41 protein-coding genes are annotated in these 45,330 nt (G+C 52.7%); 10 read left to right on the top strand and 31 right to left on the bottom strand.

The window, feature by feature from the left end; translation table 11 throughout:
* Window positions 1-295 precede the first annotated feature (295 nt).
* The 7 genes from FC43_RS00205 to FC43_RS00175 form a co-directional block, all read right to left on the bottom strand.
* Window positions 296-541 (bottom strand): DUF1797 family protein, encoded by a 246-nt coding sequence (locus FC43_RS00205; RefSeq protein ID WP_019206988.1) that lies wholly within the window; start codon window positions 539-541, stop codon window positions 296-298.
* Between the two features lie 77 nt (window positions 542-618).
* Window positions 619-1,632, bottom strand: a complete 1,014-nt coding sequence (locus tag FC43_RS00200) for a lysylphosphatidylglycerol synthase transmembrane domain-containing protein (protein WP_056953236.1) — start codon at window positions 1,630-1,632, stop codon at window positions 619-621.
* Window position 1,633: 1 nt separating this feature from the next.
* On the bottom strand, window positions 1,634-2,656 hold the full coding sequence (locus tag FC43_RS00195; RefSeq protein ID WP_056953235.1) for a glycosyltransferase family 4 protein: 1,023 nt from the start codon (window positions 2,654-2,656) through the stop codon (window positions 1,634-1,636).
* The gene (locus FC43_RS00190; RefSeq protein ID WP_082611410.1) at window positions 2,656-3,867 is read right to left on the bottom strand and encodes a glycosyltransferase family 4 protein; all 1,212 of its coding nucleotides are present in this window, start codon (window positions 3,865-3,867) and stop codon (window positions 2,656-2,658) included. Before FC43_RS00190 ends, FC43_RS00195 begins: the two co-directional genes overlap by 1 nt.
* A gap of 116 nt (window positions 3,868-3,983) precedes the next feature.
* The gene (ptsP, locus tag FC43_RS00185; protein WP_056953233.1) at window positions 3,984-5,696 is read right to left on the bottom strand and encodes a phosphoenolpyruvate--protein phosphotransferase; all 1,713 of its coding nucleotides are present in this window, start codon (window positions 5,694-5,696) and stop codon (window positions 3,984-3,986) included.
* 1 nt (window position 5,697) lies between these two features.
* The gene (locus FC43_RS00180) at window positions 5,698-5,964 is read right to left on the bottom strand and encodes a phosphocarrier protein HPr (protein WP_019206983.1); all 267 of its coding nucleotides are present in this window, start codon (window positions 5,962-5,964) and stop codon (window positions 5,698-5,700) included.
* A gap of 173 nt (window positions 5,965-6,137) precedes the next feature.
* On the bottom strand, window positions 6,138-6,323 hold the full coding sequence (locus FC43_RS00175; RefSeq protein ID WP_019206981.1) for a hypothetical protein: 186 nt from the start codon (window positions 6,321-6,323) through the stop codon (window positions 6,138-6,140).
* 208 nt (window positions 6,324-6,531) lie between these two features.
* Between FC43_RS00175 and FC43_RS00170 the strand changes: the two genes are divergently transcribed.
* Window positions 6,532-8,751, top strand: coding sequence for an ATP-dependent Clp protease ATP-binding subunit (locus tag FC43_RS00170; RefSeq protein WP_056953232.1), 2,220 nt, complete (start codon window positions 6,532-6,534; stop codon window positions 8,749-8,751).
* Window positions 8,752-8,903: 152 nt separating this feature from the next.
* Here the strand turns inward: FC43_RS00170 and FC43_RS00165 are convergent, their stop codons facing one another.
* From FC43_RS00165 to argF, 4 genes are all read right to left on the bottom strand, one after another.
* Window positions 8,904-10,322, bottom strand: coding sequence for a basic amino acid/polyamine antiporter (locus tag FC43_RS00165; RefSeq protein WP_019206979.1), 1,419 nt, complete (start codon window positions 10,320-10,322; stop codon window positions 8,904-8,906).
* 187 nt (window positions 10,323-10,509) lie between these two features.
* Window positions 10,510-11,733, bottom strand: coding sequence for an arginine deiminase (arcA, locus tag FC43_RS00160; RefSeq protein WP_019206977.1), 1,224 nt, complete (start codon window positions 11,731-11,733; stop codon window positions 10,510-10,512).
* Window positions 11,734-11,791: 58 nt separating this feature from the next.
* Window positions 11,792-12,721 carry a carbamate kinase gene (arcC, locus tag FC43_RS00155; protein ID WP_056953231.1) on the bottom strand — a complete coding sequence of 310 codons (930 nt, stop codon included), beginning with the start codon at window positions 12,719-12,721 and terminating at the stop codon, window positions 11,792-11,794.
* A gap of 16 nt (window positions 12,722-12,737) precedes the next feature.
* Window positions 12,738-13,739, bottom strand: a complete 1,002-nt coding sequence (gene argF / locus FC43_RS00150) for an ornithine carbamoyltransferase (RefSeq protein ID WP_019206975.1) — start codon at window positions 13,737-13,739, stop codon at window positions 12,738-12,740.
* Window positions 13,740-14,038: 299 nt separating this feature from the next.
* On the opposite strand from argF, the gene FC43_RS00145 reads away from it, so the two are divergent.
* The gene (locus FC43_RS00145) at window positions 14,039-14,881 is read left to right on the top strand and encodes a DNA-binding domain-containing protein (protein ID WP_056953230.1); all 843 of its coding nucleotides are present in this window, start codon (window positions 14,039-14,041) and stop codon (window positions 14,879-14,881) included.
* Window positions 14,882-14,979: 98 nt separating this feature from the next.
* Here FC43_RS00145 and FC43_RS00140 read toward each other — a convergent pair whose 3' ends face one another.
* Window positions 14,980-15,579, bottom strand: a complete 600-nt coding sequence (locus FC43_RS00140) for an ECF transporter S component (RefSeq protein ID WP_019206973.1) — start codon at window positions 15,577-15,579, stop codon at window positions 14,980-14,982.
* 131 nt (window positions 15,580-15,710) lie between these two features.
* Between FC43_RS00140 and FC43_RS00135 the strand changes: the two genes are divergently transcribed.
* From FC43_RS00135 to FC43_RS00125, 3 genes are all read left to right on the top strand, one after another.
* A complete protein-coding gene (locus FC43_RS00135; protein ID WP_056953228.1) occupies window positions 15,711-16,433 on the top strand; it encodes a MucBP domain-containing protein in 723 nt (240 codons plus the stop codon).
* On the top strand, window positions 16,430-17,200 hold the full coding sequence (proC, locus tag FC43_RS00130; RefSeq protein WP_056953227.1) for a pyrroline-5-carboxylate reductase: 771 nt from the start codon (window positions 16,430-16,432) through the stop codon (window positions 17,198-17,200). Before FC43_RS00135 ends, proC begins: the two co-directional genes overlap by 4 nt.
* A gap of 144 nt (window positions 17,201-17,344) precedes the next feature.
* Window positions 17,345-18,598: a carboxylate--amine ligase gene (locus tag FC43_RS00125; RefSeq protein ID WP_056953226.1), complete on the top strand. Its 1,254-nt coding sequence runs from the start codon at window positions 17,345-17,347 to the stop codon at window positions 18,596-18,598.
* A 49-nt stretch (window positions 18,599-18,647) separates the two neighbouring features.
* On the opposite strand, the gene FC43_RS00120 is transcribed toward FC43_RS00125, so the two are convergent.
* The 16 genes from FC43_RS00120 to FC43_RS00045 form a co-directional block, all read right to left on the bottom strand.
* Window positions 18,648-19,160, bottom strand: coding sequence for a prolyl-tRNA synthetase associated domain-containing protein (locus FC43_RS00120; RefSeq protein WP_056953225.1), 513 nt, complete (start codon window positions 19,158-19,160; stop codon window positions 18,648-18,650).
* Between the two features lie 98 nt (window positions 19,161-19,258).
* Window positions 19,259-21,187: a heavy metal translocating P-type ATPase gene (locus tag FC43_RS00115; protein ID WP_082611409.1), complete on the bottom strand. Its 1,929-nt coding sequence runs from the start codon at window positions 21,185-21,187 to the stop codon at window positions 19,259-19,261.
* A 149-nt stretch (window positions 21,188-21,336) separates the two neighbouring features.
* The gene (locus tag FC43_RS00110) at window positions 21,337-21,645 is read right to left on the bottom strand and encodes an ArsR/SmtB family transcription factor (protein ID WP_056953224.1); all 309 of its coding nucleotides are present in this window, start codon (window positions 21,643-21,645) and stop codon (window positions 21,337-21,339) included.
* A 108-nt stretch (window positions 21,646-21,753) separates the two neighbouring features.
* Window positions 21,754-22,500 (bottom strand): 23S rRNA (guanosine(2251)-2'-O)-methyltransferase RlmB, encoded by a 747-nt coding sequence (rlmB, locus tag FC43_RS00105; RefSeq protein WP_056953223.1) that lies wholly within the window; start codon window positions 22,498-22,500, stop codon window positions 21,754-21,756.
* Window positions 22,490-22,900 (bottom strand): Mini-ribonuclease 3, encoded by a 411-nt coding sequence (locus FC43_RS00100; RefSeq protein WP_019206965.1) that lies wholly within the window; start codon window positions 22,898-22,900, stop codon window positions 22,490-22,492. Before FC43_RS00100 ends, rlmB begins: the two co-directional genes overlap by 11 nt.
* Before the next feature lies 1 nt (window position 22,901).
* Window positions 22,902-24,308: a cysteine--tRNA ligase gene (cysS, locus tag FC43_RS00095; protein ID WP_056953221.1), complete on the bottom strand. Its 1,407-nt coding sequence runs from the start codon at window positions 24,306-24,308 to the stop codon at window positions 22,902-22,904.
* A gap of 582 nt (window positions 24,309-24,890) precedes the next feature.
* Window positions 24,891-26,204 (bottom strand): MFS transporter, encoded by a 1,314-nt coding sequence (locus tag FC43_RS00090; RefSeq protein WP_056953220.1) that lies wholly within the window; start codon window positions 26,202-26,204, stop codon window positions 24,891-24,893.
* A 454-nt stretch (window positions 26,205-26,658) separates the two neighbouring features.
* Window positions 26,659-27,432 carry an L-threonylcarbamoyladenylate synthase gene (locus FC43_RS00085; protein WP_056953219.1) on the bottom strand — a complete coding sequence of 258 codons (774 nt, stop codon included), beginning with the start codon at window positions 27,430-27,432 and terminating at the stop codon, window positions 26,659-26,661.
* 26 nt (window positions 27,433-27,458) lie between these two features.
* Window positions 27,459-28,046 (bottom strand): 3-isopropylmalate dehydratase small subunit, encoded by a 588-nt coding sequence (gene leuD / locus FC43_RS00080; RefSeq protein WP_056953218.1) that lies wholly within the window; start codon window positions 28,044-28,046, stop codon window positions 27,459-27,461.
* Window positions 28,047-28,051: 5 nt separating this feature from the next.
* The gene (leuC, locus tag FC43_RS00075) at window positions 28,052-29,446 is read right to left on the bottom strand and encodes a 3-isopropylmalate dehydratase large subunit (protein WP_056953217.1); all 1,395 of its coding nucleotides are present in this window, start codon (window positions 29,444-29,446) and stop codon (window positions 28,052-28,054) included.
* Window positions 29,447-29,457: 11 nt separating this feature from the next.
* On the bottom strand, window positions 29,458-30,516 hold the full coding sequence (gene leuB, locus FC43_RS00070; protein WP_056953215.1) for a 3-isopropylmalate dehydrogenase: 1,059 nt from the start codon (window positions 30,514-30,516) through the stop codon (window positions 29,458-29,460).
* A 12-nt stretch (window positions 30,517-30,528) separates the two neighbouring features.
* A complete protein-coding gene (locus FC43_RS00065) occupies window positions 30,529-32,037 on the bottom strand; it encodes a 2-isopropylmalate synthase (protein WP_056953213.1) in 1,509 nt (502 codons plus the stop codon).
* 27 nt (window positions 32,038-32,064) lie between these two features.
* Window positions 32,065-33,399, bottom strand: coding sequence for an MFS transporter (locus tag FC43_RS00060; RefSeq protein ID WP_082611408.1), 1,335 nt, complete (start codon window positions 33,397-33,399; stop codon window positions 32,065-32,067).
* Window positions 33,400-33,781: 382 nt separating this feature from the next.
* Window positions 33,782-34,906 (bottom strand): PIN/TRAM domain-containing protein, encoded by a 1,125-nt coding sequence (locus FC43_RS00055; protein ID WP_056953211.1) that lies wholly within the window; start codon window positions 34,904-34,906, stop codon window positions 33,782-33,784.
* 35 nt (window positions 34,907-34,941) lie between these two features.
* Window positions 34,942-36,318 (bottom strand): DNA repair protein RadA, encoded by a 1,377-nt coding sequence (gene radA, locus FC43_RS00050; RefSeq protein ID WP_019206955.1) that lies wholly within the window; start codon window positions 36,316-36,318, stop codon window positions 34,942-34,944.
* Between the two features lie 22 nt (window positions 36,319-36,340).
* The gene (locus FC43_RS00045) at window positions 36,341-36,880 is read right to left on the bottom strand and encodes a dCTP deaminase/dUTPase family protein (RefSeq protein WP_056953209.1); all 540 of its coding nucleotides are present in this window, start codon (window positions 36,878-36,880) and stop codon (window positions 36,341-36,343) included.
* A gap of 253 nt (window positions 36,881-37,133) precedes the next feature.
* On the opposite strand from FC43_RS00045, the gene FC43_RS00040 reads away from it, so the two are divergent.
* From FC43_RS00040 to FC43_RS00020, 5 genes are all read left to right on the top strand, one after another.
* A complete protein-coding gene (locus FC43_RS00040; protein WP_056953207.1) occupies window positions 37,134-37,454 on the top strand; it encodes a GNAT family N-acetyltransferase in 321 nt (106 codons plus the stop codon).
* 18 nt (window positions 37,455-37,472) lie between these two features.
* Window positions 37,473-38,156, top strand: coding sequence for a ribose-5-phosphate isomerase RpiA (rpiA, locus tag FC43_RS00035; RefSeq protein WP_056953205.1), 684 nt, complete (start codon window positions 37,473-37,475; stop codon window positions 38,154-38,156).
* Between the two features lie 103 nt (window positions 38,157-38,259).
* Window positions 38,260-38,871: a sugar O-acetyltransferase gene (locus FC43_RS00030; protein ID WP_056953188.1), complete on the top strand. Its 612-nt coding sequence runs from the start codon at window positions 38,260-38,262 to the stop codon at window positions 38,869-38,871.
* Between the two features lie 69 nt (window positions 38,872-38,940).
* A complete protein-coding gene (locus FC43_RS00025; protein WP_056953171.1) occupies window positions 38,941-40,281 on the top strand; it encodes a C1 family peptidase in 1,341 nt (446 codons plus the stop codon).
* A 145-nt stretch (window positions 40,282-40,426) separates the two neighbouring features.
* The gene (locus tag FC43_RS00020; protein WP_056953238.1) at window positions 40,427-41,161 is read left to right on the top strand and encodes a gamma-glutamyl-gamma-aminobutyrate hydrolase family protein; all 735 of its coding nucleotides are present in this window, start codon (window positions 40,427-40,429) and stop codon (window positions 41,159-41,161) included.
* Window positions 41,162-41,225: 64 nt separating this feature from the next.
* Here FC43_RS00020 and FC43_RS00015 read toward each other — a convergent pair whose 3' ends face one another.
* The 3 genes from FC43_RS00015 to FC43_RS00005 all read right to left on the bottom strand — a co-directional run bounded on the left by FC43_RS00015 (window position 41,226) and on the right by FC43_RS00005 (window position 45,102).
* Window positions 41,226-42,350, bottom strand: a complete 1,125-nt coding sequence (locus tag FC43_RS00015) for a 5-methyltetrahydropteroyltriglutamate--homocysteine S-methyltransferase (protein ID WP_056953158.1) — start codon at window positions 42,348-42,350, stop codon at window positions 41,226-41,228.
* A 378-nt stretch (window positions 42,351-42,728) separates the two neighbouring features.
* Window positions 42,729-44,096 (bottom strand): glutamate--cysteine ligase, encoded by a 1,368-nt coding sequence (locus FC43_RS00010; protein WP_056953146.1) that lies wholly within the window; start codon window positions 44,094-44,096, stop codon window positions 42,729-42,731.
* Window positions 44,097-44,217: 121 nt separating this feature from the next.
* A complete protein-coding gene (locus tag FC43_RS00005; RefSeq protein ID WP_056953143.1) occupies window positions 44,218-45,102 on the bottom strand; it encodes a proline iminopeptidase-family hydrolase in 885 nt (294 codons plus the stop codon).
* Window positions 45,103-45,330 lie beyond the last annotated feature (228 nt).

The raw sequence follows: 45,330 nt of genomic DNA, 5'->3' as shown, positions 1-45,330 counted from the left end.
TTTTTTAATTAATTTTTGAAGCTCTTGATTGATTAGCTGCATCAGCAACTCTTATATGTTATCAAATCATCAACTCACTGTCAACAACTTTTTTAAATTGTTTAGAGCTGACCAGCAGTGATTTATTTAACTGCCGTGACAACGATATCTAATATACCGGGTTCTCCCGTTCCTGTCAATCGTCTTTTTAATTCTTTTTTGAGTTTTTCTATTATCTTAACTATAACCCCTGACCCAGGAAATAAGTTCGTTTATTCGTTAGGATTGCAACTCCCGAAAAACAATTCATTCGCATTTAAAAGGTGTGACGAAAATCATATAAACAATCATAGACTTCCATCGCTGCTAAATCGAGATCATCAAACACCAATTGTTCTTGTTGACGTACCCGTCGGACGATGAATTCTTGCCGCGTTGGTTGATAACTAACCTCACATACATAAACACCAAATTGCGTAAATTCGCGAATTTGGGGAGCGGTTCCCCGAACGGCGGTCATTGCTTGCAAGCGTCGAATAATTTTAATCAGCCTTGATTCCACTTTCTTCACCTCACTTTTCATTGTACCTGAAACAACGGCCTGATAAAAAAGAAAACGAGCAACTTAACCGTTACTCGCTAATTTGCAACCTTATCTGGTTTAATCATCAGGGCAATCATCCCCGCAAAAATCCCAAAGTAGTAGGTTAATAATCGCCATAAGAACATGGCCAACACTAACTTGCTTTGGGAATGAACAAAACTTAAAAAAAGAACCGAAAAGCTGTACTCAGCACCGCCAGTGCCCCCCGGAATCGGAAACAAGGAAATGATCATAAAAATCAAAACGTGCAAGCTCATTACCATCACCAGGTTAATCCCAGTCACGCCTAACGCCAATAAAATGAAATAGGGAATGATATAGTACGCTAACAGTTGTAATAGGGTTACCACTGCAACTTTCCCCAGTTTATTGTATTCTCGTTTCATTTTGACGCTCTCTTGATAAAACGTATCAATCTTCTGATTCAGTTTGTGCCCTAACCGTTGGTAACGATGCTCCCCGCCAAACCATCGGACCGGCAAAAGCACCAAATTCGTCACTCGTTTGGTAAAACTGTACCAATACATCACCATTAACAAGGCCACAATGACGCCCAAATGGATTGTAAACCCAAACAGGACCAGCAGTGACAACGCATGCAGTTTTTCCGCAATATAATGAAACCCAATGACAATACTAATTATAAAGTTCACCACAATCATCGCTTGAAAGACGACAAACTTCATCAAGAGAACCGAGCTGGCCATTCCCCCTTCGACCCCCGCTTGCAGCATTGCCACCAGTTGCGCTGGTTGACCCCCCGTCGAAAATGGGGTTAACCCGTTAAACAATTGCTCAATCAATGGTAAGCGGAAAGCGTTCTTCCAGGTAAAGGTCGGGTAGCGATCCGTCATAAAAATCTTTACAACCACCCCTTCGAGCCCTAGGTAAAGCACAATACAACCAATCGCAACGGCAAACCATCCCCAGCGCAAGTGGGCTAAATCGACGCCCAATTGCGTCAGGTTCGTATGGCGCAGGGAAAAAGCAAAAATTCCCAACCCGCCCAACAGCATCAATACCAGGACGAACCAATTTTTTCGCGACATCTTAACGCTCCTTTGCCTGCAACTGATAGAAGTCTTCCCACACCTTGGCCAGGTGGTCCTTTGAGTAGCGCTGGGCTGCCAACTGTGCTTGGGCCCGCCAATAGGCCAACTGGTCCGGCTGAGCAATTAACTCGCGTAAGGCGCTTTGCATCGCTGCTTGATCAGCGGCTGGCTGATAATAACCATCAATAATAGAACGATATAGGGGCAAATCCCGCAACATTACCGGGGTCCCACAACTAAAAGCCTCCAAGACCGACATTGGGAACAATTCATTATAAGATGGCAATAAAAACAGGTCGGCTAAATTGTTGTATTCCGCCACTACCTGTCGAGAAACGATCCCCGGGAAGCGCAAGTTAGCCGGCGGATTTTCAACAACTTGTTTCAACTGCTTGTAGCCATCCGTCATCGCCCCGAAGGAAAAGCCGCCCGCCCAAATAAACAGGACGTCTGGATTAGCCTTTGCCAACCGAATGAAATCAAAAATTCCCTTTCGTTCTTGGAGCTGGCCGCTGCCAAAGACCACGAATTGATCCGCTGGCACCTGATACTTTTGCCGCAAGGTCCGCCTTTTTTCGGCACTGACTGGATGAAAGTGCTCCGCGTCTACAAAATTAGGAATATACGTAATCCGTTCCTTAGGAATTCCGTACGCGGCAAGTGGCGGAATGAAGGCCGGATTTACCACCACCAAGTGATCCATCCGCTTATAAAAGGCAATGATGTAATGGTAAAAAAGACTCCGCCATGGTTGGGGAATCTTTAAACTACCTTCTAATGTTTCTGGCAAAAAGTGGACATAGCCAATCTTGCGCCCCCGCCGCCTCGAAAAGGTCGACAAAAAGTAAGAGGGGTTAATCGTATGATAGTGACTAATATCGGTTGTCCGCCACGAATTAATGGCCAAATCGAATTCATCAGCAAACCGTTCCTTTAGTAACGCGATCAATTCGTTATAAGCACTGCCGACCCCTTGCCCCTTTACGGAATCAGCCTGTGAAAACATGGTGATTTTTAACATTATTTACTCCTCATAAACGGCAAGCGCAACCGCGGATTATGAGCGGCGTGCTCTTGGGCCAAGCGTTGCTGACACTCCTGATAAAATTCAACCACGCGTTGGCCAAAAACCGTCGCCGAAATTTCGTGCAACTTCGCCTGGCGTTTTCGTAAATCTTCGGGCACCGCTGGCTTTTGCAAGTAGTACAAGACCCCCTTCACCAAGCCCGACCGTTGCTGAAAGACTTGTCCAATCGCCGGATCATCAAGCAAGTGGGCCGTATAATCACTTTTCATTACTACCAGTGGCAAGGCAGAAGCCAAGGCCTCGTCATAAGTCAACCCTTGCGATTCGGAATCTGACGCCGAGACAAAGACATCCGCCAATTGATAATAATGATACACCTCATCATTATCAACCTGGCCGACAAAGGTAACGTGTTCGGTCAGCTTCATTTCCCGGACCTGCCGTTCCAAGGTGGGACGCGCCGGCCCGTCCCCCACAATCAGCAAATGCGTCGTTGGTTGAACCGCGAGAATATCCGGTAAAGCCGCAATCAGGGCTTGAATGTTCTTTTCAAAGGCCAGGCGGCTTAGTGACAAGAGCACCGGCGTGGCAGCATCCAGCCCCAATTGCTCACGGCGGGCCAAACGTTGGGCCGGGGTATCAATTTGTTGGTAGCGATCCAGGTTAACCCCCGTTGGAATAATTTTGATGGGAGCTTCCACCCCATAGCCCAACAAAGTATCTAAAACCCGCTCACTTGGCGCAATCACCCCATCGATGTTGCGCATATACAACCGCGCTAACCGGGCCACGTCGCGGGGCTTTAGGATCCGCCCGTTGGCAATGTAGTGCAAGTAGTCTTGATACATCGTGTGGTAAGTATGCAGACACGGAATCCCTAATTCATTGGCCACCAGCTTGCCCATCATCCCCAAGGAAAATTCCGTCTGGTTATGCACGATATCCAATTGCAAGCGTTTGGCAACGCGCAAGACCTTTAGCCAGCCCGTTACGGCAATCCGCCGGTCCGTAAAGGAAATAAAGGGGACGCTTTTAAAGCGGTAAATCCCCTTTTCAGGCTCGGAATGTGGGGCCGCGGGGTCCGTTGTGGTAAAAATATAGACCTCATGCCCATTCTTGATTAATTCATCCCGCAAAGTCTTGATTGACGTTGCCACGCCACTGACTTGCGGAAAGTACGTATCTGTAAACAAACCGATTTTCAAGCTGCCCTCTCCTTTATCAATTCCGGTCCGGTCGGCCGGGCTCATTTCAATCGTTAGTCTGATTTTTTCATTTTAAACGGAAATCTGAGCCTTGGCAAACCAGACCTATATTTTGATTAATCCGGCTGCTTCAAACCTGCCTGCGGAGCTTGTTTGGCCAACCATGCTTCGACTAATTCGGCAACTTCATCGTCATTTTCCAAGGCTAACGCTTTTTTGACCAGCGGTTGCAGCTGCCGGACCGATAAACTGCGAATCAACTGGCGCAACGGCAAAATCGCCGCCAAGGGAACCGAAAGTTCATCCAAGCCCATGGCCAACAATAACGGTTGGGCTAACTTAACGGTTGCCATCTCACCACACAAGCTGATCCATTTCCCCTCGGCATGAGCCGCCTGGATCACCTGCCGAATTGCCCGCAAAACCGCTGGGTTCAATACGGAGTAGTGGTGGTTTAGTGGTGAGGTGGTCCGTTCCGTTGCAAAAAGATACTGGACTAAATCATTGGAGCCGATGCTGAAGAAGTCCGCGTATTTAGCAAACTGATCGGCCATTAAAACCGCGGCGGGCGTTTCAATCATCATCCCCACTTCAAGCTGCTCGGCAACCGGGTGCCCAGCCGCCACCAGCTTTCGTTTTTCCTGATCCAAAATCGCCAACGCGCGCTGAAATTCATCGATCGTCGCAACAAAGGGAAACATGATGGCCAATTGCCCATAGACTGACGCGCGCAACAAAGCCCGTAACTGGGTCCGTAAGATCACCGGGTCCGCCAGGAGCCGCCGAATGCCCCGGTCAGTGACTAAATTGGCACCTGGCTGTTTGTCAGCCCCCAGATCCTGAACCCGAATCACGACCCGGTGCTTAGGCATGGCCAACAACGCCGCCTTATACGCGGCAACTTGCTCCTCTTCCGTAACGGGCCGGGCCGGATCTAAAAACAAGTACTCACTCCGGTACAAACCGATCCCTTCGGCCCCGGCTTGCGCCAATTGTTTTAATTCCGCCGGCAACGTTACATTGGCCGCAATTTTGTACCGACTACCATCCGCAGTCACAGTCGTCGCAGTCGCCAAGGCGCCTAATTCTTGTTGCTTACGTTGATACTGCGCAGCCAAGCGCTGGTAGTGGTCAATTTCTTGGGGCGTGGGTTGCAAAATCAGCTTGCCATGCTCACCATCCACAATCGCCACCATATCTTCAGCGGCTTGGGTAGTTGCTGAATGCGTTCCTACTACCGCTGGCAACCCCAATTCGGCCACTAACAGGGCCGAATGGGCCGTTGCGCCCCCTTGATCAGTTACCACCCCCGCCACTAACCGGGGATCAAAACTGGCCACCAAACTGGGACTGACCTGATGGGCGACGATCACGGCCCGGTGATCCAACCGGGGCATCGTTGGCCGGTCTAAGAGGTGGCCAAGCAAGCGATGGCCCACATCTTGTAAGCTGGTCAACCGGGCTTGCTGGGCCCGACTGGGGGTCAGCCCAGCTTGTTCGTCCAGGTAGGCTTGTACCGCACTGGCCGCGGTAATTTTTTCACTCACCACCCGCCGGCTGAGGGTCGCTTGAAATTGCCAATCGTTAATTAACGCCAGTTGAGCTTGTAAGGTCTCTTGGACCTCATTGCCGTAATTGGCGCTGGCTTGCCGGGAGATTTGGGTCAGTTCATCTGCGGTAATACGAAAAGAATCATGAAGCCGTTCGACCTCATGATTCACATCGGTTGTTATTTGCTGTTCAACTGGCCCTTTGGCATCCCCCAACAGGTGCACCGGTGCAATCACAATTCCACCACTGGCGGCAATCCCGCTGAGTAATTTTGACATCTTAGCCAGCCAAGCCTTCCTTGGCCATCGTTTCAGCAATTGCTGCGATTGCTTCTGCTTCGTCGTCCCCATCAGCTGAGATGGTAACGTCAGCGTTTTGGCCAACCCCAAGGGACATAACCCCCATGATAGACTTCAGGTTTACGCTCTTGCCGTTGTAAGTCAACGTAATGTCGGAGGCAAACTTTGAAGCAGTTTGAACCAAGATCGTAGCTGGGCGGGCGTGAATCCCAGTTTCAGCAGTAATGTTAAAATCGCGTTTTTCCATTGTAATCAGTCTCCTTAGCACAATAAAGATTGTTGTTCGTATTGGCAAGCTCAACCAACACGCACCTTTAAAACCAATTGTAGCAATTGTAAGCGGTAAATACAAGAAACTTCCCGACCGAATTCCAGAAAGCCGGCCGGCCCAAGCCAAATTAAGTCTGCTAACAAGAGAACTTAATTTTCTTCATTTACTTGCCGGTGATAATGAACTTCCCCACCGCGATGCGCTTCGCCCACAATTTGGGTCTTATACTGGTACTCGCGGTAAGCCACTTGAAAGGCCATAAATTCGGCAGGTGTAATTACCAATTCATCCCGCTTTCCCGTCCGCAAGGCTTCTAATTCTGCCATGTAGTCCATGTCATCCCCCCTTTCTTCATCACTTAAGATTTTAGCACATTCCTGAATTCCTCCTTTAGCATTCAGTCTTGATGAGTGCTAAAATTTAGGTAACCGTTCACAAAAACTGGAACACTAATTACTTGCTTTCAAACCGAAAGTCAGTATAATTAGAGCCAATAGTCAAGAAAGGTCAAAAAATTGACCGCCGGCAAGGGGGAACCATACAGTGAAATGTCAAATCTGTCAGCAAAACCAAGCAACAATTCATCTTCAGATGATGATGAACGGCCAAAAGATGCAGATCGACCTCTGCCAAAGCTGTTATGAAAAATTACAAAACCAACAAATGCAAATGTTAAATGGGGGTAGTGATATGAATAATGCCTTTGGGTTTGCAAACCTGGATGATTTTATGAACGCAATGAGCAACATGCAAAATCAAGCGGCCAACAACAGCCAAAGCCAACGCCAAGGCGGCAATAACCGCCGGGGGAAAGGCGTCTTAGGTCAATTCGGGATCAATATGACCGACCTGGCCCGCCAAGGCAAGATCGACCCGGTCATTGGACGGGATAAAGAAATCCACCGGGTCATCGAAATTTTAAACCGGCGGACTAAGAACAACCCGGTCTTAATCGGGGAAGCCGGGGTCGGAAAGACTTCCGTCGTCGAAGGGCTCGCCACGGCGATCGTATCTGGTGAAGTGCCAGAAAAGCTAGCGAATAAGGAAATCATTCGTTTGGACGTAGTCTCCTTGGTACAAGGCACCGGGATTCGGGGCCAATTTGAAAAGCGGATGCAACAATTGATCGATGAAGTCTCCAAGAACCATAACATCATCCTCTTCATCGACGAAATCCATGAAATCATGGGGGCCGGCAATGCTGAAGGTGGCATGGACGCCGGCAACGTCTTAAAGCCCGCCTTAGCCCGGGGTGAATTCCAACTGATCGGGGCCACGACCTTAAACGAATACCGCAAGATCGAAAAGGACGGCGCCTTGGCCCGGCGGTTCCAACCAGTGGAAGTCGCAGAACCAAGCGTGGAAGAAACGATTAAGATTCTGGAAGGAATCAAGAGTCGCTACCAAGATTACCACCACGTCAAGTACACTGACGACGCCTTGGTGGCAGCCGTTAAATTGTCCGACCGCTACATCCAAGACCGCTACTTGCCGGACAAGGCGATTGACTTGTTGGACGAAGCAGGTTCCCGGAAGAATTTGACCCTCAAGAACGTTGATCCCAACGCCATTGAAAATCAAATTCACACCGCCGAAGCCCACAAGCAACAAGCCGTTGAAAGTCAAGACTACGAAAAGGCCGCCTTCTACCGGGACCAAGTTGAAAAATTAACCAAGGCCAAGAAGGAAGCCGAAGAAAATAAGGTGACTGACGAGGCCGTCGTGGACGTGGCCGATATGGAACACATTGTCGAAGAAAAGACCAACATTCCGGTCGGTGACTTGCAAAAGCAAGAACAAAACCAACTCCGGGACTTAGATCAAGAATTGGAAAAGCACGTCATTGGCCAAAACGAAGCGGTCGACAAGATCGCTCGGGCCATCCGGCGGAACCGGATTGGGCTCAACAAGTCGGGACGGCCAATTGGCAGCTTCCTGTTCGTTGGCCCAACGGGGGTCGGCAAGACGGAAACGGCCAAGCAATTGGCTAAGCAGCTCTTTGGCTCCAAGGACGCAATGATTCGGTTTGATATGTCTGAATACATGGACAAGACGTCGACTTCCAAGTTGATCGGGGCTGCCCCAGGCTACGTCGGTTACGAAGAAGCTGGGCAGCTGACCGAACAAGTCCGGCGGCACCCGTACAGCCTGATTTTGCTTGATGAAGTAGAAAAGGCGCACCCGGATGTCATGCACATGTTCTTGCAAATCTTAGACGACGGGCGCCTGACCGACTCCCAAGGGCGGACGGTTTCCTTTAAAGACACGATCATTATCATGACCTCCAACGCCGGGTCTGGTGACGCCGTCGTTAGCGTTGGCTTCGGGGCAGAAGCAGCTAACCATACTAATTCCGTCATGGACAAGCTGACCGACTACTTCAAGCCAGAATTCTTGAACCGGTTTGACGACATTGTTGAATTCAACGCCTTAACCAAGGCGGACTTGATGCAGATCGTTGGTTTGATGATCGACGACGTCAACCACATGCTGGCTGATCGCGACTTACACGTCACGGTCCCACAAGCCGTCGAAGAAAAGTTGGTCGACCTGGGCTACAACCCGAAGATGGGGGCCCGGCCGTTGCGGCGGGTCATCCAAGAACAAATTGAAGACCACGTGGCCGACTTTGTCTTAGAACACAACAACGATCACCGTTTGCAAGCCGCCTTGGATGACGAAGGCCAAATTATCGTAACCGCCGAAACCAGTCAAAATCAATTAACCCCATCCACGGATGGGACGGTGACCACCACCGACTAACCGCAATGCAAAACTGAACTAAGCAAGAAAGCCCCCTGGCCAATCATGGTCAGGAGGCTTTCTCAATTCAAAAAACAGGATGCCGGCGTGGCATCCTGTTTTTTTTAGCGCGTTAATTTTAAAGTCAGTAGATTAAAGAGCGCGTTGCTCACTTAGCCAACTTGGATCGTTCCGTTCGCCACCAGGAAGATCGACAGCACGGACAGTGCCAGTACCAGGACGATGACCGTCTTTTCGGCTGTCGTCATCTTGCGGTTTTCTTCCTTGCAGCATTGCCAGTAGATGACAAAGCCAGGAATGAAACTGATCGAAACCAGCAGCACTTGTTGCCAACCTGCCAAGATCATGCAGGCAAATTGGAACCCAGCGGCCAGCAGCCCGATCGTGAATTGACCCCATTCTTGGTTTTCAGCACTGTACTTCATTTGGTACAGCCCCACCAGCAGGTAGGAGAAGAGGATCGCGGCCGCACACAAGGAGTAAGCAAAGGTGTAGGCTTGTTCCGTGAAGAGCAAGGAGAAGAGGAAGATCGTTTGTAAGACCCCGGTAATCATCAAGGAAGCCGTTGGTGCTCCCTTGGCGTTTACCTTCCCCCACATCTTTGGCATTGCCTTGTCTTCGGCGACCAACATCGTCGTTTCGGCTGGCAACATCGTCCAGGACAACCAGGAGATAATCGTGGAGATGATTAACCCAACGTTAATCATTACCCCACCCCAGTGACCAACAACGGCTTCCAGAACACTCCCTAAGGCTGGTTGCGTCCCAGCTGCTAATTGGGCCCGGGTCAGCGTCCCGTATGGCAAGATGGAGATTAAAATGTAGATTAAGAGCAAGAGGATAAACCCGATGATCGAAGCTTGTTCCGCTTGTGAACGGGTCTTGGCCCGGTGCGCCATCACGGACGCCCCTTCGACCCCGATGAAGACCCAAATCAAGGTCATCAAGGTCCCCTTCATTTGTTCCCAAACGGAGCCGGTCGTGGTCCCCTTGGAGAAGTTATTGGCCACGTGGCCCCAGAAGTCGGTCGTAAAGATGCCGCCCTTAAAGGAAATGACCATCAAAATGATGAACAAGACCAGTGGGATGATCTTGAAGACCGTCCCAATTGAGTTAATGAACGAGGCACTTTCCACCCCTTGGTTAACCAAGATCGTCAACAGCCAGCAGAAGATGATCGCGACAATGATCGAAGGCAGGTTTTGGCCCCCCTTGAAGATTGGCAAGAACGTCCCTAAGGAACTCATCAGCATCGTCGCAAAGGCAATGTTCCCCAGCCATGCCGACAGCCAGTAGGACCACCCGGAGATAAATTCCCCCAGGGGACCAAAGCCGGCCCCGGCATAAGAGAAGATCCCCGCTTCTAAGTCGGGCCGCTTGTTTGACAAGTTGTTCAACGACAGCACCAGCATCAAAATCCCAAAGCCGACAAACAGCCAAGCTAAGAGGGCTGGCCCTGGGGCCGCCGCCATGGAAACGTTAGTCGTGATCCCAAAGATCCCCGTCCCGATACAGGAACTGACGATCAGGGCGATCAGCTCCGTCCGGCTAATCCCTTTTTTATTTTCCATTTTCAAATTCCTCGATTCTGTTATTTTTCAAAGTCAAATGGATCAATCAATAATTGCTGACCTTACCCGGGCGAATCAACCCGGCCAAGGCAAATTAACTTTAACGTAATTCAGTGGGTAAAAAAAGCGGGGCTGACCCGTGGTAGTCGTTGGTACCATCGGATCACCTCCGCTTGATTGAGGATAATTAGAGATCCTCACGAACGATTGGGCAGGACATGCACCGCGGACCACCACGACCCCGGGATAATTCACTCGAGCGAACCTCGTGAACCAAAATCCCGTGTTCACGCAGCAAGTCATTGGATACGTAGTTCCGGTTGTAGGTTACCACGACCCCTGGCGCAATCGTCAGAGTGTTGGAGCCATCGTTCCATTGTTCACGTGGGGCAACGATTGGGTCGCCGTTCCCAGTTGGAATCAAGTCGATTTCTGACTTGTTCAAGGCCTTCTTTAAGACTTCCTTGATGTCCGTGTGGTGTTCCATCGTGATTTCACCATCCTTGCCTGGGTGCAGAACCCAAGTGTCGATTTGGCCATTGTCGTCCATGATCGCCGGGTGAACAGTAAACTGATCGTAGTTGATCATCGTGAACACCGTGTCAAGGTGCATCATCGCGTGGTTGTGTGGAATTGAGATGGCAATTACCGTGTCGTAATCGGAGTCAGCAAAGAGGTTCTTTGCGATGTCTTCGATTGCGTCCGCCGTCGTCCGTTCGGAAATCCCGATGGCCAAGACGTGGTCAGACAATACCAATTCGTCCCCACCTTCGATGTGCGTGTCGTGGTTCCGGTCACGCCATACCTTCACCTTACCGGCAAAGCGTGGGTTGTGCTTGATGATGTATTCCGTAATCAAGGATTCCCGTTGCCGAGCAGCAAAGGTCATGCGGTTAATGGAGATCCCTTCCCCGATGGACGCTTGTGGGTCCCGGGTGAAGTAGGCGTTTGGCATTGGGTCCATCAAGAATGGCCAATCCGTGTTTTCAGAAACGGATTGTAAGTCAGCGTGCTTGATGTCGATTTCTTCAGCCCGGACCCCTTCGATGATCTTGTCGACCATTTCTTGTGGCGTCATAGCGGACAGGTAAGCGATCAAGGCGTCGTGGGTGGCCCCAGCAACGTAACCTGATTCAGCTACCATCCGGGTTAAGAATTCTTGCCGCACTGCGTCGTCAGCTAAGGCTTCGGCTGCCAATTTTTCAAAGTAAATAACTTCGATATCTTGGTCCCGCAGCGTTTGGGCAAAGTAATCATGTTCTTCTTGGGCAATTGGCAAGTATGGGATGTCATCAAAGAGCAGCCGTTCCATGGAGTCAGGCGTGATGTTTTCAATTTCACGACCTGGCCGGTGGAGCATAACCGTCTTCAACTTGCCGATTTCAGAAGTAACGTGGATCGGACTAGTCATAATACTACACTCCTCTTTATTGAGTTCAAAGTAACTAAGAGAATCACATCAGGGGTGATTAACCGTGAATCACCGTCCCAAGCTTGCCGGCCAGAGCATCATCCAGTCCGGATAAGGACGTGATGATTGCTTCACGCTCTGGGTGTCCTTCAACAAAGGACAGGCAGGCTTGAATCTTTGGCAACATGCTTCCGGCAGCGAAGTGGCCTGCTGCCATGTATTCCTTCGCTTCATCGACAGAGATGTTTTCCAGCCGCTTTTGATCTGGTTGGTTGAAGTTGATGTAAACATAGTCAACCGCCGTCAAAATAATCAGCTTATCTGCGTCAATGTTGTCAGCTAACAAGGCACTGGACCGGTCTTTGTCGATCACGGCTGGGACCCCTTGCAGGCCGTCATCCGTAATCACAACCGGGATCCCGCCCCCACCACCAGCGATGACTAAGTCACCGTTGTTGATCAAGGTTTCGATACTGTCGAGTTCGATGATCTTCTTTGGCAGTGGGGATGGAACAACTTGCCGGTAACCACGACCTGCGTCTTCGACGAAGGTGTAGCCCTTTTCGGCCGCGATTTGTTCCGCTTGTTCCTTGGAGTAGAAGTCCCCGACTGGCTTGGTTGGGTTTTCAAAAGCCGGGTCGGTTGGGTCAACGGCGATTTGCGTAACCGTCGTTACCACGTTCTTCTTCATCCAGCGCTTGTGCAGCTCATTTTGAAGACTCTGTTGCAAATGGTAGCCGATGTAACCCTGGCTCATGGCCCCACATTCTGGGAATGGGAAGGCCGCCGTCTTGCCGTTTTCAGCGGCAAAATTCATCCCGAGGTTGATTTGACCAACTTGCGGACCGTTCCCGTGGCTGATCACCACTTGGTGACCCGCGTCAATCAAGCCCACCAATGAAGCTGCCGTGTTCTTCACGAGCTCCAATTGTTCTTCTGGGGATTTGCCCAGGGCGTTTCCCCCTAATGCTACAACTACCTTTGCCATTTACAAGTCCTCCTAATTATTCACCTAAGGTTGCCACCATCACAGCCTTGATCGTGTGCATCCGGTTTTCAGCTTCACGGAAGACAACGGATTGTTCGCTTTCGAAGACTTCGTCCGTAACTTCCATTTCCTTTAAGCCGTACTTTTCAAAGATCTTCTTACCAACACCAGTTTCTTGGTCGTGGAAGGCTGGCAAGCAGTGTTCGAAGATCGCATTTGGATTTTCGGTTGCTTCCATAACTTCCTTGGTAACTTGGTAAGGCTTGAGCAGCTTGATCCGTTCTTCCCAAACTTCGTCAGGTTCACCCATGGATACCCAAACGTCGGCGTAGATTACGTCCATGCCCTTGACACCTTCCTTGATGTCATTGGAAACAACGATCTTGGCCCCGGTCTTAGCAGCGATTGCTTGCGCCTTGTTGAGCACTTCTGGTTCTGGGTTCAATTCCTTTGGCGTTACCACGTGGTATTCCATCCCCATAACAGCGGCCCCCAGCATCAAAGCGTTCGAAACGTTGTCTTGGCCGTCACCAACAAAGGCAAACTTGATGTCCTTGTATTCCTTCTTCAGCACTTCCTTGGCCGTCAAGAAGTCCGCCAAAACTTGCGTTGGGTGGTCTTCATCAGTCAGACCGTTCCAAACCGGAACCCCAGAGTATTCTGCCAGGATTTCAGCGTTGCGTTGGGAGAAGCCCCGGTATTCGATCCCGTCGAACATCCCACCTAACACGCGGGCCGTGTCCTTAACGGATTCCTTGTAACCGATGTGGGAACCAGATGGGCCGAGGTAAGTTACGTGTGCCCCTTGGTCCTTTGCCCCAACTTCGAAGGCACACCGCGTCCGCGTAGAACTCTTTTCAAAGATCAAGGCAATGTTCTTGCCCTTGAGCTTTTGTTGTTCCGTCCCAGCGTACTTTGCCTTCTTCAGGTCTTCAGCCAAGTTCAACATGTATTCCATTTCACGGGTGTTGAAATCAGCCAGCGTCAAAAAACTACGATTCCGTAAATTAAAAGCCATCGATCTATATCCTCCTAAGATTGTGTAACAACTTTATTTACAAGTATTATTTTAGAAAGCGTTTTCCTAAAGTGACGATTATTTTGCGCATTGCTCACAAAATCGGGGAATTTTTTTTGTAAAATGTGCTAAAATGCAAGCTGGACTGTCGGGTTTATTTGCGCTAAATGCATAATCGAACGCAAGATTGAATGAACCCGGAGCTCTGTGAATATTTTTACTTTCGATTCTTGGAAGCGCTCTTTTTCCGATTGCTTCAAGAAAATTCAAATGTGTTTAAAAAAGGAGCAACGTACGCTATGAACTTCTACATTGCCGACCCCAATCCAACCAACCGTGAGCTCTTCGCGGAGTTGATCGAGCGCAGCTTTGACAACTATGTCGTGGGCCAAACCGCCTCAGCTTCACAGGCTTACCTGGATTTGCTGGAATTACGGGTCGACATCATGATTGTCAGTACCGATTTGACCCCTTATGACGGCATTGAACTAGTGCGCCGCTTAAAAGAAGTTAACAGCCGGCCGCGCTTTATTCTCACCGGGACCAAATTGACGCCCGCTCGAAAAGAAGCGGCGTACAAAGAAAAGATCGACATCGTTTTAAACGAACCGCTGCAAGCAATTGAAGTCAAGCACATCCTCCAGCTGATTGGCGGGTACGTCAACATGACTAACCGGCTGGCGGCCATCTATGAATTGGCCCTCGCCAGCCCGGCCTCCTACCAACGGCCGCAATCGGCGCAACGCAAACGAATCGATCACGTCAACTCCGTCTTGATGTTTTTGGGAATCGCCGCCGAAACCGGTAGTGAAGATATCCGCCGGATCGTCAAATTAATGGTCGACCAAAACGTCAACTTTGCCAGCATCAACTTTGAACGGGACCTGCAAATGACCGAACACGATAAAAAGGTCGTCTTCCAGCGGATTCGCCGTTCGCTAAAGGCCGGGATCACCAACCTGGCCACGATGTGCATCGACTACCCGGAAAACGAAATCCTCTTAGAGTACGCCAACAACCTCTTTGAATACCAAAACGTCCATAGCGAAATGCAGCGACAACGCAATGAGGAAGCGCCGAAGAGTCAGATTTCTCTCCAGCACTTCTTTGATGGCCTGTGGCAAGAAAGTTTCCGTTCCTAGGCTGAGCATATAATATAGTAGAAAGTAGTAAATCGGTTCACTTTACAGTAAACAAAAACAGCGGCTGGACACTGGTCCAACCGCTGTTTTTTACGAGCCTAAGCCTGCTTATTGCGCCCCAGAGCGCGCCATAATGGAACCACCAATAAAGGCACGACCAACGCCGTCAAGAGGGCCTCGGCCACCCCGTTGGTCCCAACGATCGCCGCTAGGGCCACCCCTAAGTGGGCCTGATCAACGTGGTAACCCGCAGCCACTTGCGGGGTATTGGCAAAGAGGTAAATGCCACCAAGCACTAAAACGGTATTGGTCAAGGCCGCTACCAAGCCGCTCAGGGCCGCCGCCAAGCCAATTTTTCCCCACCGCCGGATCAGGGCAAAGACCACGCCCGCCACCAAGCCGACTAAGAGCCGCGGAACCACCGAAATCAAGGGGTTGGTAAAGAGCAAGGGCGCCAGGGCACTACTCGGGTAAACAAAGGCGCGGATAAAGGTCAAGCCCCCCCAAACGCCCCCAGCCAACGTCCCTTCTAAGGGCCCAAACAAAGCGGCAATCACAGCCACGGTAATCGGCATCGTGGTGATTGACAAGGGCCCCACCGGCAGATTGCCCAAGAATGGCACCAAATCTTGAATCACAATTAACACCAACAATAAACTCCGGCGGGTCAACCGCCGGATCTGCGCACGCTGCTGCATTCTGTTTCCTCCGTTCTAAAGTTAATGTCTTATTTTAAATCACTTTCCCGCAAAAGGGAAGCCAGCGGGCGACAAGCGGCCGTTAAAGCGGTATACTTAAAGCAAACCACGCAAATATTGGGGTGAATAATATGAAAGACGAATTTAAAACCGGTAACCCAATCTGGATTTACTACCGGGACATTGATAACAATAACAACCTTCGCCTGCCCCAGCTTCTCCGGGGGCACCTCGGGCAAAGTTACGAAATTAAAAAACTGCCGATTCCTAACTACACCTTGATTCAAACCACCGGGACCTTACACGGGACTTTTGATACGACGGCTAAAAGCGTTTGTTTTTACTACCGGAAGCAAACCTGGGGCGAGATTCAAAACGTCAAGCTCTACTTATACCTGAAGACCCCGGTCCAACTTTACGATCAAGTCGCGGGGATGCCCTTGACCGAAACCCTGCCGGCCGGAATCTACGTTAAAACTTTCCAACGGGTGGCGACCACCACGCGCGAATTTTGGTACCAGGTCAATGCTGATCAGTGGGTCAAATTTGATGACGCCCAGATGCGGTTGGTTAATGATGATCCCTTCCAAGCTGATGCGCCAACCCCGTCGGTTGTGGATCTGACGTATTTACAGTTAAACCACGTCCCGGCAACCGTGGACTTCTTGCCCCACCGGACGGTCGACACCTATGAAAAGCCATACGGCGCCAGCCAAACCAAACTTGCCAACGGCAGCCCGTTGCGCTTAATTGCCCGGGTAACCGATGAAAATGGCGTTACCTGGTACCAAACCGAAACCACCGGCTATATCAATGCCGCCTACGTCAAAGTCAATGAGGAGGAAAACGAATGAAAATCGCAATTGCCGGCGCTGGCAACATGGGCAGCGCCATTTTAACCGGGCTCAAAGCCGCGGGGCAAACAGAACTGCTCGCTTTAAATCCCGTCAATCCCCGGGTCAGCGAATTTGCCACGGCCAACCAAATCGAACTGGTTCACACCCCAGCAGACTTAATCGCTAAGCACCCCGCTGTCGTAATCTTAACGACCCCGGCCCCCATCACGTTAGACGTCGCACGCCAACTGGCGGACCTACCAGCGGACACTTTGCTCATCTCGGCTGCCGCGGGGGTTAAATTGGCCGACCTGCAAGCGGCCTTACCCAACCACGGCTTAGCGGCCATGATTCCTAACACCCCGGTGGCGGTCAACGCCGGCACGATCGGCTTAGCCCTAGGATCTACGCTGACGGCTGCGCAAACCACCACCATTACTGAGCTGTTGGACCAACTCGGCGACGTGATTAAAGTCAAAGAAGCTGACCTTGATATCATCGGGGTGGTGGGCGGTTGCGGACCGGCCTTTGTCGATGTCTTGATGGATGCCTTTGCTGACGCTGCCGTTAAGCACGGCTTAAACCGGCAAACCGCCTACCAAGTCGTCGCCAGCATGGTCAAGGGGAGCGGCAGTCTCGCTACCGCCACGGGCCTGGCGCCCGCCCTCTTGCGCGACCAAGTCACCTCGCCGGGCGGGACGACGATCCAGGGGGTCAGCGCCCTCGAAGCCCACGGTTTCCGCGGGGCCGCCATCGCCGCGATCGATGCGGCGGCCGGCAAATAACAATGGTAAATCCGGTGCGTAGGTTACGGCCGGATTTTTTTCGGCGCTTGGTTTGTCAAAGCCTGCGCAAAGGCTTATGATGGAAAATGTTAATTTAGATTCGCGGCGGGCACCTTATAGCCTCCGCCTGAAGGAGTAAAACATATGACTGCAGAATTTATCCCCCTGGTCTTAGGGAGTGACTTTAACGCTTACGGGATGGCGCGGGCGATTCACGCCACTTACGGCATCAAATCGGAATTGTTTGCCCGGGCGGCATTAGCCCCAACGAAGTACTCGAAGATCGTCAACCTTCACGTCCACCCGGACTTGCAAGAGCCAGCTGTCTTTTGCGACCTGTTGATCAAGGCCGCCGACCAATTCAAACAAGCCACCGGCAAGCCGGTCCTCTTGATTTCGTGCGGCGACGACTACACGGAACTGGTCGCTAAGAACCGGGCCGCCTTGGCGGAACACATGATTTGCCCCTACGCCGACTACGAAACGATTGCCACTTTAACCGACAAGGAAAAGTTTTACGAAGTCTGCGAAAAGTACGGGCTGCCCTACCCGAAAACGGCGATTTTGCCACCGGACCTCGATTACGCTAACTACGTCTCGCCTTTTGACTACCCGGTGGCCTTAAAGGCGGCTGACGCGGTAGAATGGCACAAGGGGAACTTTGCGGGCTACGAAAAGGCCTACATCATCAATGACCAAGCCCGCCTGCGCGAAGTCTTGAAGATCATCTACGAAGCTAGCCCTTACCAAGGGGACTTGATCTTGCAAGAGTTCATCCCCGGCGACGACAGTAACATGCGGACGATGAACGCCTACGTGGATCAATACCACCAGGTTAAGATGCTCAGCTTAGGCCACCCGCTTTTGGAAGATTGCAACCCGGCCAACGTTGGGAACTACGTGGCAATCCTGCCGGCTTACGACGAAAAGCTCTACCAACAAGTCCAACACTTCTTGGAAGCCGTCAACTTCACCGGCTACGTCAACTTTGACTTTAAGTATGACGCCCGCGATCACACCTATAAGGTCTTTGACCTCAACCCCCGCCAGGGCCGCAGTTCTTTCTTTGTCTCCTTGAATGGCAACGCCATGCCATCCTTCCCGGTCCAAGACTACATTGAAGGCAGCCTCAAGGACGCGCCGACCCTCTACGCCAACCAGGACGAAAGCAAATACCAAGTCTGGCTCGGGGTCGCCAAGGGCACGTTCCTGAAGTATGCTAAAGACAACGCCGCTAAGCAAACTGCCCAGGCCTTGATTCAAAAGGGCCAATGGGGCACGACCTTTAGCTACGCCGCGGATATGAACTTCAAGCGTTGGCTCTTGGGCAAACGGATCGATTATAACTACGCAAAGAACTTTAAACTCTTCTTTATTCAAAAGGGTGATTTGAAGTAACCTGATACCAAATGGCTCCCGCCTGTCTGCTGACAGGTCGAGAGCCTTTTTAACATGCCGGCAAATCAATCACTTGGTAGCTAAAACCGTGCGCTTCAATAAAGCGCAGGACGTCTTGGTTGGCCAAGAAAATCGTGTGGGTATTTTCGTTGGGATGAAAGGTCCAAATCGGCTGGTCGAGGACCATTTGATCGATGTAGACTTGGACGTCTTTTTCTTGATTGTTCATCAGGCCAAAGGGCGAGATGATCCCGGGCCGCAAGCCCAGTTCCGCCGTAATTTCTTCATCCTTGGCCATTGAAATTCGCTTCGCCCCACTGATTTCCTGAAAGGCCTTGAAGTCCATCCGCTTGCGGTCATCCATAATCACCAGGTAGTGCCGCTTCTTTTTATCATGTAAAAACATGGTCTTGGTGCGGGCCCCTTCCAAGCCTTCAATGTAGTGATCGGCCTGTTCGGTCGTTTCAGCCGCCGGGTGGTCCACCACGGTATACTTGATCCCCAGCCGGTCCAGTTCAGCAATGCACTGCTGATAGGTTGCTCTTACTTCACCGTCTGCCATCTGATCCCCTCCACTTATTGTAATCGTTTTCAGGAGTATTATAACATACATAAAACCGGTCGCTCACCCGCGCTGGGGGTAACGACCGGTTTATCAGTTTAAGCTAATTCTTGGTTCACCATTTGCGGCTGCGGGCGGGCCGGACCGGTCGGATCTTCCGCCGGTTGCTTCACCCCCACCAAGAGCCGCAGGGCGTTTAAGACGGCAATCAAGGTGACCCCCACGTCAGCAAAGACCGCTTCCCAGAGGTTAACTACCCCAAAGGCTGCGCAAGCCAGGAAGGCCAGCTTGATCAACAGGGCAAAGGCGATGTTTTCTTGGGCAATCCGGCGGGTCTTTTGGGCGATGTGGCGCACTTGCAAGATTGCACTCGGGTTGTCATGCATCAAGACCAGGTCGGCGGCTTCAATCGCGGCGTCTGATCCCAGCCCCCCCATCGCAATCCCGAGGTCACTGCCGGCCAGGACCGGGGTATCATTGAGCCCGTCGCCAACGAAGGCGACCTTGCCCCGGCGGCGTTGCTGCAAGCGGTGGACGAGGGTCAACTTATCGGCCGGTAGGAGGTTGGCGTGGACTTCATCGACCCCCAGCTCCGCGGCGACAGCCTGAGCCGTGGCTTGATTGTCCCCGGTCAACATCACCGTTTGGCCAATCCCGCTGGCCTTTAAACCAGCCAGGGTGGCCTTGGCGTCCGGCTTGACGGTATCAGCTACCACAATCGCCCCTTGGTATTGGCCAGCCAGGGCCACGTAGACCACCGTCCCCACCGTAGCTTGGACGGGCGCAAAGCCTTGCACGGCCTGTTCGGTCATCAACTTAGCGTTCCCGACCAAGAGGACCTGGCCCTGGTAGGTCGCCTTGATCCCCCGACCAACCAGTTCTTCAGGAGCTTCGGCCGTGCCCTTGACGTTGGCGGCCTGGACCAGGGCCTTGGCAATCGGGTGCGGCGAGGCTTGTTCCGCCAGGGCCGCCAACTTTAACAGGTCGGCAGAACTGCCGTGGACTGGCAGCAGCTGGCTAACCGTAAAGCGGCCCTTAGTCAAAGTCCCGGTCTTATCAAAGACCATCGTTTGAACCTGATTCAAGACGTCTAAGTAGTTGCTGCCCTTGACTAAGACGCCCACCTTGGAGGCCGCCCCGATCCCGCTAAAGTAGCTCAGTGGGACCGAAATCACCAGGGCACAGGGACACGAAATCACTAACACGCTCAGCGCCCGGTAGAACCAGGTCCCCCAATCTGCCCCTAACGCCAGGGGGGGCACCAGCGCCACTAAGGCGGCTAACCCCACTACCGCCGGGGTATAGATCCGGCTGAAGCGGGTAATGAAGTTTTCGACCTTAGTCTTCTTCTCGCTGGCGGCTTCCACCAGCTGCAAAATCTTAGCGACCGTTGATTCCCCGTAGGCCTTCGTAACTTTCAGGGTCAAGACCCCGCTCTGGTTGACGGTCCCGCTTAAAATTTCCTCACCGACCGTTACCAAGACCGGTTGACTTTCGCCGGTCAACGCCGCGGTATCCAGGTAGGATTCACCCGCGACAACTTGCCCGTCTAGGGGCACCTTTTCGCCCGGCTTGACCTGGATCAAATCACCAACGGCGACGAGTTCGGGCTTGACCGGATTGATTTTATCCGGGCCGACCACTAAGTTGGCAAAGTCCGGCCGGAGCTTAAGTAAAGCACTGATTGACTGCTTAGAATTGGCCACCGCCAAATCCTGAAAGAAGTCGCCGATCTGGTAAAAGAGTATCACTGCTACCGCTTCGGCAAACTGGCCAATCAACAGCGCCCCAATCGTCGCGATCGCCATCAAAAAGTTTTCATCAAACAACCGGCCGTGACGAAGGTTCTTGACTGCCGCCGCTAAAATTTCACCCCCGACCAACACATACGCCACCAATAAGAGGCTGTCTTTTAGCAGGCTGGGCATGGCCACTAACAAGCTCACCGCCAATAACAGTGCGCTGAGCGCGGCCCGGGCCCCCGCTTGGCGTTGCTCGGAATTCAAATTCTGCAATTGCCACTTCATTGCGTTCTCCCTCTTTCTTTAAAATCGTTTCCATTCACATATAAACATATATGAATATGTTTCCTATAATGTACCATGCCCCCGGCATTTAGGCAATCCCTAAACTGCAACATTCCACCCATGCCGAAACATTTAGCAAGGATCGTCGCCTAACCCTGACTGGCGTGGGCTTGAACTTGGCGCAAAATCGTCAACACGTGATGGTCCGTTAATTGGTAGTAAATATAGCGACCATCGCGCTGGCCGATCACCACCCCGGCCTGGCGCAAAATCATTAATTGGTGCGACATCGCCGGTTGGGAAATCCCCAGGCGCTCCGCCAGCTCATTGACCGTCAGCGGTCCCTCGGCCAAAATCGTGACGATCAAATAGCGGGTCCTGTCCCCAAAGGCCTTAAAAAAGGTCACTACCCGATCCAGCTCTTCATTCTTTGGTACTTCAAATGGTTCGGTCGTCATTTCATCTTCCCTTTCCGTTATCAATATTACCTATTGTACGCCCCTTCCGTCACTTAACCAATCAAAAAACTGCGCCCCGACTGCAGCCGGCAACGCAGTTGGTAATGCTTACAGGGGGTGACGGGAGTTATAACCTTGGTAAATCAAGAGGCTGGCTGCCACACTGGCATTCAAGCTTTGGACGTGCCCGATCATCGGGATCGTCAGCATCTCATCACAGGTCTTCTTGAGCAAGGCGGAAATCCCCTTGCCTTCGTTACCGATCACTAAGGCGACCGGCCCACGTGCATCCCAGCGGCGGTAGTCGGTCCCTTGCATATCGGTACCAAAGAGCCATAAGCCCCGGTCCTGGAGCTCCTTGGCGGTTTGGACCAAGTTGGTGACCCGGGCGACCGGGACGTGTTCAATCGCCCCGGTCGAGGTCTTAGCCACGACACTGGTTAACCCGACCGCCCGCCGCTTAGGAATAATTACCCCGTGGACGCCGGCCGCATCCGCCGTCCGCAGGATCGACCCGAGATTGTGCGGATCGGCCAGTTCATCCAAAACCAAGAAGAAGGGCGCCTCATCCTTAGCCGCCGCCCGGTCGAATAAGTCATCTACGGTGGCATAGCGGTAGGCCGCCACCGCCAAGGCAACCCCTTGGTGGTTGGCATTGTTGGTCATTTGATCGAGCTTATTTTTCGGCACCGTCGAGATCACCAAGTGGCGTTCCTTGGCCAACTTGATAATCGTCGCGATGGCATCGGCATGGAGGTCCTTTTGAATAAAGACCTTGTTGATTTCTTGGTCTGCCTTTAGCGCGGCCACGGCCGGGTGCCGGCCGATGATGAATTCTGGTGTTTCACTTGGCACGAATCAAATCCCCCTTTTCCACGTGGGCAATACACCACTGGATAATCGTTTGCAACCGGTCCTCTTGCCCCGCTAAGCGCAAGTAGCCGATCAAGGCTTCAAAGCCCGTCGACATCCGGTAGGTCAAGACGTTGGTGTTCTTGGCGTGGGTGTAGCTGTTGGCGTTACGGCCGCGCTTGAAGTACGCCCATTCTTCTTCTGTTAACAGTTCTTCCGTTTGCATCTTTTCGATCAGGGCCGCTTGTGCCTTGGCCGAAACATAGTTGGTCGCCACGTGCTGCAAGCGGTTGGGCTTGGCCATTCCCTTGGCCAAGAGGTGCTCGCGAATATATACTTCGTAAACGGCATCGCCCAAATAAGCCAGGGCAATCCCGTTGAGTTGTCGGTAATCGGCTGTCATCTTATTCCTTTCTGTAACGCGTTCCCTGCGGGGTATCTTCTAAGATGATCCCCTGGGCCTTTAAGTCATCGCGGATTTGGTCACTGAGAGCAAAATCCTTGGCTTGGCGGGCCTGGTTGCGCTTTTCAATCAACGCTTCAATTTCTTCATCGGCAATCGTAGCCACGGCCAGTTTGATCCCAAAGACCGCCACTAAGTCTTGCAAGAGGGTCTGCAAGCTTTCCACCGCGCCCTTAACGACCGTTGGCTGTTGGGCGTAGACGTTAGCGTACTTGGCTAATTCGTAAACGACCGCGATCCCATTTTGAACGTTGATGTCATCGTCCATCGCTGCGGTAAAGGCCGCTTTAAATTCAGCAGTCTTGGCCGCCACCCCTGCGTCTTCACCGGCTTGGGCGTCCTTTAGGCGGTAAGCCAAATTGCCAAAGGTATTTTGCAAGTGGTGGAGGTTATTAGCCGCATCCTGGAGCTTTTCTTCGCTGTATTGAATTGGCCGCCGGTACTGGGTCGTAGCCATAAAGAAGCGCAGGACTTGCGGATCAACGGTTTGCAGTAAATCGTGAACCGTCACGAAGTTGTGCAAGGACTTACTCATCTTTTCGTTGTCCTTGCCAATCGTGACGAAGCCATTGTGCATCCAGTAGCGCACGAAGGGCTGGCCCGTGACCGGCTCAATCTGAGCAATTTCATTTTCGTGGTGTGGAAAAGCCAGATCCTGTCCCCCGGCGTGGATGTCAATCGTCTTCGCCAAGTACTTGGTTGACATCACCGAACATTCGATGTGCCAGCCAGGCCGCCCCGCGCCCCACGGGGAATCCCACTTGATTTCCCCTGGTTTGGCCGCTTTCCAGAGGGCAAAGTCGAGCGGATCTTCTTTTTTATCCACTTCATCTTGGCTGACGTGCTCACTGGCTCCGACTTCCAACGCGTCCAACGATTGCCCGGAAAGGGCGCCGTAGTGGGCAAACTTGCGGGCCCGGTAGTAAACGTCACCGGCGGCTTCATACGCGTAGCCCCGCTTAATCAAGGCTTCAATCACTTCAATAATTCTCGCAATATTTTCCGTTGCCCGCGGGTGCAAGGTGGCCGGCTCCACGTTGAGGGCCGTCGTGTCCGCCATAAAGGCCGCAATGTATTTTTCGGCTAATTCTGGGACGGTAATCCCCTGTTCCGCCGCGGCTTTGATCATTTTGTCATCGACGTCGGTAAAGTTGGAGACGTAATTAACCTGATAACCCTTAAACTCCAAGTAGCGCCGCACCGTATCAAAGGCCACCACGCTCCGGGCGTTGCCGATGTGAATGTAGTTGTACACCGTTGGCCCACACACGTACATATTCACGACCCCGGGGGTCAGGGGCGTAAATTCTTCTTTTTGGCGGGTCAAGGTGTTGTAAATTTTTAGCATCGTCCATTCCTTCCTTTCGCGCAAAATCAGTATCTCAATCTTACCACATCTTCGGTGGCGACTGGTGAGATTCCCGGGGACAACGCCAGTTTCCGCCCCGTTGTTCTTGCGACACGAAAATCCTTTTGTCGCTTGACTTTTCCGCTGTTATCCTACCTCACCGACCAATATGACAAACGGGCGTCATACGCAAAACCCTATTAGATCAACGTTTGGCGACTTTGGTGGATTTTTAGGCTTTCGTCATATTTTCTTCAAATCCGCCTGTTAATATAAGAGACGTGGTAAGGAATTACCTTACCATGATTAACCGAAACCTATTATTTTTCAATTACTCCTCCCAAATAGTAACCGAAAAATAGATTATTTACGAAATCTCCCCCAAGATATTCGTAGTACTCCAGCTGGTCGTCTCCCCTGACGGCCAGCTTTTTTGTTCCAATCAAATAAGAAAAGGCTTGAGCCGGGAAAATTGCTCAAACCTCTTCTTGTCCCAAAATCAGTTTGCAAACCATAATCGCTTCTGGGGTATTACTTTCTAAGGATTACCTCAGGCAGAAACAGCGCGCCGATGAATGGGCTTTATTTGGTATAATCGACTTCTTTCGTTTCATTAGTTAACAACCAAGCCAGTACTGACAAAATGGCTAAAGCAAACATGTAATACCCCGCGGCCGGCAAGCCGTAGCGGCTGATCAACCAGGTCGTCATCGAAGGGGCAATGGAGGCCCCCACAACGGCCGCAAGACTATAGGCAATCCCCGCACCAGAGTAGCGGACTTTCGTCGGGAACAGTTCCGGCAAAACGGCCCCAACGGGACCATACAGGGAACCCATGATGATAAAACCTAAACATAGGTAAATAAGCATCCCCACAACATTATGCTGGCCTTGGATCAAATACGGAAAGCCCAAGGCAAAAACAGCTAAGGCGATGGAAGCCGTCAAGAGGACTTTTTTGCGGCCCACCCGATCAGCTAAAACGGAAGTTAAGAGAATCAAAACGGCAAATTCAACGATCGCTCCCACGAGAAACAGTAATACTTCGGCATGGCTAAACCCAAGCGCGGTCGTGGCATAAGCAATCGTCCAAGTTGTCAGGATACAAAACAGGGCGTAGCAAGCCGCCGTAATGAAGGTTCCCTTCAAAATTTCTCGCCAATTGGATTTGAAGACAACTTTTAAGGGCGCCTTAGTTACCCGCTTGCTTTCCAGGGCCATTTTAAAGAGGGGCGTTTCTTGCAGCCGGCGCCGGACATATAAGCCGATTACCACCAGCACGGATGAAGCCCAGAAAGGAACGCGCCAGCCCCAAGCGGTCATTTGAGCTGGTGTTAACCAGTTCTCTAGTAAGTAAAATAAACTATTGCACAAGAAGAAACCGATTGGGGCTCCCACTTCGGGGAAGGCGCCGTATAAGGCCCGCCGATTTTTGGGCGCATTTTCAGTCGCGACTAAAACGGCCCCCGACCACTCACCGCCAAGTCCGACCCCTTGGACAAAACGGCAAATACATAAGAGCAAGGCCCCCCCAACCCCTACAGTGGCATAACCAGGAATAAACCCAATTGTAACGGTGGCTACTCCCATCACCAACAAGGATAGCACCAAGGTTTTCTTCCGTCCTAACCGATCACCAAAATGACCAAATACAAAGGAACCAACGGGACGGGCAACAAATGCCACCCCAAACGTCAGCAAACTAACGATCGTAGCGAGGAACGGCGTCATTTGCGGAAAAAAGACCTTGGGAAAGTAAGCGGCAGACGCAGTCCCGTAGGCATAAAAGTCAAAAAATTCGATAGCAGTCCCAATCATGGAAGCTAAGATCACGGTTTTAACCGGATCGCGCTCTACTTTAGCCTGGCTAGGAGTGGCTAAGACTGAATTTTCCATATGTAAAATTACCTCTTTTCTTTGAAGACAGTGCCCAAACACAATTGACTTGATTAAAATCAAACCGGTTTAATAAAAATTATTAATCATCGTCAAAATCAAAGGGAGGGGTGATGGGGACAATCCAACGATCCATATCACCTATGTAATAAGACAAGTGCACTTGGTTAGTTGCGAATCTTTTCTAATCCTCTCTATGTTTTAAAAATTAGCACACATCTTTTTTCCAATCAATATTATCTCTCATCAAATTTTAATTTAAGCAAATACCTTAGGGGAATTACCTGAACTGGCAAGCACAACTTTTCGTTCACTAAAACCGGCCCGTTCCCTCGCTGCCGCTCTGCTTGCCGAGGGTTCGGAGCCTAGTAAATTAACCGCAGATAAACATGGGGCTAGCGAGCACCTTCTCGGCTCGCTAGCCCCAATTCATTCTTTTCAGCTTACCACGACTTTAATAGTACGCCCCGTGGTGGTATTCCCAAACATCATACGCATCCGCCAGGTTCAGCATAATTCGATCAACCGCCAACCCCTTGCGAATCAAGACCGGCACCGCATCAGTTGGCGCAGTTGGTCCATCTTTAACCAGTTGACCAGCTTGATCAACCATGGAAACCATCACCCCTTGTTCGTAACGAGTTTCCACCGTTTTATCCGGTTGGATCGACGCCACGTAATCATCCGCTTCGACGACCAAATCAGCGGCCTGCTCAATTCGTTCGCCGATCCCGGCTACCTTGCCCCGGTTCCCTTGACCGGATGGATTGGCACTGGAGGCATAGATCATTTGGCGCTTTTCAGCCCAAAAGTGCGCCGCAATTTGTTCACTCGGCGTCCCAAATTTAATTACAAAACACGACGTTCCCCGTCGATCCATCATCAGTTCTTCTTGCCCATCTTGCAAGTACTTGGCCCGGGCTTCGGGCTTCCAAGGCAGGATACAGCCCAGTAAAATATCTTGGTCCCAGTGCTTTTGATACAGGGCCCGAATCTTAGGCGTCATTTCAGCTAATTCATCAAGTTGGGCCAAACTGCCACACAGTACTACCCCCGGCTTATTGCGGTTGCGTTGCTTCGCGGCAAATTTGCGCTCCAACCCGGCCCGGTCGGTCGTCATAATAATGTAGCCAACTTTCGTCGGGCTAACAATCATCTTACCTGGATTGGCGAGAGTGGCCACGGCGGTTTGGTTTAGTTGGCCTTGCCATTGCACGTGTTGCGTCATTATGTAACATCCTTTCTTCGTTTGCTTTATTGGTAGGGAGACATTTGGGCTTCGTAGGCGGCAATTTGATCGGCAAACTTCATCGTTTGATCAATGTCGTCTTCCCCTTTTAAAAATTTTTCTTTCCAAGCGGGATTAATCGTAAACTTCCAGCTCAGCGCCCCACATTTAACGGTTTGGTGGACTAAGTCGATCGTGACCTTCGCCGTCGGGGGCAACTCACTGAGCGTCTCACGGGCGGCTTGCTCTAATTCAATCGGCAAGACCCCATTTTTTGTACAATTCATGTACAAGATCGGGCCAAAACTGCCAGCGATGATGGCCTTAAAGCCCCAATCCCGTAAAGCCCAAACGGCGTGCTCGCGCGACGACCCAATCCCAAAATTATCCCCAGTAATCAAAATTGAGGCTTGTTGGCGCGCCGGTTCATTCAAAATAAAATTCTCCTGGGGGGTCACCCCATCGGCTTGGTAACGCCATTCATAAAATAAGACGTCCCCATAGCCCCGCTTGGTCAGGCGCTTCAAAAACTGCTTGGGCAACAATTGATCCGTATCAATATCATCATTCATGATCGGCATCGGCGTCCCCTGATGAACGGTAAATTTTTCCATTTTTCTCACTCCTGTTCGTAAAATTGCCGGACATCAACAAAGTGCCCGTAAATCCCCGCGGCCGCCACCATGGCCGGGCTGGCCAAGTGAGTCCGGGCCCCTGGTCCTTGGCGCCCCTCAAAATTACGGTTGGTCGTCGACGCACAGTGCTTGCCGGCCGGCACCTTATCGGGATTCATCGCCAAGCAAGCTGAACAGCCGGGATCACGCCATTCACAACCGGCCGCTTTAAAAATCTGATCCAAACCTAGCCGTTCGGCCGCACGTTGGACCGCCCGCGACCCCGGGACGACCCACGCTTGAACCCCAGGCGCCAGGTGGTGGCCCGCTAAGATTTTGGCCGCTTCTTGCAAGTCGCTCAACCGCCCATTAGTACATGAACCAATGAACAACCAATTAATGGGGATCGTCGTAATGGCCTGACCCGGCTGCAGGTCCATGTACTGGTAGGCCCGCGCCATATTTTGATCCGCTATTGCTGGTAAAGTCGCATCACAAGGCAGGGCCATGGCCGGATTGGTCCCCCAGGACACATACGGCGCCAGGTTGGAAACGTCCAATTCAATAATCCGGTCAAAAGCGGCCGGACTATCGGTCTTAAATTGCTGCCATTCGGCCACAGCTTGCTCGTAGTCCTTTGGCGCATACCGCCGGCCCCGTAAATAATCAAAAGTGGTTTGATCCGGCTGAATCATCGCCATTTTAGCGCCCCCTTCAATGATCATGTTAGTCAGGGTCAGGCGACTTTCAATGGAGAGGTCTGCAATGGTCGGCCCATAAAATTCCAGGGCGTAGCCTTCGGCAAAGTTCGTCCCGTACTTCGCAATCAAAGCCATCACAATGTCTTTGGCAAAGACCCCCGGCGCTAGGTGCCCCGTGAGGTGGACCCCCAAATTTTTCGGTTTGACCTGCCAAATCGTCTGGGTGGTAAAGACGTGTTCAATCTCGGACGTCCCAATCCCAAAGGCCAGCGCCCCTAAGGCCCCGTGCGTTGAAGTGTGTGAGTCCCCACAGACAATCAACCGTCCCGGCTGAGTCAGGCCTAAGTGCGGACCGATTACGTGAACGATCCCTTGGTCGGCATCGCCAATGTCGGCTAAGTGCACCCCAAAGTCCCGGCAATTTTTTTGGAGGGTTTCAATCTGGCGCCGGGCAATCTGGTCTTTCACGTCGGCAATCGTCGTCACCGGTTGGGGCGCCGTGGGGACGTTGTGATCAATCGTCGCAAAGGTCCGATCCGGGCGCCGCAACTGGCGACCACTTTCCCGCAAACCATCGAAAGGCTGCGGCGAAGTAACTTCGTGAATCAAATGCAAATCAACATATAATAGCTGGGGCTCGCCGGCTTTCCCGGTAATCACGTGCCGGTCCCAAACCTTATCAAACAGTGTCGTTGCCATAATACTCCTCCTCACTCAGCTTGCGCCGTTAAAGCATCAACAATTGCCTGGGTCACTTCGGTCGTTGTCGCCGTGCCTCCTAGATCGGCCGTATAAATTCCCGCCGCCAACACTGCTTGGCAAGCCTGGTCAATCCGCGCGGCTAAGTCCGCCCGCCCAAAGGATTGACGCAGCATCCAAGCCACGCTGTTAATCATCGACAGGGGATTGACTTTATTTTGGCCAACCAGATCTGGTGCCGACCCATGGATTGGTTCGTACAGGTTTGGTCCCGTCAGTCCCAGGCTGGCGGACGGGATCACCCCTAAGCTCCCCGGCAGCACCGCCGCTTCATCACTTAAAATATCGCCAAAGAGGTTGGCCGTAATGATTACGTCAAAGGCTTGCGGATGGTTAATCAACTGCATTGCCGTGGCATCCACGTACCGGTAGTCGACCTTGACCGTCGGGTATTGGGGCGCCAGCTCAGCAGCAACGCGGCGCCATAAGCGCGACGTCGCCAAAACATTGGCCTTATCAACGATCGTAACGTGGTGGCGGCGTTGGCAGGCCAGCTCAAAGCCGACCCGCAGAATCCGCGCTACTTCCGCGCGCGTATAAGTCGCCGTATCCAAAGCCTGCTGTTCTCCTTCCTGGCGGGGCTGGCCAAAGTAGATCCCGGCCGTTAATTCCCGGACAATCACCAAGTCCACGTCGGCCACCTCCTTGACCGGCGATAGAGGCGCCAAAGCCGGCGTCACCTGGGTCGGCCGTAAATTAGCAAACAGCCCCAGCGCTTGGCGCAACCGCAGTAAGCCTTGTTCTGGGGTGGCCACCGCCCCATCATAGCGGGGCCCCCCAATCGCGCTCAAGAGGATCGCGTCGGCTTGACGACACCCGGCTAACGTGGTGGCGGGTAAGGGATCACCTCCTTGATCAATGCCTTGCCCGCCAAAGGGGTACGCATGCAATTGGTACTTAAAATCAGTGCCAGCACTAACGGCCGCCAAGACTGCGAGGCCGGCTTTCATCATTTCCGGGCCGGAATAATCACCGGCAAGCACGGCAATTTGGTGTTCTTTTGTTTCCATTGGTCTTCCCCTTTACTCTTTGAGGCGGGAACTGGCATTGACGTAGGCTTTCGCGGAAGCTTGCAAAACGTCAAAGGCGACCCCGACCCCATTGGTTTGCTTCCCCGTCGTTGGATCTTGCAGACTGACCCGCACCTCAGCTTGGGCATCTTCCCCGCTGGTAATGGCTTCAATTTCGTAACTGTTCAACGTTGGGTGTTGCCCAAAGGTCTGGTCTAAGGCATTGTAGATCGCCTGCACGCTTCCGGCGCCAATCGCTGAGGCCGTCTGGCGCTCACCGGTCTGATCAGTTACAGCGACCACCGCCGCTTGGAAGCCATTCGAAACATATTGGACTTGCAGGGAGGCCAAGTGATAATCATCGCTGGCCCGGTGCAATTTATCAGCGACCAGGGCTTGCAGGTCCTGATCCGTGACGACCTTCTTTTGGTCAGCCAAGACCTTAAACTTCTTAAACAGAGCGTTAATCAGGTCCTGATCAAATTCATAGCCCAACGTAGCCAGCCGGTCGCTAAAGGCGTGACGTCCCGACAGCTTCCCCAGCGGCAGGCTGGTCTTTTCGACCCCCACCAGTTGAGGCGTAATAATTTCGTAGGTCGCCGGATTTTTCAACATCCCATCTTGGTGAATCCCAGCTTCGTGGGCAAAGGCATTGCCCCCAATGACGGCCTTGTTCTTCGGGACCGGAATCCCTGACAAACGGGCAATTAAATCACTGGTCTGCTTGGTCTTGGCTAAGTCAATCTGGCTGGTAGCCTGGTAGTAATCTTGCCGAATGCGCAGGGCGACGGCGACTTCTTCCAGGGCGGTATTCCCTGCCCGTTCACCAATCCCATTTACCGTTCCTTCGACCCGGTTGGCCCCGTTTTCAATTGCTGCCAAGGCGTTGGCTGTTGCCATTCCTAAGTCATCGTGACAGTGCGAAGAGAAGGTAATGGGGACTTCACTGTGGATATTTTCAATCAGGTACTTAAAAATCGCCCCGTACTCCTTAGGGTTGGAATAGCCAACCGTGTCGGGAATGTTGATAATCGTGGCGCCGGCATCAATCGCCGTTTGCACGGCTTGCAATAAGAAATCAGTTTCGGTCCGGGTCGCGTCTTCTGGTGAGAATTGGACCAGGTCAAACTTTTGCTTGGCGTAAGTAACGTGGTCGCGAATCGATGCCAAAACTTCAGCTTGCGTCATCTTTAGCTTGGCTTCCCGGTGGACCGGGCTAGTCGCTAAGAAAACGTGGATTTGCGGGTGCTTGGCCTCCTTTAAGGCTTCGTAGGCCGCATCAATATCCTTATTCTTACACCGCGCCAAACCGGCCACGGTCATTCTCTGACAGGCCCGCGCGATCGCCGCGACCGCTTCAAAGTCCCCGGGGGAAGCAACCGGAAAACCGGCTTCAATCGTATCAATCCCCCAGGCTTCCAGCTGCCGGGCCATTTGGACCTTTTCATGCGTGTTAAAGCTGACGCCGGGCGTTTGTTCCCCATCCCGCAGTGAAGTATCAAAAAATTGTATCGTTCGCATTGTTTTTTCCTCCTTCAATAAATTTCATTAAATTACTCGGCGGTTGGTTTCTGGCCCCCAGAAGAGCACTACCAACCCCGCAAAAATTGCAATACCAGCAATGGTAACAAAGATCACGTTCGCTCCCACATTGGTCAGCAACCAAGCCACCAGGTAGGGCATCCCAATCGTAACCAACTTCGAAATCCCATTGGCCACCCCGGCGCCCCGGAAACGATATGTAGTAGAGAAAAGTTCCGAAGTGTAGACCGCGACGACCACGGCCATCAAAACGTAAAAGCACGCCGTCAAAGCAAAGCCAACCAGCATAACCCCGCTGGCGGTCGTTTGCGCCGGGTACAGCAAGCCCAGGATGGCCGACAAGCCAAAGGCCGTCACAATCGTTGGTTTACGCCCGACCCGGTCGACCAACAGCGTCCCGATCAAGGCGCCGACCGGGGCTCCAAGCATCATCACAGTTGAAAAGGCCAGCGAAGAAACCACCGCCAAGTGCTTTTTGACCAGCAGGGTTGGCACCCACGAAGTAAAGGTATATTGGCAAACGATCACCGCCGTCACGGCCACGATCGCGACCAGCAAATTCCGCCGCAGATGCGCATCGTTGTCATAGCTCGTGGCTGCATTTTCTTCCAGCTCAGCGGGCGCCAGGTGACGGGCGGCCATTTCCTTTTCCAGCTGGGCAATCGTCGCTTCCGCCTGGCGATAACGTTGATGATTAATGTCCCAGCGGGGCGATTCCGGCAAGTTACGCCGGAAATACCAGAGGATCAAGGCTAAACTCCCAGCAATGACAAACATGGCCCTCCAAGAAAAACGCGGAATGATCAAGGTACACAACAGCATCGTAATTGGGGCGCCACAGTTGGCAATCAGCGATGTGGCTGCACACCACCGCCCCCGTTGGCTGATCGGGGCAAACTCATTGATCATCGCGTAGCCGGTGACGATCTCGGTCCCCAGCCCAATTGCGGCGATCAAGCGGCAGCCAATCAAGACCGGCATGTTGGGGGCGGCTGCCCCAAGCAAAGTAAAGAAGCCAAAAATCAATAGGTTCAATTGATAGGCCCGCCGCCGGCCAAAGTAATCACCGACCAACCCGGCGGTAATCGAGCCAATAAATAATCCCATAAAGCCCACTGACAAGAAGACTGAATTTTGGGTCACCGTCGCCCATTTGGTGGCCAGCAGGTAGGAACTGACCCCACTGGCCAAGTACACGTCGATTGCATCCATAAACATCCCCGCTGCCACGAGGGCAAAGACCCGCCAAAAGGTCGGGGTAACTCGGATCTGATTGATCCGGGTCGTTAGTTCTTGTTGGCGCCGAATATTGCCGGGCGCTTCTTCCATCATTGCTTGCATTTGAAATCCCTCCTAAATCAAAAAGGTGCGCTATTTCTACTTGAAATAGGGCACCTTTTAATCAGCTAGGAGATGATTAGGTTCGCCCTATTTCATGCACGAAAAGGACTTACCTAAATAAATGGTGAGTCCTCTAAGGCAATAATAGGGCTAATAAGCAAGCGGGCGAGATCGTGTACGATTGGATAGTTTGCTTATGCATCTTGAGAACTCCTTTCATTAATTAATTGCTCTTGATTATAATCCTTTTCTAATAATATTCAAGGGTTTTTAATCTTTTTGTTCATTTGCGAGCATAAAAACGATTTCTCAGGGAAATCCCTGAGCAAAGCAAAAAACCAGCCCCGCGGCGCTTCATTCGCGCGGGGCTGGCCGGTTGCCATTAATGCTTAGTGTTTTTGTGCGGGGCTTGCTCACTAATTCCCTGGTGCGGCAAGCGGGCAAAGATCATCCGCCCGGCATCCGTCTGCAAGGCTGACGTTACCTCGACAGCAATCTCTTGGTTCATAAAGAAGCGCCCATCTTCGACGACGACCATCGTCCCGTCGTCTAAGTAGGCAACCCCCTGCTGGCGTTCGGTCCCCTTTTTGACGACCGTCACCCGCAGTTTTTCCCCCGGCACGACCCGGGGCTTTAAGGACTTGGCCAGGTTGTTAATGTTTAAAACCTGGACGTTTTGGAATTGAATTACCTTATTCAAATTCCAGTCGTTGGTTACGATCACCCCATCGACCTTCTTGGCCAAGGCAATCAATTTGCTATCGACCTCTTGGATATCCGGGAAGTCGCCTTCGTACATTTCAATCGGCACGATTTGTTCTTCCTGGAGCTTATTTAAAATATCCAAACCGCGCCGACCACGGACCCGCTTAATGCTTTCCCCTGCGTCGGCAATGTATTGCAACTCGTACAAGACAAAGTTGGGCACCAGCAAGGTCCCTTCCAAAAAGCCGGTCTTAACCAGGTCGTAAATCCGCCCGTCGATCAAGATGTTGGTATCCAAGATCTTGTAATGGTGGTAGTTCGCATCCTGGCGGGCCAAAATTGCCCCATCCTTGGGCTTTTCCCGCCGGGCAAATAAGAGCTTGCGCCATTCATCCAAGCGCGTCGTCCCCAGCAAAAAGCCAAAGTAGCTAAAGATCACCATTAATAAGATTGGCAAGACGTTATTGATCACCGGAATCCGCAACCGCCAGAGCGGAATGGAAATCAGGGCGGCCAAAATCAGCCCCAAAATGGTGGTAATCGCCCCCATGATCAAATACAGGGGGCTCTTTTGGGCCAGGTTGTGTTCAATTCGTTTGCCCACGCGCAGGACCCAGTCGGTTAAGCTCAGGGACAATAACCCAAAAATAATTGCACCAATTGCGACATTCACGATCATCATTACCAACGGTGAATGCAGCTTGATCCCCAGCGTCACCCACAGGGGTGGCAGATAGTAATAACCAATTGCCATCCCGACCAGGATAAAGAGCGCCCGGACAAAGTTTTTCCGTCGTTTCATTCTCGGTCCTCCTTTCCGTCAAAATTCGTCAGGGCTTAGTGCCCTAAGGCCAGCTTTAAGGCCTCCGACAAGGTCGTTACCCCGACTACCTCAATGTTAGTCGGCGCCTGCCAACCTTGCAAGTTATTCTTCGGCACAAAGATCCGCTTAAAGCCCAGCTTGGCTGCTTCCGCAACCCGCTGCTCAATCCGGTTGACCCGGCGAATTTCCCCGGTCAGACCGACTTCGCCGACAAAGGCATCGGTTGGCTGGGTGCCCCGGTCCCGGTAGGATGAGGCAATTGCCATCGCAATCGCCAAATCGATCGCCGGTTCATCCAATTTGACGCCCCCGGCCGCCTTAAGGTAGGCGTCCTGATTTTGTAAGAGCAAGTTGGCCCGCTTCTCCAAGACCGCCATGATCAAAGAGACCCGGTTCCGGTTCAGCCCGGTGGCCGTCCGCTGGGCGTTCCCAAAGACGGTCGGCGTAATCAGGGCCTGGATTTCGACCAAGATCGGCCGGGTCCCTTCCAAAGAGACCACCACCGCCGAGCCGGTCGCATCCTGGAGGCGTTCTTCTAAGAAGATCTCTGAGGGATTCGGGACTTCCTTGAGCCCCTCGGTATTCATCTCAAAGATTCCCAACTCATTGGTCGAGCCAAACCGGTTTTTAACCGAGCGCAGGATCCGGTAGGTGTGGTGGAGATCCCCTTCAAAGTAGAGGACGGTGTCAACCATGTGCTCTAAAATCTTCGGGCCGGCCAAAACCCCACCCTTGGTGACGTGGCCGACGACAAAGACGGTGATGTTTTTGCCCTTGGCAATCTGCATCAACTGGGCCGTGACCGCCCGGATCTGGGCGACGCTGCCGATCGCTGACGTTACGTCGGTCGCCTGCATGGTCTGGACCGAATCGATGATCACGTATTCAGGTTGGAGATTGTCGACCGTGGCCCGGATGCTGTCCATGTTGGTTTCCGGGTAAATGTAGAAATTATCCCCCGACACGGCCAGCCGTTGGGCCCGCATCTTGATTTGGTTGGCACTTTCTTCCCCGGACACATAGAGGACCGAGTGGCCCTCCACGCTCAGTTGGCCGGAAACTTGCAACAGCAAGGTCGACTTCCCGATCCCCGGATCCCCCCCGATCAAGACCAAGGAGCCGGGCACGATCCCGCCCCCTAAGACCCGGTTTAACTCATTGAGCCGGGTCTTGACCCGCGGGGTCTTTTGGGTGTCGATTTCCTTGATTTTTTGCGGTTTGGCCACGATCCCGGTCAAAGTCGTGGTCGGCTGGACCGTCTTTTCCAGCTGGCCTTGTTCGACTTCTTCGACCAGGGAATTCCACTTGCCACAATTCGGGCAGCGCCCTAAAAAGCGCGGCGAAGAATAGCCACAATTTTGGCAGACATAGTGCGTTCTGGTTTTTGCCACAAGGCCGCCTCCTTTCTAAGCGTTACTTTTGCGTCGAGCCAAAGCCCCCCGTCCGGTCGGCTTGGGGCGTTGCTTCATCATCAGCCGCCAAGTACGGGGTGAAGATCCCCTGGGCAATCCGTTCGCCCTTTTTGATCTTGTAGTCGACCAGCCCGTAGTTGACCAGCTGGACAAAGATTTCCCCTTCGTTTTGCGGGTTGTTGTAGTAATCGGCGTCAATAATCCCGACCCCATTAGGCAGGATTAAGCGGCGCTTGAGCGGGCCACTGGACCGGTTAAACAGCATCAAGACTTCATCCGGTTGCATGTAAGCCTTGATCCCCGTTGGCACCAAGAGCGGCTTTAAGGCCGCATCGGCGGCTGCAAGGTCAGCGGCACTTAATTGGCCGCCGTGCAACAACATTTTTAATCCCAGCAAAAAGTGGTGCTTCCAAATCGAAGGCAACACAAAATCTTCACTGGCCGCAAAATCATACCCTGCCGCCTGCTTGGTCTGACGTTGTGGCAGGCTGAGGCCCTGGTCGGCCTTGAATGAAACAATTTCAAATCCCCGTTTTCTCATGGTAAATCCCCCGGCTTTACAGTTTTTAAAGATAGCTTCTATTGTAGCATACCGTTTGCGCCAGCTTCATGGAATCCGGCAAATGCAATTACTTCTTAAAATTCCGCTCAGGTCCCGCGGCGGGAATTAATTTTCCATCTCCCTTGCAGGGCCACCGCCTTAGGCCTAAACTAATGGTAACGGTTGCACCCGGTTGGTGACTAACTTGACAAGCCCGGGCGAAACTCGGAAAATAAATGGCGTAAAACGTTTTATGAATCATGCAGGGAGGGACATGCCAATGGAAATTACGATTGCCGCAGAAAAATTGGTCGCAACGGAGACCGATGGCACCTTAATCGGCCAGATTGATTACCCCTTTGTCGACGCTGCCGCCAAGCGGGTCGTCTTAGAGCGGGTCTTTGTCAATCCGGCCTACCGCGGCCAAGGGATCGCTGGCAAGCTAATGGCCGCCTTTGTCGATTACGCGGATCAAGCGGGGCTGACGGTTAAATTAATGTGCCCGTATGCCAAAATGAGTTTTCAAAAGCACCCGGAATACCGGCGGCTCCTCGCCCTTGAAGAGCAAAACTAAATTTGAGGTGAAATGAGAATGGATCAAAATGAATTAAAAGCTTTGGTCGGCCAAGCTGCCGTCAAGTTTATCGAAGATGGCATGATCGTCGGCTTGGGGACCGGCTCGACGGTGCGCTACATGGTGGATGCTTTAGGCAAGCGGGTCCAGGAAGAAGGCCTGAACGTGATCGGGGTCACGACTTCCAACCGGACAACGGCCCAAGCCCAAAGCCTGGGCATCACGATCAAAGACATCGATGAAGTCGACCACATCGACCTGTGCATCGACGGGGCCGATGAAATTGACACGGACTTTAACGGCATCAAGGGGGGCGGGGGCGCCTTGCTCTGGGAAAAGATCGTCAACAACGCTTCGACCAAGCGGATTTGGATCGTCGACGAATCCAAGCTGGTCAAGTGGATCGGGAACTTCGGCGTGCCGGTCGAAGTCATTCCGTTTGGGGCCCAACACGTCTTTAACTACTTTGTCAAGCAAGGTTACCACCCGGTCTGGCGGTTAACGGACGATGGCGCCAAGTACCGGACTGACGAAAAGAACTTCATCATTGACTTAAAGGTGGGCGAAATCGCCGATCCAAAGGCCATGGCCGAAGACCTGATCCACACGGTCGGGGTGGTTGAACACGGGCTGTTCTTAAACCGGGTCGACCAAGTAATTGTCGGCCGCCAAGACGGCCCAGAAGTGCTGGATGTGAACTAGACGCTGTTGCCAGCGGCGGGCAGGCCCCGTCGCTTTTTTTACTTTATTTATGTAAGCGCTTCCGGTAAAATAAGGGGGAATGTGATTTGAGGAGGACTTGAAAATGGAACTCAACACCCGCAACATGCTGGAGGGCAAACCCTACACCCCCGCCACGGCGGAATTAAACCGTTATGCGCGCCAAGGCCACCGGCTCAGTCACGATTACAATCTGACCTACGATAATCAAACCGAACAGCGGGCGGCCATTCTCGCGGAATTACTGGGCGCTCACGGGCAAAACATCTACCTGCAAGGGCCGATCCAGTTTGACTACGGGCGCTTCACCACCATCGGCGATAATTTTTACGCCAACTTTAACCTGACTGTCCTGGACACCTGCCCGGTGACGATCGGCGACAACGTGATGCTGGGGCCTAACGTCAGCCTCTTGACCGCCAAGCATCCCTTAAGGTACCAACAACGCAATTTGCGCGAAGTCGACGGCCAGCTGTTGGATTACGAATTTGGCGCCCCGATTACGATTGAAGACAACTGCTGGCTCGGCGGTAACGTGACCGTCTTAGGCGCCGGCACCATCGGCGCCGGCAGCGTGATTGGGGCCGGGACGGTTGTAACGAAAGATGTCCCGGCCAATTCGCTGGTCGTCGGCAACCCCGGCCGGGTCGTGCGCCAGATTACGGAAGCGGACCGCTTACAAAACTTTCCGTGGTAACCACTTGCTTTGACGGTCTTCGGCGACCGCCCTATAATAGAAGTTAATCATTTTAAGGGAGTTGATTGAATGTCATTTGCAATTACGCCCGCCCAATTAAAGGCTTTCCAAGCCGACTACCAAGCCCAAAGTCAAAACCGGGTCTTGGAACGGGCGGTCACCAAAAACGGGGTCCGCAATGCCAGCTTTGATTGGCACGCCCAAGCCGCCAATGATCCCCACTTTTCAATTGATCTGGCCACCGGCGACGTCAGTGACCAAAAGCAATCCGGCCGGTGCTGGATGTTTGCGGCCTTAAACACGATGCGCCACGACATGCAGGCGAAGTTCAACCTGCCGGACAACTTCGAATTATCCCAATCCTACCAGTTCTTCTGGGACAAATTTGAAAAGGCCAACTACTTCTACGAAAACGTGATCAACACGGCTGAACTGCCCCACGACGACCGTAAAGTCGCTTGGCTGATGGCAACCCCGCAACAAGACGGGGGTCAATGGGACATGATGGTCGCACTGATTGAAAAGTACGGAGTCGTACCGCAAAGCGCAATGCCCGAAACCTACAACTCGTCCAAGTCGCGCGAAATCAACGAAGTCTTGAACCACCAGCTCCGCCACGACGCCGTAATCCTGCGTCAATTGGTTAACAACTACGGGGTTGAAGACGAACGGATCAACCAAACCCGCCAGAAAATGCTCAACCGGGTCTACCGGATGCTGGCCCTGGCCTTTGGCGAACCGGTCCAAAGCTTCGACTTTGAATACCGCGACAAAAAGAGCAAGGAATTCTACCGCGCCGCGAACCTGACGCCACAAGAATTCTTTACCAAGTACGTCGGCTGGGATCTGGATCAATACGTCTCGATCATCCAAGCGCCCACGGCGGATAAGGCCTACCACCAAACCTACACGATTGAGATGCTGGGCAACGTGGTGGGCGGCCGGCCGATCAAGCACCTAAACCTGCCGGTCGATGAATTCAAGGCCCTGGCCATCAAGCAGCTTCAGGGCGGCGAAAGCGTCTGGTTTGGCTCAGATGTTGGCAAGTACTCCGAAACCAAGCTCGGCTTAATGGACCTGAACACGTACCACTACGAAGAACTCTTCAATACCGAACTGACGATGAGCAAGGCCGACATGCTCGACTACGGCCAATCGATGATGACCCACGCGATGGTCTTAACCGGGGTGGACCTGGTCGACGGCCAACCAACCAAGTGGAAGGTTGAAAATTCGTGGGGCAACAAAGTCGGGACCAAGGGTTACTTCGTGATGAGCGATGCTTGGCTAGACCAATACTGCTACCAAATCGTGATCAACAAAAAGTACCTGAGTGAGGAACTGCTGGCCGCTCAAGCCCAAGAACCGCATGTCTTAGCGCCATGGGATCCAATGGGGACGTTGGCTTAACAGACTAGCTGGGGGTTACTAAAGCGACTGCGCAAAAAAGCGCGGTCGTTTTTTGATTGGCGCAACAAGCACCCTGCTTGCTAAAATGAGGGATTTATGATATTTTCGTTAAAAATAACCAATTTTAACTAAGGAGGCGATGGTTGTGCGGCCACGAATCGCAGTACCTGCCGATACCCTCACCGAAGCAACCGAAATTATTAACGAACGGATGGCGCCCTTTGCGCCCAAGCCGATCATCGAAGCAATCGTCAAATCCGGCGGGGCGCCGGTAATCTTTCCCAGCGTCGCCCCGGAAATGGTCGGCGATTACTTGGACCTTTTTGACGGCGTGATCTTTGCCGGTGGCGCCGACGTCGATCCGACCTTTTTTGGCGAAGAACCCCACCAAAAGCTCGGGCCGACCTACCGCAAGCGAGATGAATTTGAAATTGAACTGCTCAAACAAGCGGTTAAAGCCGGCAAGGCGATCTTTGGGATCTGCCGGGGGATGCAGGTGATCAACGCCGGTTTGGGCGGCACCCTCTACCAGGACCTGAGTGAAAATCCGCTTGCCACCATCAAGCACTCCCAGGATGCGCCGGGCAACTTCCCTTCCCACCACCTCACCGTTGAGCCCGACAGCCGGCTCTTTGATTTGATGGGCCACCGCCCCTTCGTCAATTCTCGCCACCACCAGGGGCTGAAAAAAATCGCCCCGGGCGTCAAAGTCGTCGCCAGTGCCGACGATGGCGTGCCCGAAGCGATTGAATCGATCACCGGGAATCAAATTCTCGCCGTCCAGTGGCACCCGGAAAATATGTACAAGCACTACCCCGAATCCCAGCGGCTCTTTGCCGACCTGATCGACCGGGCCCGGGCCGTGCAAGCAAACCGGTAAAGCACCTAAAAAGTCGGTGGCTTGGCAAATTTTGTCAAGCCACCGACTTTTCTGTTGGAACGCACTACTTAGTCGCCGGCCAAACTTCCTTGGCCACGTCAATCACCAATTTAATCTTGGCCCACTGCTCAACTTCCGTTAGCTGGTTACCTTCTTCCGTAGAAGCAAAACCACACTGGGTGCTTAACGCTAAGTGTGCCAGCGGAACGTATTGACTGGCTTCTTTGATCCGCGCCTTGAGCACTTCCGGCTCCTCTAACGCCGGGCGCTTGGAAGTCACCAAGCCCAAGACGACTTCTTTTTCGGCTGGGACCTTCGCCAACGGAGCAAAGTCCCCGGAGCGATCATCATCAAATTCAAGGTAGAAGGCCGCGACGTTCTCTTGAGCCAACAGATAGTCGGCCACCGGTCCATAGCCCCCCTTGGCCGCCCAGGTGGAATGATAGTTGCCCCGGCACACGTGGGTTGAAACCCGCAGATCGGCGGGCAAGTCCTTGATTGCTGCATTATTGAGCTTCAAGTAGATGGCTTGCAATGACTCGCGATCAAAACCAGCGCCCGCCATTAAGGACCAGAAATCATCATCCACGACCATCCCCCAAGTACAGTCGTCCAATTTCAGGTCGCGACAGCCGGCTTCATACAGGGCCAAAATCAGGTCCCGGTAAGCCTTAGCCAGATCAGCGAAGAGGGCGTCATCGGTCGGGTAGACTTTCCGCAAGGCCGCAACATTCTCAGGTCCACGAACCAGTTCCGCATAAAGTTGAGCCGGCGCTGGCAGTGATTGGCGTGGAATCAACTCCGTGCCATCGGTCAAGGTCTTGAGGTACTTAAAGGCCGTCAAATCCGGGTGGCTCCCCGTAAAGGCGATCTTCCCACTTACCTGCGCGGAGTCATTGCGGGTTTCTTCATCATGAAAAAGGTAGCCCCGCGCCTGGGTCGTGTGCTTGATCCCGCCAAAGCCCCAGAAGGTATCCAAGTGCCAGTAGCTGCGACGGAATTCGCCGTCCGTGACGACCTTTAATCCAGCGGCCGCTTCTTTCGCGACTAGGTCCTTGATCGCTGCATCTTCCACCTTGGTCAGGCCCGCCTGATCCAATTCTCCTCGCGCAAATTGTTCGCGCGCTTGCTTTAACGCCGCTGGCCGTAAAAAGGATCCCACAATGTCGTAATGTAATTGAGTGCTCATGCTAAATTCCTCCTTAGAAAACAAAAAAGCCCTAACAGCACATGCTCTGTACTGTTAGGGACGTCAATCAATCATCAACGGGGTACCACCCTAGTTTGCGACCTGGTTGCCCAGCTCGCCTTCGTCAGGGCCCGGTTAGACCGGATCCTGCGCCAGTGGTATCGGTTGGCCCCCCGCCAGCAGCTAATCATTCGCCACTGGATTCGCTCGGAGACCATCTTCACAGCTTCTTCCCGGTCGGCTTGCACCATCCCCGACTCGCTCAGCGGGCTTCCCCTGCTACTCATCTCTTCTCAGCGATTTTTAATTTAATTGCCATTATACTATAACGATCAGTAAGACCCGTCAACCCCTCGGGGCAAATTTTTCGGCCCGTGCTCAGTGATCCAAATCTGGTTCCCAATTTCCATGGAAAAGGGCCTGGGTCAGTTCGGCCGCCGTCATCGGGTGGTCGTCATCAAAACCCGGGAACTGGCGAATCGCGGTCTGGGCCGCTGCTTGATAACGCTTGGCCCGCCGCAGGGCGTAGGCAGTCAGGGAATCATCCTGGACGTAATTAAGCAGCTTGGCACTCGGCGTCGTCTTCGGATTTTCCACCCGGTCGGCCAGGTCCTCTAAAATTTCTTGGTATTCGGGGCCAAGTTGGAGCTGATTGGCAAAGCGCTCCAAGCTTTGCATCATTGCCCGGGCCTTATGCTGGTACTTGGTCGGCGCCGTTGGTTCCTCAGTCGCCACGACCTCATTCATTGCATCAGCGACCGCCAAGACCCGGTCGACTTCATCCCCCTTCAGCGGCGGGGTCATGATAAAGTAGCTGGCCAACAGGCGGATAAAACGCAGGGTGTCGGTGCGAATCCCGACCGAACTGCTCGGGTCCAAATCCAGCATCCGCAACTCCAGGTATTGGACCCCGGTCTGAGGAAGTTGGGTCAGGACTTGATTGCCCTTAAAGCGGACCGCCCCGTGGAATTCATAATCCGAGATCAAAATCCCCTCCTTGACCCCCGCTTCGATTCGGGCGACGTAATCGGCTACGCTGGTGTAGGCGCCGCGGAACTTGGTGCCAAACCCGTAGTGGCTTTGACGGATGCTGCGGATCGGGTGTGGTAGTTCCTGACCTGGCGCAAAGTAATTCGCTTCGGCCAGCGGGCTGGCGCCGAAGAGATATGTAATTAGCCACCGGTAGCGCATGAACCCCTGGGCCACCACCGTGTAAAGATAATTTTGGACCGCCAGCCGGGAAGGAAAATGGTCACCCAGGGCCTGCTGGACCAACTCAATCACCTCGTCATTGATACTGAGGTTAATGTGGGCCCCACACGGTGTCCCCTCTGAATAGCCGTGGCGTTTGGTCCATTCCTTCAAATAGGCTTCCTTGGCTGGGCCCATCTTGGCAAACTGCAGTTGCCGCTTGTCGGCCGGTAGCTGCGGCGGCATCGACAGGGGCCACAGCAATTCGCCCGGCGCCAAGGCCGACCGTAAGACGTTATTGATTGCGTACAGGTAGTGCATCGCATCCAACGAGTGGCGGGCCGCCGGGGTGACAACTTCCGACATCGTCTCGAGGTAGTCATTGGTGATCCACGGGTTGGTCTTTTCATCACCGATCGCGGCCGGGTACGGCTCCTGGCTTAACTGCCCGGTGTCATCGACGCGTTGCATTTCAATTTCCAGCCCCATTTTAAAGTTCGAGGTCTTGGCCACGGCGCCTTGTTCAAAGATTAATTGACCGACTTTACTAAACATAGTGCTCAGCCCCTTCCCATGAGTTGTTTCTAATTTTTTGCTTATTGTATTATAATTTTACAAAATTGACAATTAAAAAACCGCCTTTCCCCAAAGGAAACGACGGTCGGTAAAATGGCTGTTAAGGGCGTCCCGCCAACCAGTCAACCAAGCAGGCTTGGTAGCGGGCCGGCTGATCGTAAAAGACCATGTGGCGCGCGGCGCTAAATTTTTTCCAGCGGGCCTGCGGCAGACCGGTCGCTAATTGTTGGGCCACTGCATCCGTACACAGATCGTGGTCGCCATTAATCACCAGAGCCGGCAGGTTAAGCTGGGGCAAGCGGGCGGTGACGTCGCAATCACGCAGGTTGCCGGTCGGGGTAAATTCATTGGGCCCCCACGCGGTCTGGTAGGCGACCTGCCCGCCACGCTTGGGCCGTTGCAAGGGAGCGGGCATCGCCGCGTGGACTGGCTCTAAGGCGTGGGCCGCCATAAAGGCCGTCAGCGCTGCCTGGTACGTTGGACTGGTGTAATTGCCGCTGGCCTCCGCCTGGGCGATCGCGGCCTGTTGCGCGGGGGGCAGCTGGCTGACCAGGCCGTGGACGGCTTGCCCCCACAACCGCGCCGAAGCCAGGGTACTGGAGAGGATCACACTTTGGACCCCGGTCGTGGTGGGCTGCAGTAAGTGCAGGAGAGCCAACATGCCACCCCAGGATTGGCCCAGCAGGTGGATTTTGGCTAAATGCAGCTGGGCGCGCAGGTTGGCCAATTCCGCCAGCCAAGTCTGGGCCGTGTAAACCGCCGGCAAGTCGTCAACCAGGCTAGACTGGCCACAGCCGACTTGGTCGTACATAATCAACTGGCGCTTGGTGGCGGCCGCTAAGGGATCGAGCAGCTCAAAATAATTGTGACTCGAGCCCGGCCCGCCGTGTAATAACACCAGTGGCGCCAGCCCGTGGTCCTCGCCCACGATTCGCACGTAGGTCGTCAGTGGCCCAAAGGGCAAGTAGCGTTCTTCAATTTTCATGGGTTCACTTCCTTACTTGCTAAGCTCCAAAGACGGGATGCTTACTTAGCTTTTAAAAAAGTCAAGGCAACGCGATCTTCAGCCAGACCCTGCTTCACGAGGGTTAAGAAGTGATCATCAACCAACGCTTGTGATGGTTCAGCCTTAACCACTACATTATTAGCTTGTTCATGTCAACCACCACGCCCTAAAGGACGTGGCTTGTGAGCAAACACCCTTCTGATGAGT

Origin of the sequence: Limosilactobacillus ingluviei DSM 15946, assembly GCF_001435775.1 — a bacterium.
Classification (GTDB): domain Bacteria; phylum Bacillota; class Bacilli; order Lactobacillales; family Lactobacillaceae; genus Limosilactobacillus; species Limosilactobacillus ingluviei.
This window is presented reverse-complemented; position numbering and strand designations above follow the sequence as displayed.

Bases quoted from the DNA above. Each gene is read 5' to 3' on its own strand.
- rpiA (WP_056953205.1), top strand. From the start codon at position 37,473: ATGGATCAAAATGAATTAAAAGCTTTGGTCGGCCAAGCTGCCGTCAAG.
- FC43_RS00140 (WP_019206973.1), bottom strand. From the start codon at position 15,579: ATGCAGCAGCGTGCGCAGATCCGGCGGTTGACCCGCCGGAGTTTATTG.
- ptsP (WP_056953233.1), bottom strand. From the start codon at position 5,696: ATGTCAAAATTACTCAGCGGGATTGCCGCCAGTGGTGGAATTGTGATT.
- arcA (WP_019206977.1), bottom strand. From the start codon at position 11,733: ATGACTAGTCCGATCCACGTTACTTCTGAAATCGGCAAGTTGAAGACG.
- FC43_RS00015 (WP_056953158.1), bottom strand. From the start codon at position 42,350: ATGAGCACTCAATTACATTACGACATTGTGGGATCCTTTTTACGGCCA.
- proC (WP_056953227.1), top strand. From the start codon at position 16,430: ATGAAAATCGCAATTGCCGGCGCTGGCAACATGGGCAGCGCCATTTTA.
- FC43_RS00135 (WP_056953228.1), top strand. From the start codon at position 15,711: ATGAAAGACGAATTTAAAACCGGTAACCCAATCTGGATTTACTACCGG.
- FC43_RS00030 (WP_056953188.1), top strand. From the start codon at position 38,260: ATGGAACTCAACACCCGCAACATGCTGGAGGGCAAACCCTACACCCCC.
- leuC (WP_056953217.1), bottom strand. From the start codon at position 29,446: ATGGCAACGACACTGTTTGATAAGGTTTGGGACCGGCACGTGATTACC.
- FC43_RS00100 (WP_019206965.1), bottom strand. From the start codon at position 22,900: ATGACAGCCGATTACCGACAACTCAACGGGATTGCCCTGGCTTATTTG.
- FC43_RS00065 (WP_056953213.1), bottom strand. From the start codon at position 32,037: ATGCGAACGATACAATTTTTTGATACTTCACTGCGGGATGGGGAACAA.
- leuB (WP_056953215.1), bottom strand. From the start codon at position 30,516: ATGGAAACAAAAGAACACCAAATTGCCGTGCTTGCCGGTGATTATTCC.
- FC43_RS00055 (WP_056953211.1), bottom strand. From the start codon at position 34,906: ATGAAACGACGGAAAAACTTTGTCCGGGCGCTCTTTATCCTGGTCGGG.
- leuD (WP_056953218.1), bottom strand. From the start codon at position 28,046: ATGGAAAAATTTACCGTTCATCAGGGGACGCCGATGCCGATCATGAAT.
- argF (WP_019206975.1), bottom strand. From the start codon at position 13,739: ATGGCTTTTAATTTACGGAATCGTAGTTTTTTGACGCTGGCTGATTTC.
- arcC (WP_056953231.1), bottom strand. From the start codon at position 12,721: ATGGCAAAGGTAGTTGTAGCATTAGGGGGAAACGCCCTGGGCAAATCC.
- FC43_RS00005 (WP_056953143.1), bottom strand. From the start codon at position 45,102: ATGAAAATTGAAGAACGCTACTTGCCCTTTGGGCCACTGACGACCTAC.
- FC43_RS00110 (WP_056953224.1), bottom strand. From the start codon at position 21,645: ATGACGACCGAACCATTTGAAGTACCAAAGAATGAAGAGCTGGATCGG.
- FC43_RS00165 (WP_019206979.1), bottom strand. From the start codon at position 10,322: ATGGAAAATAAAAAAGGGATTAGCCGGACGGAGCTGATCGCCCTGATC.
- FC43_RS00200 (WP_056953236.1), bottom strand. From the start codon at position 1,632: ATGTCGCGAAAAAATTGGTTCGTCCTGGTATTGATGCTGTTGGGCGGG.
- FC43_RS00090 (WP_056953220.1), bottom strand. From the start codon at position 26,204: ATGGAAAATTCAGTCTTAGCCACTCCTAGCCAGGCTAAAGTAGAGCGC.
- FC43_RS00115 (WP_082611409.1), bottom strand. From the start codon at position 21,187: ATGAAGTGGCAATTGCAGAATTTGAATTCCGAGCAACGCCAAGCGGGG.
- FC43_RS00195 (WP_056953235.1), bottom strand. From the start codon at position 2,656: ATGTTAAAAATCACCATGTTTTCACAGGCTGATTCCGTAAAGGGGCAA.
- FC43_RS00085 (WP_056953219.1), bottom strand. From the start codon at position 27,432: ATGACGCAACACGTGCAATGGCAAGGCCAACTAAACCAAACCGCCGTG.
- FC43_RS00025 (WP_056953171.1), top strand. From the start codon at position 38,941: ATGTCATTTGCAATTACGCCCGCCCAATTAAAGGCTTTCCAAGCCGAC.
- FC43_RS00180 (WP_019206983.1), bottom strand. From the start codon at position 5,964: ATGGAAAAACGCGATTTTAACATTACTGCTGAAACTGGGATTCACGCC.
- FC43_RS00175 (WP_019206981.1), bottom strand. From the start codon at position 6,323: ATGGACTACATGGCAGAATTAGAAGCCTTGCGGACGGGAAAGCGGGAT.
- FC43_RS00145 (WP_056953230.1), top strand. From the start codon at position 14,039: ATGAACTTCTACATTGCCGACCCCAATCCAACCAACCGTGAGCTCTTC.
- FC43_RS00045 (WP_056953209.1), bottom strand. From the start codon at position 36,880: ATGAGAAAACGGGGATTTGAAATTGTTTCATTCAAGGCCGACCAGGGC.
- cysS (WP_056953221.1), bottom strand. From the start codon at position 24,308: ATGCTAAAAATTTACAACACCTTGACCCGCCAAAAAGAAGAATTTACG.
- FC43_RS00040 (WP_056953207.1), top strand. From the start codon at position 37,134: ATGAATCATGCAGGGAGGGACATGCCAATGGAAATTACGATTGCCGCA.
- FC43_RS00010 (WP_056953146.1), bottom strand. From the start codon at position 44,096: ATGTTTAGTAAAGTCGGTCAATTAATCTTTGAACAAGGCGCCGTGGCC.
- FC43_RS00060 (WP_082611408.1), bottom strand. From the start codon at position 33,399: ATGCAAGCAATGATGGAAGAAGCGCCCGGCAATATTCGGCGCCAACAA.
- FC43_RS00120 (WP_056953225.1), bottom strand. From the start codon at position 19,160: ATGGCAGACGGTGAAGTAAGAGCAACCTATCAGCAGTGCATTGCTGAA.
- FC43_RS00125 (WP_056953226.1), top strand. From the start codon at position 17,345: ATGACTGCAGAATTTATCCCCCTGGTCTTAGGGAGTGACTTTAACGCT.